The sequence below is a fragment of the Natrinema salaciae genome, from assembly GCF_900110865.1.
GTDB lineage: Archaea > Halobacteriota > Halobacteria > Halobacteriales > Natrialbaceae > Natrinema > Natrinema salaciae.
Window position 1 is genome coordinate 223,609 of the sequence record NZ_FOFD01000006.1, and the last position, 55,479, is coordinate 279,087.

Here is a 55,479-nt window from a genome sequence, read left to right on the forward strand (position 1 = left end):
TCGCGGAGTCGGCGACGCGCGACTCGCCGTCGAGGTGCCAGGCGACGGCGTCGAGGTAGCTCTCGGGAGTGCCGATATCGAACCAGGCGTCTTCGAAGGTGTAGGCGTAGGTCGTCTCGCGGTTCTGGAGCCACTGGACGAACCAGCCCGGCTCGTCGGGGTTGTTGCCGTCCTCGAGGTAGGTCGGAAGGAGATCGAGCGACTCTCGGGGGAACGCGTAGCAGGCGATCGAGACGAGCGTGCTCTTGGGATCGTCGGGTTTCTCCTGAAAGTCGACGACGCGGTCGTCCTCGAGGTCGACGAGACCGTACGATTTGGCCTTCTCGCGGGAGCCGACGTCGTAGGCTGCGAGGGTAGGCGCGTCGCGTTCCTCGAAGTAATCGAGGAAGTCGGGAACGTCGAAACTGATCAGGTTATCGCCAGCGATGATCAGTAGGTCGTCGTCGACGTTTTCGCGGTCGATGAGTTGCGCGAGCGCGCCGACGACGCCGAACTTGTCGTCTTCCTCGGTCGTCTCCTCGATCGAGAGGCGGGGCTTGTCGAACTCGCTGTCGGCGAGGTGGGCCTCGAAGTCGGGTGCGAACCGCTCGTTCGTGCTGACGTAGACCTCCTCGATCCGGTCGTCAGCCTCGAGCTCCGCGAAGATGCGATCGACGACGGTCGACTCGCCGATCGGGAGGAACATCTTGGGCCGATGTTTGGTAATCGGCCACATTCGCGTCGCATACCCGCCTGCAAGGACGACGGCCTTCATGGACCGGTCTTCTCCTGCGGGGTCTAAGTTACTTGCCCTTTCACGAGATTTCGCGGGCGGCCGTCGATGGAGCGGCCGGAACGGTCGAAGAGCAAGACGGAAAAGCGTGCCGCTCGTGACCGGACGTATGCGAGAGGCCGACGAAACGACGCGACAGCGACTCGCCGACGCCCTCAGGGCCGAACCGGCGACGCCCAGCGAGCTGGCCACGCAGCTCGATCTGCCCCCGCACGCGGTGGTCCGCCACGTCGAACACGTCTCCAAATCGGTCGCTGGAACCGACGAGCAGCTACTCGTCGCGCCGCCGACCTGTCGGGACTGCGGGTTCGACGACTACGACGATCTGCTGAACCTTCCGTCGCGGTGCCCCGACTGCAAGAGCGAGTCGGTCGACGAGCCGACGTTCACGATCGAGTGATCCCCCGACCAGTACCGATCGACGACTGTCAGTTTTGCTCACATATTCTCGGCCCGATTCGATACTAATATTTAGCGTGCAGGAGAGAACCTGATACGAACCCTCGAGCGAACGGCGGTGTCCGACCCCGTCGCGGTGATTGGCGTCCGTTTTCCGCGCGGCCGTTCGGCTCGAGTCCCACGGAGCACACATGACTTCCAGATCCCACGCGGAGCGTGACTGCGTCGAGTTCGTGCAGACGGCGCTCGACTGGCTCGACGAACACGACGATTCCGATGCGTCGGCCGAGTCGCTCGACGACGCGTTCGCTCTCCTCGCCGACCAGCGCCGTCGGCTCCTGTTGGTGGTCATGCGAAGCTACGGCGAGGAACTGACGCTTCCCGACGCCGCGGAGGAGGTCGCCGTTCGCGAAACGGGTCACTCCGTGGCGAACATCTCTGCCGAACGAGTACAGGAGGTCTACCTCTCCCTGTACCACGATCACCTCCCGCGGCTGGTCGACGCCGGCCTCCTCGAGTACGATCAGGAGCGGGACCTGGTGGCACCCGACGCGGTCTAGAACTCGACGTTCGAGGTCGAAGTTCGATCGAGATCGTCGCCCTCGATCGGACCGCGGCCGACGAACTCGTACGCCTCGTCGGTCAGGTAGACATCGCCGTCCGAGACGGTGACCTCGAGATCGGTGAGATAGGCACCCTCGCAGGGGCCGAACGTGCAGCGACCGGAGTCGGCCTCGAAGTACGCGCCGTGGTTCGCACAGACGAGTTCGCCGTCTCGCATCGGCGCGCCCGAGCCCTTGTCCAGTTTGATGTGCGTGAGATGCTGGCAGTAGTTCAGCCAGCAGGAGACGGCGTCCGCATCCCCATCCTCATCCGCCTCGTTCCCCGCCGCCGGTTCGCCGCCGTCCGTCGCCGCTGGGCCGCTGCTGACGAGAATCGCTTCCCGGACCTCGCCGGCGTCGTCGGTCACGCGAAAGCACAGCGTCGAGTCGTCGGGCACGTCCGAACGCGCCGCGATCCGTCCTGCGTCCATTATCGCTCGATTACCGGTCGACCGCCCTGAACGTTACGACGACCGGCGAGCAAATGTCTGACGGAGTTTTAAACCCCTCTCCGACCAACGCCGCCTATGGACTCCCTTCTCATCTACGGCTCCTACGGCTATACGGGCCGGTTGATCGCGCGCGAGGCGGTCGCGCGCGGCGGTTCGCCCGTCGTCGCCGGCCGCGACGGGCGCGCGGTCGCCGACCAGGCCGACGAGCTCGGCGTCGAGGGCCGGACGTTCGGCCTCGCGGCGGCGGCCCTCGAGTCCCGCCTCGAGAGCTTCGACGCCGTGCTGAACTGTGCGGGTCCGTTCGTCGAAACCGCCGACCCGCTGGTCGAGGCCTGCCTCGAGACGAAGACGGACTATCTGGACATCACGGGCGAATTCCCGGTGTTCGAGTGTCTCCGCCAGCGCGACCGCCGGGCACGCGAGACGGGTATCACGGTGCTCCCCGGCGTCGGCTTCGACGTCGTCCCGTCGGACTGTCTGGCGGCGTTTCTCGCCGAGCGACTCCCCGCCGCCGATCGGTTACATCTGGGTATCAAAGGCGGGAGCGGACTCTCGCGGGGGACCGCCAAGACGCTCGTCGAGCACCTCGGGAGCAGCGGCGTCGTTCGGCGGAACGGGCGGCTCCTGCAGGTCCCGACCGCGTTCCGAACGCGCGAGGTCGACTTCGGCGACGGCCCCGAGCACGCGGTTACGATCCCGTGGGGGGACGTCGTCACCGCGGCCCACAGCACCGGTATCGAGTCGATCGAGGTCTACGCCGCCGCGCCGCCGTGGGCGACGAAAGCCCTCTCGGCCGTCGATTCGCTGGGGTGGATGCTCGAGAATCGGGCGACCGAGCGGCTGCTGAAGCGGCTGATCGACGCCCGTCTCGACGGCCCGGACGAAACGCAGCTGGCGACCGGCGGCGCCGTCGTCTGGGGCGAAGTCGTCGACGAATCGACCGGTCGCCGGGCGCGGGCCCGGCTTCGAACGCCGAACCCCTACGCGCTCACGGCCGAGTCGGCGGTGACGGCCGCCGAGCGCGTGCTCGAGGGCGACGCCCCGGCCGGCTTCCAGACGCCGGCGTCGGCCTTCGGGAGCGGGTTCGCGCTCGAGTTGACGGGCACCGAGCGGGAACTGGTAGACGAACCTGCCGAGCCTGACGAGCCGAGTCCGTCGGCCGTCGAGTGCGACGACTGATCCGGGAGCCGGTACCGTCGCGGGCCACGCCCCCTCGAGTCGGCACCGTCCGTCGCCCCGCTCACGGGCGGCTGCCGATCCGGGCCCTGGCAGCCACTGCTCGCCCTAGCGATAACACGACTCCTCGACGCGGTCGTCGTACAGCGCCGACAGCCGATCCGTGACGGGGCCGCCGCCGATCGCGCGACCGTCGAGCGACGCGACCGGACGAAGTTCCCAGGTTCGATTCGTGAGAAACGCCTCGTCGGCCGCGAGGACGTCGACCGGCTCGTACCGACCCTCGCGGACCGATAGCCCGGCATCCTGCGCCAGTTCGCGGACGATATCCCGCGTGATCCCCGGGAGGACGGGACCGTCGGTCGTCGGCGTGTGTAACTCGCCGTCGCGGACGAAAAACAGGTTGCTCGTCGCACCCTCCGCGATCCGCCCCTCGAGGTCGCACACGAGCGCCTCGTCGATCCCGGCCTCGAGTTCGGCGCGCGCGAGAATCCCGTTCAGGTAGTTGTGGGTCTTGGCGGCGGCCGGAATCGCCTCGTCGGGGACCCGCCGCGTCTCGACCGTCTCGACCGTCGCCGGCCCGTCCCAGACGGGGTCGCCCTCGAGCCCGCCTCGCGGGAGCGGCTTCACGTAGATCACGACCGTCGGATCGACCTCGGGCTGGGGCGTCAGTTTTCCCGGCTGGACGCCGCGGGTGATCGACAGCCGGACGTAGGCGTCCGCGAGGTCGTTCGCCGCGAGCGTCTCGTCGATCCGCGCGCGGAGGTCGCTCGCGTCGAGGCCGTGTGCGAGCGAGAGGGCCTCGCAGGTCCGCTCGAGCCGAGCCGCGTGGTCGTCCCACGCGAAGATCGTCCCGCCGTAGGCGCGCATCGTTTCGAAGGCCGCGTCGCCGTACCGGAAGCCCCGGTCGTCGACGCTGACGGTCGCCTCGCTCGCGGGCACGAGATCGCCGTCGACGTGGTAGATGTCGTCGTCGGTCATGGCGGGGCGCTCGAGTCTGGTTATTTCGTCGTGGCACTCGGAGGAGTATGAACCCACTGCTCCTCGAAAGTGGCCGACCTCGTCACGACCGCCCTCGCGTTACATCTATTACAGTCAGTTACATAATGTCGGATGTGCCCATCGACATCGAACGGTTCGAGGATGATCCGGTGACGGAGCTTCGGGCGAACGGACGGACGAACGCGGAAGAAATGCTCTCGTTCCTCGCGTCATCGCCCGAACAGGCGTTCACGCCGCAGGAGATCCACGAGGCGACCGACGTTGCACGCGGGAGCGTCGGCGTCGTCCTCTCCCGGTTAGAAAACCGCGGTCTCGTCCGCCACCGTGGCGAGTACTGGGCGGTTGCCGACGACGAGGATCTCGAGACGACGCTCACCGCGTTGGCGACCGCTCGTGCGGCGACCGATCGACTCGGTCCGGAAGACCCCGCCGAGTGGGGTCCCGGTGTAGAGACGGACGGTGAGGACCAGTAGAACATGCAAGGAGAGGTCTGGTGGGGGCCAGCACCGCACAAATCCGATGCCGCGTATCGTCCGTGGCTCGTCGTAAGCGACACCTCACATCCGTTTGCAGCTGAGGAGTGTATCGTCGTCGGGATGACGACCCAGGATCATCCCGATGGCATCGCTGTTCCTGACGAGGCGTGGACTCGAGGTGGATCGAACACGGATGCATACGTTTCTCCGTGGTACGTGACGACGATCAAACACCGAGACCTCGACAACCAGCAAGGGAAACTAGCGGACGCACTCGTTGCGGACGCTATCGAAGCGCTTCACGACTACACGTCACTGTGACGAGCACCGACGGGCTTCTGCTCCGGAGTATCGTCTCACCGTCACCGTTGTCGACCGGGCAATGAACCCACGGTCCGACTGTCGTGAACACAGGCCGTTTGTTGCGGGTGTGTCTCGAGGACGCGCCGATCGATACTGGATACCGGAGTCGTGCCGAATACAAGGCGTACGTACAGCGCCGGGCACTCCCTCTCGGGGGTTGATCGAGTCGGCGCATACAGGGCGCAGATACTGTGCTCTCGGACACCAGTCCACGGACTCACAGACCATTTGAACTATCGATACGACCAGCCCGGTCAGACAAAGTACTTCGTCCCGATCGTCGTATCTGCTAGTGAGGTGTTGACATATGGCAATGAAAGTAAACCAACGCAAAGAGCGGGTGCGGGAGTACTTCGATGCGATAGAACAGCACGAAGACGGCCACATCGAGGAGTTGCCGGCGTTCGTGATCGACGACGTCGTCAATCACAACCCGGTCTCGAGCGAGGACGTCGAGATCAGGGATACGCAGGGGAGAGAGGCGTACAAACGTCACCTGGAATCGCTCACGACGGCCTTTCCCAACCTGCGGTTGGAGATCGAGGACATGGTCGCGGAGGACGATCGAGTCGCGGTCCGCTTCACACTCAGAGGGACCCAGGAGGGACGGCTCATGGGTATCGAACCGACCGGGAGGGAACTCACGCTGTCCGTGATCGCCATCTATCGCTTCGAAGATGGAAAAATCGCCGAGCGATGGGGTGAGGCATCGCGGTAACAAGACCAGCGTGGTCTTCCTCGAGCGTCTCTCTCGATGTCGAGGAAATGGGAGTCCGCCAGACGAGATCAGACGCGTTGTCGTCACGCCGTTGGAATAGAAACTGGCACCGTCGTGGTGCACTCGTCCGCTGTCTCTCGCATACGTTTCTGACCGAACTCCGGCAGGCGCGAATGTCGCACGAGATTCGGCTCGATGTCTGACGGTGGTGATCGCTCAGTACGGGGCAAGTAGTTAGGAAACAAGATATATGGTGGAATAGTTAAAACGCCCACACGATGAACAATAAACCGGTCATCTTCCGCCTCAATCTGGTTATCGCGCTTTTGCTTAGCAACCTTGTGCTGCTGCTGATCTTCATGCTCCCTCTGGAATTGTTGCTTCTCGTCGGGGGTCTGATTTTATTCCTCGGTCCGATGGTGGCTCTGCTAACAATCCGACTTCTTCGATAAGTTCGTATGTTTACTGAACGGCTGTTCATTGGCCTTGGGATGAAACAACCAACGTCGTCGTGCTGCATCCATTCTCTGTATCGGTCACGCCAATTCTGACAGCTGCGAGGGAAATCAATTGCCGCCGCTGAATACACAGCGCGAATGTGGCACGAAACTAGGCCCGATTTGTGAAAGTGGCGATCGTTCAGTACAGATAGGTGAAGTACACTCTAGTGATAAGGTATTTATGATTACTATGTTAGTATTAGATGTGTATAGGCGCGGATTCCTTGGTGTGTCCATCGTATCCTTTTTCGGCGGCTGTCTGTTGTTCTCCTCTGAGGGAGGTGGACATATACGAATCAAGAATGAGACTGAAACGCCACACACGGTGGAAGTAACCCTTGTCCAGCAATCTTCGGAGGAGACAGTGCTAAATGAATCGTATTCCGTTGACGGGGACTCTCAGCTGGAAATCGAAGACGCATTCAACGGAGGGGTATTTGACGCCACAGTTTCACTAGATGACGGAACAACCGAGACGTTTGAGTTAGGCGTTGGTCGCTGTCCAGGTACTTACTTCACAATCACTGTTGAACCAGGCGGACTCAGCCTCGAGGGGGGTGCCGGTTGTGACTGAAACGGTCTTGCATGTTATACCCGTGCGTGTTGTAAACAAATCGCAACTTCTCAGTTTCGTACCAGATTCTGAATGGAACCGTGTTCCTGCTTTCGGCTTGAAACAAACAGGGTCGTGCTGCACTAATCCTCTATATTCAGCAGGTCGCTTCTGCCGGAAATCTGTTAGTCCAGTCAGACACTGCTGAATACAAGGCGCGAATCGGTCACGGGACGAAGCTGGGTTCGGCGTTCAGTGTAGAGAATTCACGCCTCTGATGGAAGCGGCCCCGCGAACTTGTCGTTACGTGCGTCGTTCACAACCTGGAGCACAGCCTCGCCATTTCAAACGAGGAAGGTAAATGTCGGTGATTCTGAGAGGAACGGACTGCTGAATACAGAGGATCAGTGCAGCACGACGACTTCGTTTGTTTCACGTCAAAAGCAGTGACCAGCCGCTCACTGCAAGTGCGACTCTAACGCTAGTACATCCGTCAGCTATTGGGAATGTTAGCAAGGTGGCGCTGAATAGCTCGTGCGTGTTCAGTAGCGTGATCTCACGAGTTAGATGACGACCGACACGATACCGACAGCTGAAACTGCACCGAGGATACCCGTGACGAGTTTGCCGAGCTGATGCGTTCCGAGAACCCACACAAGTGCAACTTTCACGACCGTGTTCGCGATAGCTCCGATGACGATGCCCGTCGTCGCAACCCCAGGAGAGATTGCCCCCTCCGCTTCGAGTGCGCTCAGTGTGATCGTTATTGCATCGACGTCGGCGAGACCGGAGAGGAATGCAGTTGCGTACACGCCTGATACTCCAAACCACGTGCTGGCCGACTCAGAGATGAGAAGCACCACCGCAAAGATCGCTCCGAAGACCAGTGCTGTCTGGAGACGGAATGGATTCCTGATCTCTGTCTCGACGATGCTCTCACCGGTCGAACGCCAGTAAAGGAGGGCTGCAAGAAGTGCACCGACGATCGTCATTGCACCTAAGGGAACGACCACCCGTGGAAGAAGTGACGGATTGACGAACGCAATCTCGATTAATGCCCGCGGGAACATGATTGTCGAAGCAACGACTACCGAGACGGTTGACACAGGGTAGAGTGACGGTGTGTCCGCTGTCCGCTCGGCCATCGACACCGTGGTTGCTGTCGACGAGACGAACCCTCCCACGATACCGGTTAGCGCGACCCCCCGTTTTGGACCAATAATCTGGCTCAGGATGTAGGCCGCGAAACTCACCCCTGTGACAAAGACGACCATGAGCCAGACGAACTGGGGATTGAGGCCGGCCAGCACGTCGAGTTCACGGTCTGGCAAAAGCGGGAAGATGACAACGGCCACCAGAACAAACTTGCTCGTTGCCCGGCGTTCGTCTTCTCCGATTCGATCGACGAAGTCATGAATCAATCCTTTGGAGGAAAGAAGGATTGTGACCGCCCCGCCGACGATGACGGCCAGTTCTGCCCCCTGTGCTGAATGCGTCGTTAACGCTCCGAGGATAACAGTGAGCATTGCAGCCGTCAGGGTCGTAAGTCCAAGGTCACGTTCGATCCAGAGTCTCCCAGCGTAGGCGACAGTCAGCGGGACTGCGAGAGCACCTACTGCAACGGGCAATAGCGCAGGGAAGAACGCGTAAACGAGTGCACCGAAAATTGCAAACAGGGGAAATGTACGGCTGCCTGCAAACGAGCCACCAGACTCAGCCTGTTCTCGCTCGAGGCCGATGAGTGCGCCGATAGCAAACGCAATGAAGACACGGAACGAGAGTGTTAAGAGCGAGTCGGTAGCTGGCTCAACCATTCCGTTCAAAATTCACTGGTTCATGTTGTCAAGCTTTGGGGGAGAAGATCTTGACAACTAACGATGATAGCGACGGTTACTGCGATAACTACACCTCCTGTATCGAGCGATCACCACCTTCACGAATCGGGCATGATCCCGTGCAAGATTCGCGCCATATATCCAGCACGGTCGCTGAAACCTATCATCGATTGAGGGTTTCAAGACGGCCGTTTTTACATATAGAAGGGACGAAACGTGGCCGTAGCCCCGTTTCTCGGAGCACCACCGAGGGTTCTAACCGGTCAGTATCCTAACGCTTTTTACGGTAGATTGCGTACCGCACGGATGCGCACGAAAGTGCGCAGAGCCGGAGTGCATGGTTGGAGCCCACACTCCGGCTCACACATCGCCCCCGCGTCGCGGGAGCAATCCACCATTGACGTTGGCGAAATAAAGATGTGCCGACGTCCGCCGACCAGTCGCTCCTGTCGCCGACTCGCTCGCTGGGTTGCGTACCGCCGCGTCGGGGCCACACAGAACGACTCATGGTCTCGAGAATCACCATCCACTGCGACTGTGGTACCGACATCCGTATCGCACCGACCGACGATCCGGTCACGTGTCCGGACTGCGAAACGACGTTCGCGACGACGGTCTACGAACTCCCCGACGATCACGATGCACCCAGCACTCGCCACGGCACTCGCACGTATCGCGGCCCGTGAGGGCTGTGCTCCGACGGCCTTGCCACCGCTGTCCGAGGCCGAGGCCGTCGACCCCGAGGCCCTCACCGCGATCCTCGAGTCGAATCCGACCGTCACCGTCCGCTTCGAGTACGCGGGCTACCGCATCGTGCTCGGTCCCGGACCCGACGCGGTAACGGTGATCGATCGGGATCGGTGACGGGCCGCCGATCGGCCCGCCCGAGCGACGAGTCGGGCGGCCCGATCACGCGTCGACTCGAGCGGCGAACCGACAGAAGTTCGCGATCATCCGCTTGCCGACCGACAGCGAGATGCCGTCGCCGTCCGCGGCGTCCTCGTGCTCGCGCGTGAGAATGCTCTCGGGGTGGAACTGGACGCCGACGTGGGGCTTCTCGCGGTGTCGAACCGCCATCAGGACGCCGCGCTCGTCGGCCGTCCGCGCGGTCTCCTCGAGGACGGCGGGCAGATCCGCCCGGTCGACCGTCAGCGAGTGGTAGCGGCCGACCTGAAACGCGTCGGGGAGCCCCTCGAACAGTCCCGTGCCGTCGTGGCCGATCGTCGAGGGCTTCCCGTGGACCACCTCGGGCGCGTGGACGACCGGCGCGCCGTTGGCCGCGCACAGCGCCTGATGACCGAGACAGACCCCCAGAATCGGGAGTTCGGTCTCCGCGAACAGCGGGATCGAGATCCCCGCCGCCTGGGGCGTTCCCGGCCCCGGCGAGACGACGATGCCGGTCGGCTCGAGGTCGCGAACGCCCGCGAGGTCGAGCTCGTCGTTGCGCCGGACGAGCACCTCGTCCGCGAGTTCCCCCACGTACTGGACGAGGTTGTACGCGAACGAGTCGTAGTTGTCCACGACGAGCATTCGGGTGTCCGTCTCAGTCACCGGATTCACCCCCGTCGGCCCGCTCCGACTTCACTTCGGCGTCCGACTCGAGCCCCAGGTCGGCCCGCTCGCCGAGCGCGTCGTCGACCGCCGCGATGAGGGCGCGGGCCTTGTCGAGGGTCTCGTCGTACTCGCGGGCGGGGTCGGAGTCGTGGACGATCCCCGCGCCGACCCGCAGGTGGTACTCGTCGGCGTGACGGACGAGCGTCCGGATGACGATGTTGAGGGTGGCCCGGCCGTCGAACCCGAAGATGCCGACGCTGCCCGTGTAGGGACCGCGGCGGGTCGCCTCGAGTTCGTCGATGATCTCCATCGTCCGCGGCTTCGGCGCGCCGGTGATCGTGCCGCCGGGGAAGACCGCGGCGACGGCGTCGGAGAGCGTCGCATCCGGTCGAAGCCGCCCGGTGACGTTCGACACGAGGTGCATGACCTCGGAGTAGCGGTCGATCCGCCGGTACTCGTCGACGGTGACCGAGCCGTACTCGCAGACTTTCCCGAGATCGTTGCGCTCTAGGTCGACCAGCATCGCGTGCTCGGCGCGTTCCTTCTCGTCGGTGAGCAGGTCGTCCTCGAGCGCGGCGTCCGCCGCGGGCGTCTCGCCGCGCGGGCGAGTGCCCGCGATCGGTTCCGTCCGAACGAACTCGCCGTCGCGCTCCAACAGCAGTTCCGGACTGGCGCTCACCAGGTCCGCCGCACGGAACTCGAGCAGACACGAGTACGGTGCCGGGTTGACCCGCCGGAGGGCGTCGTAGGCGGCGACCGGGTGGACCGCGGCGGGCGCGACCAGTCGCTGGGAGACGTTCGCCTGAAAGGTGTCCCCCTCGCGGACGTACTCCTTGACTCGACGCACCCGGTCGGCGAACGCCGCCCGCCCGCACTCGCTCTCGAACGTCGCCGCCGGAGTCGAGACGGGCGGCTCGCCGCCCTCGGGGTCCCGGTCCCCGTCGAGGACGGCCCCGGCGAGCTCGAGCGCCCGCTCGCGGCCGCGCTCGTAGGCGGCTTCGAGGTCCGCGTCGGTCGGCTCCGTCCCGCCGCCGACCCGCGGACAGGCCGTGACCCGCACCGTCACGTCGCCGTCGGTCGGCTCCGTCCAGGCGACGAGCCGGTCGTAGACCGCGACCTCGAGTCGGGGTAGCCCGCGATCGTCGACGGCCGAGTCGGGCAGCGTCTCGAGTTCGCGCGCGACGTCGTAGGAGAGCCAGCCGACGGCCCCGCAGGGGTAGGGCACGTCACAGTCGCCGCGCGCGAGCCGGTCGCCCGCGAGCAGCCCCTCGAGTGCGGCCAGCGTCGGCGAGCGGTCGTCGCCACGGTCCCGTCGGACCGCGTCGGGACCGACGGTGAGCCGATCGACGGGGTTGACGCCGAAGTAGCCCCAGCCGGGCTGGCCGCCGGTCGTCTCGAGAAAAGCGGTACCGTCGCCGTCGCCGCGCACCCGTCGATAGGCGAGGAAGGGATCGTCGACGGTCGCGCGGGCTTCGACGGGAACCCGGAGCCCGCGCGTCGACGCGGCGGGCTCCGCGTCGGGCCCGCCCCGCTCGCGATCGCGAGCGGCGGCGCGAAACGAGTCCAGCGTCGTCACGACGCGGGGATCGCTCATGGTCGTCGACACGGACCGGGCGAGTAATCCTCTTGCGATTCCCGGTTCGACGGGGTCGCCGGTCGAGAAACAGGAGAGAACGCCGTCGGGCGAGTGACGAAGCGGGTCGACGTCGGGTGTCGGGACTCGAGTGGCGAGTGACAGTGGCGTCAGTCCGAGGGTGCGCTATCGGACTTCGGCGCGGTCGATCCAGCCCTGGATGCGCTTCTCGGAGATATCGGTCTGGTCGGCCAGTTCGGCGGCCTCCGCGGCGGCCAGTTCGCCGACGGTGTCGACGCCCGCAGCGGCGAGCCGGTCGGCGTAGGCCGGGCCGATTCCCTTGATCGAGTCGACCGGTTCCTGGTTGGTCTCGTCGGCCTCGTCCGCGGATTCGGGTTCGGTGGCCGCGGCCTCGGAGTCGTCGACCGCCTCGCGCGCTTCGGACTCGTCCGTCGGCTCCTCGCTATCGGATTCATCGGTGGCCGAATCGGTGTCGACCGACTCCGACTCGGGTTCGGGCTCCGACTCCGACTCGGGCTCGGATTCCGACTCGGGCTCGGGCTCCGACTCGGTCGCCGCGTCGGCGTCCGCTTCGGCCTCGTCGACGGACACGTCCGCTGCCGGCCGATCGGGCGTCTTCTCCGCCGTCGGCGCGGCGTCTTCGGTATCCGGTCCGGCCGCTTCCGCCGGCTCGGCGGCCGCTTCCGGAGTGTCAGTCGGCTCCGTCATCGACTCCGTCGACCCCGCGGCGCTCGTGCCGCTCGCGGCCGACTGCGGCGGCTCGGCAGCGCTGCCGGCTCCGGCGGGGTCGCTCCCGTGGTTCGTCTCGTCTCGGTCGGACTCGACGTCGGCTCCCTCGTCCGTCGAGCCTTCCCGTTCGACCGTTACCCCGACCTCTCGAGCGCCCCCGCGCTCGGAGTCCGACCCGCCGAACCCCAACAGGGACTTCAGCTTCTGGAGGATTGCCATTAGCGCGATGTAGTCGTCTCCAACACTTAAATTCGCCTGATACTGATGGGGGGATCAGTGAACGCGTTCGAGTCGAGCGCTCACAGGCGAGATCGGAGCGCCTCGTTCATGACGCCGACCGGCGCGTCCCGACCGGTCCAGATCTCGAACGCCTCGACGCCCTGATAGAGGAGCATCCACGCGCCGTCGACGGTCGTCGCCCCCGCGTCGGCGGCGTCGCGCAACAGCCGCGTCTCGAGCGGTCGGTAGACCGCGTCCAGGACGGCCAGCTCGCCGTGGAGCGCGTCGGCCGGAACCGGCGTCGCGTCCTCTTCCATGCCCACGCTGGTCGCGTTGACCAGCACGTCGGCGTTGCCCACCAGCTCCTCGAGGTCCGCGAGGCCGTGTCCGGTCGCCCGGGGGACCTCGTCGGCGAGGGCGCGGGCTTTTTGCTCGGTTCGGTTGGCGATCGCGACCGTCGCGCCGGCGTCCGCGAGGCCGAACGCGATCGCGCGGCCGGCACCGCCGGCTCCGACGACGACCGCGTGCGCACCCTCGACGTCGACCTCGTGGTCGCGCAGCGCGCGCAATGCGCCGACGGCGTCGGTGTTGTACCCCGTCGGCGGCCCCGAGCCCGAGAAGTCGATCGTGTTGACCGCGCCGATCCGGGTCGCCAGATCCTCGGGCGCGACGATCTCGAGGGCCGCTTGCTTGAACGGGATCGTCACGTTCAACCCCGCGATCCCGAGCGCGTCGGCGCCGCCGATCGCGTCCGTGAGGTCGTCTTCGTCGGGCTCGAAGGTCACGTAGCGCGCCTCGAGTCCGAGTTCGTCGTAGGCCGCCTCGTGCATCGGCGGCGACAGCGAGTGGCCGACCGGGTTGCCGAGCAGACCGTATACGTCCATAGCCATCGATGGCTCTCACTCGGTGCGGCGGGACTATAATCGATCTGGCTTCGGCGGGTTCGGCGTCGGCCGGCGGACGGGCGGTTCCGACGCGCGTCTCGCGGCGATCGCGACGATGCGATCCCGTCGCACGGCCGACACGCTTTCGCGTCGTTTTTACGCCCCTCCTGAGTAGCCGCCGCCATGCTCTCCGGAACGCCGCTGTTTCTCCTCCTGCTTGCGGGCGGGATCGTCGCCCTCTACGGTGGTGCCGAGCTGCTGGTCGCGGGCGCGGGACGGTTGGCGCTCGGAATCGGACTCCGGGCGGCGACCGTCGGCGTGACGGTGATCGCGTTCGCGACGACCGCTCCGGAACTGTTCGTCTCGACGATCGGCGCGCTGAACGTCTCGAGCGACATCGGACTGGGAACGATCGTCGGCTCGAACATCGCGAACATCGGGCTGGTCCTCGGCGTTTCCGCGCTGATCAAACCGCTGCCGATCAGCGACCGGGTCATGCGCCGGCACGTTCCTGTGATGATCCTCGCCGCGATCCTCCTCGTCGCGCTGGGTGCGAACGGTCGCATCGGCCGCCTCGAGGGGGCGATCTTTCTGGTGGTGCTCGCCGCCTTCACGGCCTTCCTGCTCTACTACGTCAACGCGGATTCCGCGCCGGTCGTCGACGATCCCGACGCCGGCTCGGGTGCGTCGGTGCGGGACGTCGCGCTCGTGGTCGGTGGCCTCATCGCGCTCGTCGTGGGCTCGCGGTGGCTCGTCGCCGGCGGTACGGGACTGCTGTCGGCGCTCGGCGTGTCGGACCTCGTCATCGGGCTGACGGTGCTCGCGCTGGGGACGTCGCTGCCGGAACTGGCGGCCTCGGTCGTCGGTGCCATCCGCGGCGAGACCGCGTTCGCCATCGGTAACGTCGTCGGCTCGAACATCTACAACGTCCTCGCGGTGCTGGGGGTCGTCGCCCTGATCACGCCGATCGAGATCACGACGAGCACGCTCCGGTTCGAACTGCCGGTCATGATCGCCTTTACCGTCCTGCTGGTCGCGATGATGGGGCACGGCCGCCGGCTGACGCGACTCGACGGTGCGGGACTCGTCGTCGGCTACGCCGTCTTCGTTTACCTGTTGGTCTAGTAACTCTGGGGACGATCGACCGTTCGCTCCTTCGAACCGCCGTCGGCACTTCCTCTCACCACCCAGTAACATCCGGCCACAGACGTCGGGGCGGGCGAGCCGTTGGCTGATCTCCCGATCGAGCCCCGGTAGCCGGTTCTCGACGACGGGGTGCTGTACGCACTCGCCGGTGGGGACGACGAGACGGTGCTCGTCTCCGACGACTGGTCGTCGGTGACGGAACGCTGTTCGGTATCTCGTACCCGACCGTGAGACCGATTTCGGCCGGCAGCCACGTCTCGCGGCCGCCGGCTTCGTCTCCGTCCCGTTTCCGTGATCGGGCCGCGTCGAACGCGCACCGCGCTCCGGCGGTTCAGATTTGCAGGGGCGTTTCGTCTCGAGCGTCGTGTTCGGCCGTGAGCCGGTCGAGGCGCGGTCCCATGTGTTCGCGGACGAGCGAGACCAGCGCGTTCTCCCGTCCGTGACCGGTGATCGCACCCACTCGCGGCTCGCCGTTCTCGTCCGAGCGGGAGTCGTCGACCGTCACGAGCATGGCCGTCTCCCGATCGGCGAAGAAGACGCGCCCGTGATTCCCCCGTTCGATCGGCAGGTTGAGCCAGTCGAGTTGCGGTTCACAGACCGTCGCGCTCGGAATCGCCGATCGGACGGTGTCGCGAACCCGCGGCGAGTCCGACCCGACGTACACGTCGACCCCCCGGTCGGCCGCGTCGCGCCAGCGCTCGAGACACGTCCGTTGGAGCAACTCCGCGTCGGGAATCGTCAGGAACAGTTCCTCGTCGGCGCTGTCGGCGATGTCGTGTCCCGCGGCGATGACGGTTTCCCGACCCTCGATCGTCCGACAGGGCCCGGTGGATGTCGCTTCCGCCTCCCGTCTCTCGTTGGCAGCCGGTGCGTCCGCCCCCGTCTCGTTTCGAATCGACTCGTCGGGACGTTCCCGAAACTCGCGAGCGGGAACGAGATCGCCGACGGCCGCGAGCGGTCCATCGAGCACCCAGTCGGCCTGCCACTGCGGCGCATCGGTCGCGAGTTCGACCCGGTTTTCCGCGTCGTCGTGCGCCACGAGACCCGCGCTCGCGAGCGCGGGGAGGTGCTTGTGGACGAGCGTCGTGGCGACGGACGCGCAGTCTGTCTCGGTGACGTCGACCAGTCCCGTCCCGTCGCCGCTCTCCCGCTCGACGACCATCGCCGCGAGATCGCGGACGTCGACCGCGCCGCGCTGCGTCGCGAGCGCGGTACAGACGGTCCGGCGTCGAGCGTCGGAAAGTGCCTCGAGCGTCCGGTTCAGCGTCGCTTCGTCGGCGGCGAACCCCTCGCCGGTCGGGTCCGCGAGGAGCGTCCGGACCCAGTCGGCGGCCAGCATCGGGTGGTCGCGGAGTGTGACCGTCGTCGCGTCTCCGTCGGTGTCACGGCGCAACACGCCGATGTCGACCAGCCGCGGGATGTGGTTGTGGACCAGCGTGATGTGGATCTCCTCACACTGGTCGTCGGTAACGATCGGGCGGTCACACTCCGCGGTGGCGACCTCCGTCGCGAGCGTCGCGACCGACACCGGCCGCGCGGTCGGCGGGGGACCGGACGATGGCGCGCCCTCGCGGTCGAGCAGCGTCGCGAGCAGGTATCGCCGCCGCGGTTCCGCGAGGACGTCCGCCGCAATCGTTGTCGTCTCGGTGTCCGGGGGTGAACTCATTGCCGGATAGAGTCCGCGAGCAGGGGAAAGAAGTGTACCAGCATGCTCTGGTATCCCTGAGTGGTACGCTGATCACTCGCTCGCTTCGAAGTACGCCGACAGGAGCTTCCCCTGTGCGACGCGGAGATGCTGGTGGAAGGTCTGCCGGGCGATTCCGAGTCGATCGGCGATCTCGCTCGCGTCGCTGTTTCGCGTCGGCCACTCGAAGTAGCCGCCGTGGTAGGCTGCCTCGAGCGCCAGCCGCTGTTTCTCGGTCATCATCGACTCGACGGTGCGCCGGAAGTCGCCGCGCGTCTCGACCGACCGATCGACGGTCTGCTTCGAGACGAGGCGGGTATCGGGGTAGGCCGACGTGATCGCGCCGACGAGTTCGCGGAGGTCCACGTCGGGATTCACCTGCACCGTGAGCTCCGCGACGCCTTCGTGGACGTTTTTCGAGTGCAACCGCGCGCCGTACTCCCCGAGCAGTTCGGTGATCGTCGAGCCGCGGACGACGACTTCCCAGTAACTCTCCGCACCGTCGGCGTCGATGAGCCGGAGTTCGGTGACGGCCGGGTCGTCGCCGGCGACGTCGCGAATCGTCTCCGGATCGGCGCCGGAGACGGTGAGGTAGTAGACGAACACCTCGTCGGTCAGCGGCAGCACGTGGTCGACCGACAGATCGCAGCCGGCGTCCGCGGAGAGATCGATACAGACGTCGCCGCGGTCGCTCGACTCGAACTCGAGTTCGACGACGGTGTCCAGATAGAGGAGTCGCCGGACCGCCATCGCGTTGATCGCGTGTCCGATCGTCCCGCCGAACTCCTGTAACACTTCCCGCTCGCGGTCGGTGAACGCCGACGGCTCGGCGGCACCGATCACGAGCGCGCCGAACGACCGGTCGCTCGCGGTGACCGGGACGACCGCGACCGAGCGGTACCCGCGCTCTCGGGCGTCGGCCGCCCACTCGTCGACGGCGCTCTCGCGGAGTGACTGGTACCGCTGGACGGTTCGCGTCTCGAGCGGCGACGCTACGGACGCGTCGGCAGGCGGATCGACGAACGACGAGAGCACCGCCTCGGACGCCGCTGCGTCGATTCCGGCCCACGTCACGGGAGTCCACGAGTATCCCTCGCCCGTGGTGGCGGGTTCGGCGCGCCCGATGACCGCGAATCGATAGGCATCGGCGTCCGCGAACGCCTCGACGATCGCGGTCTCGATCTCGTCGCGGGTCTCGGCAGCGACGACCGTCTCGTCGATCGTCCGAACGATCCCGTTGAGCCGCTCGAGGCGCTCGAGTTCACGCTCGCGGGCCTTTCGCTCGCTGATGTCGCGGCCGACGCCGGTGAACCCCAGCACGGTTCCGTCGTCGTCGGTGATCCGGGCGCTGTTGAACTCGTACGGGATGCGCTCCCCCTCTCTGGTGAGCACCCGTCCCTCGACCGTCACGCGCTCGCCCTCCTCGAAGATGCGATTGATCGCCTCGTCGATGTGAGCGCGGTCCGCCGGCACGATGAACTGCAGCGGGTCCATCCCGGTGAGTTCCGCCGAGTCGTAGCCGGCCACGCGCTCGAACTGGTCGTTCCACTGGATCAGGCGCTCCTCGGTATCGTACGCGTAGATGATGTCCGGTTGCGCCTCGAGGATACTCTCCGTGAACGCCTTCTCCTCTCGGAGCTCACGCTCGCGGGCCTTTCGCTCGCTGATGTCGCGGCCGACGCCGGTGAACCCCAGCACGGTCCCGTCGTCGTCGGTGATCCGAGCGCTGTTGAACTCGTAGGGAATTCGACGCCCGTCTTTCGTGCGGAGGTCCGCCTCGAGAGTGACGTACTCGTCCTCGCCGAGGACCCGTCGGATCGCCTCGGCGGTTCGATCCCGGTGGTCCGGGGCGACGAACTCGAGGGGGGCCATCTCGGCCAGTTCCGCGTCGGTATATCCCGTGACTTCCGGCACGCGATCGTTCCACTCGAGATAGTTCTCGTCGGCGTCGAAGGCGTAGACGACGTCGGGTTGTGCATCGAAGACGCTCTCGGCGAAGGCCTTCTCCTCCCGGAGTTTCCGCTCGCGTTCGCGATCCTCGGTTCGGTCGTAGACGAACCAGACGTAGCCCGCCAACTCGTCGGCTCGATCGGCGGGCGTCCCGATCGCGCCGCCCTCCCGGATCGGCGCGATCAGTTCGTGGACCCAGAACCGACTGCCGTCGCTCCTGACGCGCCGACCGTCGGTTTCGACTGCCCCCTCCGATCGCGCTCGCTCGAGCAGCCGGCTCGGCCGATCGGTGTCGCGAGCGGCCGCCGGAAAGAACGTTCGGTAGTGCGATCCCACGATCTCGTCCGCGTCGTATCCCGTGAGGTCGCGCGCCCCGTCGTTCCATGCGGTGATCCGTCCGTCCCGGTCGAACACCGTTCCGGCGTAGGTATCCACGAGTTCGCTCAGCTCACCGATATCGAGACAGTCGATCGCTTCTTCACAGTTCTCTGCGTGACGATTCACGTCGTTTGGCGAATCTATTCGATCCGACGAGTTGTCGCTCATTTCAGCCTCCTAACTACAGTGTTCAATGTTAGCTGTCCACAACCGAAAAACCACTGGTGGCTCGTGCCACGGGCGTTCGATCGACGGGTGAAATCGACGACGGATCTGTCGGTTTCACCGAACCGTCGGCGAACCGACCGGTTCACCGAGCGTGGAGACGAGCAGTCCCTGCGCCAATCGATCGTCCCACCGGCCGGTCCACGACTCCTATCCGAGCTGCCAGTTCGTACGAGCGGTCGCCGAGCGGACGGCACAGTTCTATCGAAAGGACGCGAAGGCGTTTATTTATCAACTGTGATGACCGAACCGGAGGTGGTGTGGCCCCGCTGCGGCGACGTCGGTCGTGCCGGCGGCCACCTCGAGGCCGTCCGCGTCGAAAGCGCAGCCTATTCGTCTCCCCGGAACCGACTGCGCCTCGTGATCGCGATCCTCGAGAGCCGCGCCGACCGCGCCTCGGAGCACATCTGTGACCGCCTCCGCGAGCGCGCCGACTGGACGGAGCGAACCGACGACGTCCGTCCGGCCGCCGACGGCGGCGGGACGTACTACCGGACCGAGGGTGCCGAACTACGCTCGTTCGACGACCTCCACATCGAACTCGAGCGACCCGCCGACGCGTTCGACGGCGACCCCGACCTGCTCGTCTTCGCCTCGCGCCACTCCGGCGACACCGGGGCGCTCCTGACGGGCCACTTCACGGGCAACTTCGGCGCCGCCGAGTTCGGGGGCGAACCCGACGCGCTGGCCGAGGCCGCACCCGACGCCCTGGCCCGCCTGCTCGCGGCCTTCGACGAGTACGCGCCCGAGGGCTACGAGGTCGGCATGGAGGGGACCCACCACGGCCCGACCGACGTCGGCTGCCCGTCGCTGTTCGCCGAACTCGGCAGCGGGGACGAGCAGTGGGACGACCCCGCCGGGGCCGACGCCGTCGCCCGCGCCATCCTCGACCTTCGCGGCGTCGACCCCCACCGCGACAGACAGGTCGTCGGCTTCGGCGGCAACCACTACGCCCCCCGGTTCGAACGGATCGTCCGCGAGACCGGGTGGGCGGTCGGCCACGTCGCACCCGACTGGGCGCTCGAGGCGATGGGCCACCCGACGGCCCACCGCGCGGTTCTCGAGCGCGCGTTCGAGGCCAGCGAGGCGGAAATCGCGCTGCTCGACGGCGAGTGGCCGGTGCTCGAAGAGACGCTCACGGACCTCGACTGCCGGATCGTGAGCGAGACCTGGCTGCGCGAGGTCGACGAGCGGCCGCTCGAGCTGGTCGACGCGGTCGAGTCGGCCCTCGGAACCGTCGACGACGGGATTCGGTTCGGCGATCGGCTCGCGGCGTCGGTCGCCGTCGTCGAGTTGCCGGCCGAACTCGTGGGGACCGCCCAGGGGATCGATCCGGATCGGGTGCGGTCGATCGTCGAGGAACACACCGTGGCCTTCGCGACCGAAAACGGCGGCAGCAGGGTGGGTTCGCGGGCGGCGATTCCCGTCGCCGACGACGACGTGGTCGAGAGCGAGACGACCGAGCGCGGAATCGGCTCGAGTGAGTCGCGGACGGCGATCGTCGAGGCGCTGGCGGACGTGCTCGAATCGAAGTACGAGACGGTACGGGTCGACGACGACGCCGTCGTCGCCGAAGAGACGGCCTTCGACCCCGCGCTCGCACGACAGATCGGCGTTCCCGAGGGGCCGAAGTTCGGCACGCTCGCCGACGGCGACCCGGTCACCGTCGACGGGGAAACGGTCAGTCCCGAGAGGGTTCGGACCGAGCGGACGCGTCGGTTCCCGATCTGATCGGATTGCCGATCGACAGTAATTAGATATTACTCGGCCCCATCCTGCGAATCCGACGTATATTCCTCCATACACATAAGAATCTATTAACGTGTCAGACAGGCGGCTGACGTGTAGGGGAAAGGTAATTATGCTCCATCTTATAGACAATGCCAAGAATGGACTCCATAATCGACGACGCAATCGACGAGGCCGAAGACGGGGAGGCCGTGGTCCCCGACGACGCCGCGCCACGGGGCGGGCGGTCCTCCAGCGGCAACGGATCGGGCGGCCGGCAGACGGGGACGATGACCGACGACGAACTGGAAGACGTCCTGCAGGACCTCCAGACCGACATCACGGTCGTCGGCTGCGGCGGCGCCGGCGGAAACACGATCAACCGGATGCACGAGGAGGGGATTCACGGCGCGAAGCTCGTCGCCGCCAACACCGACGTCCAGCACCTCGTCGAGATCGACGCCGACACCAAGATCCTCATGGGCGAGGAGAAGACCGGCGGGCGCGGGGCCGGTTCGCTCCCGCAGGTCGGCGAGGAAGCCGCCCTCGAGAGCCAACAGGACATCTACGACGCCATCGACGGCTCCGACATGGTCTTCGTCACGGCCGGGCTCGGCGGCGGCACCGGGACCGGTTCCGCTCCCGTCGTCGCCAAGGCCGCCCGCGAGGCCGGCGCGCTGACGATTTCGATCGTCACGACGCCGTTCACCGCGGAGGGCGAGGTCCGCCGGACCAACGCGGAGGCTGGCCTCGAGCGCCTGCGCGACGTCTCCGACACCGTCATCGTCGTCCCCAACGACCGCCTGCTCGATTCGGTGGGCAAGCTGCCCGTCCGGCAGGCGTTCAAGGTCAGCGACGAGGTGCTGATGCGGAGCGTCAAGGGGATCACGGAACTCATCACGAAGCCCGGTCTCGTCAACCTGGACTTCGCCGACGTCCGCACCGTCATGGAGCGGGGCGGCGTCGCCATGATCGGCCTCGGCGAAGCCGACTCCGAAGCCAAAGCCGAGGACTCGGTCAAGACGGCACTCCGCTCGCCGCTGCTGGACGTCGACATCTCCGGTGCGAGCTCCGCGCTCGTCAACGTCACCGGCGGCAACGACATGGCCATCGAGGAGGCCGAAGGCGTCGTCGAGGAGATCTACGACCGGATTGACCCCGACGCTCGCATCATCTGGGGGACCTCGATCGACGAGAGTCTCGAGGGCAGCATGCGGACGATGATCGTCGTCACGGGCGTCCAGTCGCCCCAGATCTACGGCCGGCCCGACGGCGAGGCAACCGTCCAGCCCGAACCCACACAGGGCGAGGACATCGACTTCGTCGAGTGAGCCGACGGACCGACGTACCCGATCCGCGGTCACGCGGCTCCGGTCGCCGGGCGCTCCCGGCTCTTACGCGTCCGCGGCTCGTCGGTTCCGGCGGCACCGGCGTCGACAGTCCATTCTTCATCGCCGAGGCCCGTCGGAACGGGACGTAGCGGTCGCTCTCGTCGAGGGGACTCGCTCGAGCGAGATCGTCCCGTCCGCGCTTCGGGGGCCGTTCACGGCGTGAATTTTCCTCACGGAGTGAGTACAAGGCGGTCTCCGCCCAACGGCTACTGGATGCATTCACGTGCGACGAGGCGGCCCTCGAGACGGCGGCTGCTCTGTGCGATCGGGCTCGCATCGATCGGATCACTGAGCGGTTGCGTCGGCGATACCACGACCGGCGAGCCGGCCGCCGACCGCGGAGACGGTGCCCGTGATGGTGACGGTAACACAGATACCGCCGACGCGATCTGGAACCCGTTCGAGTTCGACCGGCCGGTCACGTACACGTACGAGATCTACTCGACCGACGACGGGTCGGGGACGCTCGTCTGGGACGTGACGGACGTGACCGACGACGGCGCGACGGTCGCCCTGCAGTACGATACCGCGGAAACGCAGTTCGAAACGACGGTGACCGGGTCGAAAGACGATCTGCAGGGGCAGTTGCTCATGACGCCAGCAGGCCCGTTCATCGTCGCGACGATCTTTTCGCCGACGATGGCCCGGTACGAGGGGCAGACCCTCACGGTCGGGAACGAATGGTCGTACTCGTCACCGGACGGATCGATGCGGTTCGCGATCACGGAGCGGGACACGATCGCAGGCGTCGACTGTTACGCGTCCGTGACCGAAGTCGACGGATCGACAGTCCACGAAGGCTGCTTTTCGCCCGAACTCGAGCTGGCACCGTACACCGTCTACTACGACGACGACGGCACGCGCTCGGTCGAGATGCGGCTCGTCTCGATCGAGGAGTGAGCCGGCGGGACGATCGACGCGACCGGTCAGACGATCCGGTCGGCAGTCGACCGATACTGTTCGAACAGCTGTTCGCCCCACGCGTACGCGTCGGGGTCGCCCGTGTCGACGAAGACCGAGAGGATTCCGACCGACGGATCGTACCCGCCGACCCCGACCCGATCGTCGAACAGCGCCAGCCCGAACGGGAGGTCGTCGCGGGCCCAGAGCCGGAGGTTGTCGCGCTCGAAGGCCTCCGCGGTCAGGTCGTCGTACTCCGATACGAGACGGTCGATCACCGGCGGCTCGAAGACGATTTCCACCGACATGCCCTCGAGGATACGGTCGTGAACGTCGTCGACGTAGGTGGGTGCGACAGACGTCGTGTCGCACCCGCGGAGCGAATCGGTGTCCGCGAGAAGGTCGATAAATCGGTTCAACGGCTGGTAGGGGTCGTGCTGGTCGACCACCGTGACGGTCGCGTCGGCGAACCAGTCGGCGTCGGCGGGAGCTGGTAGCGTGGACGCCGAGAGCAAATCGTACAGCGGTGCCAGCCGCCGCGTCTCGACGACGGCGGACCGGTAGGCGTCTACCGCCTGCCCCAACCGTTTCCCCACTGGCGTCAACGCGTATCCGCCGTCCGTCCGCGTGATCCAGGCGTTCTCACGAAACGACGCGATGATCCGGTGTGCCGTCGCCGGCGATACCTCGATCGCCGCGGCCAGTTCGGGTTTCTCGAGCGCGTCGTCGGCCAGGACCTCGAAAACTCCGTGACGCCGGACCAGTTCCAGGAGGTCGTCTTCGAGTTCGCTCCCGGACCGGTCAGCGTTCATTGCACCCTCATGGTATGTTCCAGCCAAAAACCTTTTCATGAGTTGAATTCCGTGCAGCGGATGAGTATAGATACGGTTGCTTCGATGTTCCGCCATGCAACGACGGTTTGGGGTGGGAATCGGTGTACTGGGCGCGTTACTCGTCGTCCTGATCGGAGCCGTGGGAGGCGTCTCGGCGGCAGACTCGTGTGCGGAGATTTCGGGGCCGGCCGTGATCGATCAATCCGGCTGTTACGTGATCAACGAGAGCGCCGCGGACAGTTCGGCCGATGTCCACGTCGAAATTCGATCGAGCAACGTGATTCTCGAGGGGGCGGGCCACACGATCGACGGGAGTGACGGCTCCGGTACGATTGGCGTGTACGTCAACGGCTCGGCCGCCGCACGTCTGCGCAACGTCACGGTGAGGAACCTCACCGTGACCGACTGGGAGACTGGTCTCTACTACGACGCCAGCGACGACGGTGCCGTCGTGAACGTGACTGCGATTTCGAACACAGAGTACGGCCTCCACTTCGATGGCGTCACCACCGTCGCCGTGGAGGAGGCCACGACCGACGGTCAGTCCGGACTATACGACGCCGGGACCCGGATCGATGGCGGGTCCGGGGTCGAGGTGTCCGGCCTCGAAAGTACGAACGACGACTACGGCATCTACATCTACCAGGGTTCCGGTCACACGATTCGGGACAGCACGTTCACCGGCGACGCGGGCGTGATCGTGATCGACGCCCAGCAGGTCACCGTCCGTGACAGTTTCTTCGAGGAGACGGCCCCGTCCGTCGACATCGACGACAGCGGCGACGTTCTCGTCGACAACAACACCGTCGTCGACGGCTCGCTCGGCGTCCTCTCCGGGTCGAACGGGCCGATGAACCGGATCACGAACAACGAGATCGACGAGAGCTCCCGGTACGCCACCGGCGCGGACTGTTACGGGATGTCGATCGACGGTGCCGCTGACGACCTCGTCGCCAACAACACCTGGACGCAGTGCAACTCGGGGGTCCACATCGACGACTCCGAACGGATCGAGTTCGGGAACAACACGATCACCGGAACCGACGGCGGGAACTCGGACTACGGGCTCTGGGTGAGCGGCGGTGCCGACAACGAAATCATCGACAACGAGATCGAAGGAAACGGCGTCTACCCCCGACGGGCCGGGATTCTCCTCGGAACCCACAAGGCCACCCTCTCGGGGAATACCCTGGCGGGGAACGGATTCAACCTCGAGATCGGCACCGGTGGGAACTGGAGTAGCATCTCGCACACCATCGACGCGACCAACACTGTCGAGGGACGCCCCGTCGCCTACCACGTCAACGAAACCGACGTGACGGTCGACCCCAACGCAGGGTGGGTCGGCCTCGTCGGCACCCAGAACGCGGTCATCGACGACGTGGCCTTCGCCCAGAACAATCGCCGGGACGTCATGATGCGGTACGCCGACGACACGGTGATCCGGAACGTCGATGCGACGCCCAGCTGGGTTGCGGTCTCTACCCGAGACGGCAGCGACCGCACCCGGATCGCGGACAGTCGCTTCGACGGCGGAGAGGGACTGTCGCTTCGCGAGGGGACGGGTGCGACGGTCGTGAACACTACCGTCACGAACTCGGACGGCCACGGCTTCCTCCTCAGCGAGGCCCCGGATACGACCTTCGAGAACGTCACGGTCACGGGGAACGACTGGTACGGCATCCGCGTCCGGAACGGCGAGTTCGGAACTGTGCGTGTCACCGTCGCGAACTCGAGGATCGCGGACAACAACTGGGGCGGCATCGACCTCTATCGGGCGGCACAGAGCGTCGTCCGCGACAGCGTCGTCCGGAACAACGACGGTCCCGGTCTCCGCGCCCAGCGGTACTTCGATGACGCCGTGATCGCGGGCAACGAGATTACGGGCAACAACGGCGACGGCGTGACGATCGACAACGAGGCGGAAGACACGCTCATCGTCGACAACACCATCACGGATAACGCCCAGAACGGCATCGAACTGGGCTGGAACGGATTCAACGGGACGATTCACGGGAACGTGCTCACGGGCAACGACGTCGGTATCGACCTGCCCGATCCGTACGACAACCTCTCCGTGTCCGACAACCACTTCGACAACACCCGGAACGTCGTCTTCGACGATCCGGCGGGCGTGACGAACGCCACCTGGAACGCGTCCGCCACCGCGGGGACGAACGTCGTCGGCGGCGCCACGATCGGCGGGAACTACTGGGCGAACCAGAGCGGCACCGGCTTCAGCGAGACGTGTACCGACCGCGGTGACGGTATCTGTACCGCTGCGTACACGTTCGAGACCGGCCACGTCGATCAGTTGCCGCTGGTAGCACCGGATACCGGAACCGCACCGGCGTCCTTCGACGTCGTCATCGAGTCGTCCAACAGCCCCGTCGCAGCCACCGAAACGCTCGCGGTGAACGCGACGATCGAGAACGTCGGCGACGTGAGCGCCACCCAGTCGATCACGCTCGATCTCGACGGCGTCGACGTCGACGACCGGAGCGTCACGCTCGAGGGCGGTAACTCGACGACGATCTCACTCAGTTACGTGACCGGGGACGCCGACGTGGGCCAGCATATCGCAAACGTCTCCTCGGCGAACGTCACCGACTCCGTGCTCGTCGAGGTGCAGAACGCGGATGATGGCGACAGCACGAGCGACGTGACCGTCAATTCGATCACCGTAGCCAACGGAACTGTTCCCCACACGACCCCCTTTGTTGAGGCGTGGCTCGACGATCAGTCGATGCTTCAGCTCAACCTCCGATCGTCGGAACACGGCGGGTACGACCTCGAGAACAACGGCGTCGACCGCACTACCGAGTTCGAGATCGACCTCACCGTCGAGAACGTTGAACCGCGTCTCCTGCTCGGCGCGGGGAACGTGACGAGCTGGGAGCGAACCCCGAACGGGACGACCGCGAACGCGACCGATCTCGTTATTCGGGTGCGTCCGGTGGAAACACAAGCGATCTGGGAGTGTGACGGCAACGGAACCTGCACCACGCCCGACCTCGACGACTGGCCCGACGGCGGCAGCGACACCGCCACGGACCGGACCAACGTGACGGTCTCGATGGCCGTCGACGATCTGCACGCGTATCCGACCGGCCAGCGCGCGCTGCTCGACGGGGCGATCGTCACGACGGACGCACAGCTGTTCGGCGATCCGGTCTACACCCAGGCCGCCGGTGACCAGCCGGCGACGCTGTCGCTGCGCGTCGGCGGTCCACACTACACGGTCGATGGCGCGGTCAACACCGGCTACTACGAGACGTTCCTCCCCGACGCGCTGCTGTCGGCGTGGAACGTGACCGAGCCGGATCAGCTCACCGCCGCCTATCAGGGAACGCAGTCGACGCTCGATGCCCGGACCGCCGCCGGCGGAATGCTGGTCTCCCTCGACGTGCACTACTCGGCCGGCACCGTCGAAATTTCGGCCTCGACGACCGACGACAGCTCCGACGACGGAAGCGACGGCGGCGACGGGAACGACGGGAACGACGGCGGCTCGAGCGGCGGTGGGAGTAACTCGAGCCCGCCAGCGGACGACGGAGACGGTGATGACGGGGACGACGCCGCCGACGAAATGAACGACGGTGAAGCTGACGACACCGAGGACGGATCGAACGGTGGCGATAGCGATGATGCCGACGGCTCGGACGACGGTACCGAGGGTGAAGACGGCGATGGGACGACCGGCGACGACGCTGACGGTGACACGGACGAGGCGAACGAAACGGACGACACGAACGACGAAACCGTTCCCGAGGACGACAGCGACGGAACCCCCGGCTTCGGGGCACCGGTCGGAATGGTCGCGCTGCTGATCGCACTCGCGGCTCGCGTGCGAGCGCGATAACGCGTCGCGGTCTCGTTCCGCCTCGATCGACCGGACGACGTGCCCGCGCTCTCTTCGGGTCGTTTGACGGCCGCTCGATCCACCGAACGTCCCCTGGGGTCCGATCCGCTCCCGCTCAACAGATCGGCTTCGGATCGATGCCGAGGTCGTCCAGCGAGTCCGCGTACGCGTCGTACGCGATGTCGATCACGTCTTCGGCGACCCCCCGTGCACGGTCCCACTCGTCGCTCTCCGTACAGATCTCCTCGAGCAACTCGGCCGCTCGGTCGCCCTGCGCGGCCGTTTCGGTCCGGAGCTCTCGGAAGGCGTCGGCGCGGCGCTCGTCGCCTTCGTTGACGAAGAAGTTTATCAGTTGCAGGTGTGTTCGGTCGGCGACCAGCGCTCGACCCACGATTCCGCCCAAGCGAGCCGTCGTCGACTCGAGCGATCGAAGCTCCGCGTGCATCGGATCGGGCTCCTCGGCGTCGAACGCCGGCTCGCCCTCGAGCATGGCCGTAATCCGGTCGTAGTGTTCGCGTTCCTGATCGCGATACTCGCCGAAGAGCTGGCGAGCGCCGTCGTGTTCCTCGTCGTCGGCCCACGTCTCGAGGGTCTCCATCGCGGCCCGCTCGCTCGCCGCGGCGGTCCGGAGGACCGTCTCCTCCGTCAGGTCGGCGTCGGTGAGCGCGACGAGGAGCTTCGACGAGCCGAGACGTTCGAGTTCGACGGTCATCGATTCATCGATCGAGTCGCGGAACGCAGCGGCGTCCATACCGGAACGACACCACAGTGCGTGTTGAACGTTGGTGCTAGTCCGCCCGCGACTTTAACCGCCGAGAACGCGTAGCCACCGATATGACAGATCGGAGCGGTGCCGACGATCTACCGGCCGACGACACCCCCTCGATCGCCCCCGACGCGCTGGCCGAACGACTGCGCTCCGGCGACGAGCTGTCCGTCCTGGACGTCCGCGACCGCGACGAGTTCGACCGCTGGCACCTCACCGGCGACGAGGTCGACGCCGTGCAGATTCCACACACGAAGTTCATCCAGGCGCAGGCCACTGGCGGCGTCACCGACCTCGTGGCGGACCTCGAGGAACCGATCCTCGCGGTCTGTGGCCGCGGGGAAGCGAGCGCACACGCCGTCGGCCTCCTCCAGGAGGCGGGTGTCGAGGCGTACAACCTCGCCGGCGGGATGGACGCGTGGGCCGAACTGTACACGGTCCGGGAACTCGAGGTCGACGCTCCTGCCACCGTCCTCCAGTACGATCGCCCGTCCAGCGGCTGTCTCGCCTACGCGATCCACAGCGGCGGAGAGGCGGCGGTGATCGATCCGCTTCGAGCGTTCGCCGACCGGTACGCCGCGGACACCGCGGACGCCGCGGAACTGAAATACGCCATCGATACGCACGTCCACGCCGACCACGTCAGCGGCGTCCGCACGCTCGCGGACCGGACCGCCGCCACGGCGGTCGTCCCGGCCGGCGCGACGGATCGCGGGCTCGCGTTCGACGCCACCACACTCGAGGGCGGCGACGAACTCCGCGTCGGCGACGCGACGCTGAGCGTGCTGGCGACGCCAGGTCACACGACCGAATCGATCTCGCTTCGCCTCGAGGGCGGCGACTCGAACACCCTGTACACCGGCGACACACTGTTTCTCGAAGGCGTCGGCCGGCCGGATCTGGAACGCGGCGACGAGGGTGCAGCCGACGCTGCTCGACGCTTGTACGAGAGCATTCAGGATCGAATCCTCGCGCAGTCGGACGAGACGATGATCGCGCCGGGACACTACAGCGACGGTGCCAAACCGCGGGCCGACGGAACGTACGCGACGACACTCGCGACGCTCCGCACCCGGCTCGACGCGCTCTCGATGGACGAAGCCGAGTTCGTCGCCCACGCCACGAGCGACCTCCCGCCGCGACCGGCCAACCACGACCGCATCGTTGCAGCGAACCTCGGCCTCGAGGCGGTCGACGAGGAGACGGCGTTCGAACTCGAACTCGGCCCGAACAACTGCGCTGTCGCCGACTGACCGCCGTCAGTCGTCCGCGACCGCGCCGTCGGTTGCGCCGCCGGTGAGATCGCCTTCGATGCTCGGCGGGTACTTCCCGCGGTCGAGTTTCAGGTCCGACTGCGGTCGCGCCATGCAGGTCAGCGCGTAGGTTTCGGCCTCCTCCTCCGTCAGTCCGCGAGCGGCGGGCTGGGTGACCTCGCCCTCGACGATCTCGGCCGAACACGCCAGACACATCCCGACTCGGCAGGAGTACTCCTGTGCGATGCCCTCCTCGAGACACCGACTCAGGATCGTCTCCTTGTCGGTGCAGGTGATCGTCTCACCCGTCCCGACGAACTCGATGGTGTACTCCGTCATACGCCTCGGTACGGAAGACCTGCGTAAAACCTTTTATGTGTCACTACTGTCTGCTCCGACTGAAGAAATTCCGTGATCGGGTGCTCGTCTCGCAAGTGAGCTATCCCCTGCCTACTCGCCAGCGTTCGCTGGCTCCACGAGGCAGGGACTTCTCGCTTCCACGATGCGGCTTGCAGACACCGACTCGGCGTCCGCAGCGGCTGCAGTCTCCACGGGCGTCCCCTCGGAGTGAACCACCCCTAACCGCTCCAACCCACGACCGAGATCTAAATCTCTCGAACAAACGTTTCCGCGACCCACCAGTCCTGGTCCAGCTTGTGCCAGTCGACTTTGTACACGTTCGTTCCGTCGTCGGTGTTCGTTTCCTGTACGTATCCGGCCCAGGAGTGGTAGATCTTCTCCCAGTCACCGCTTCGATCGCCGTTTTCCCAGCCGGGAACCCAGTTGGCGTCTCCCCAGACCTGTACCTGATCGCCGACACCGATTCCGGAGTGCGACGCACTGGCGGAGCCGGCGGCAGCGACTGATCCAACACCGACCGCCAACGTGCCAGCAGTCGTTTTCAAGATATCACGTCGAGACCGCCCAGAGGTGTTTTCGGGCATTGCAATCGGTAATTACGTATAGAAATACTAAAATGTTTTCCCACGGTATCACTGCACGCCTCATCGCACGACTCCGTCGCGGTTCGTGAGTCACTCGTTTCAGTGGCTACTATCGCCGATCTCGCGTCTCAGACGCGGGGTTTCGGCGGCAGCCCGGAAACAGACGACCATAAAACGTTTTCTTATCGCGGTGTTCACAGTGTTGGTATGAGTACGCAGGAGCAGTCGGCTACCGCCGCGACCGCGACGACCCAGTCGCCGGATGCGGTCGTCGTCGGTGCCGGAACCGCAGGGTGCTACGCCGCAGCGACCATCGCCCGGGAGGGGTACGACGTCGTCGTCCTCGAGCGAAAGGACGAGGAGGAGGCGGGCCACATCGCCTGCGGCGACGCGCTGAAGGGTGCCGACGCCTTCCCCGAGGCGATCCCGAAGTCGAAGCTCGAGCCGGCCTTCACCAACACGGGCGTCGATCACGGTCGGTTCGAGATCCCCCAGGAGGACACCGTCCTCGAGATTCCGGTTCCCGGCGAGCTCGCCGTCATCGACCGCTGGGAGTACGGCCGGCGGATCATCGACGGCGCGGGTGACGCCGGCGTCGACTTCCACTACGATACCGTCGTCAAAAACGTCGTTCAGGCAGACGACGGCCGCGTCACGGGCGTCGAGACGGTTCGCAAGGGGGAGGCGATCGAGTACGAGGCCGACATCGTCATCGACGCCGCGGGCTCGCTGTCGGTGCTGCAGGACAACGTCGACTTCTCCGACTCGACGTTCGACACGAACGTCAACTACAGCCACTTCTGTTCGGCCTACCGCGAAATCGTCCACGTCGAGGAGCCCGTCGAGTGGTCGGACGCGCTCGTCTTCAAACCGACCGAGCGGGCCGCGGGCTACCTCTGGTACTTCCCGCGCACCGAGACGGAGATCAACGCCGGGCTGGGCTTCCAGATGACCGAGGAACCGATGCAGCTCGTCGACGACCTCAAGCGCGACCTCGAGAACCGCCCCGAGTTCGACGGCGCGGAGGTCGAGGACAAACTCGGTGCGGCGCTGCCGACCCGACGACCCTACGACTCCGCCGTGCATCCGGGATACATGGCCATCGGCGACGCCGCGGGCCACGTCAACCCCACGACCGGCGGCGGCATCGCCGGCGCAGCCTACGGCGGCAAGTACGCCGCCGAGCGGGCCATCGAGGCCCTCGAGACCGGCGACTACGGCGAGGACACGCTCTGGGAGTACAACGAGAAGGTGATGGATCACTTCGGCGCGCGCTACGCCGCGCTGGACGTCTACAACATCCTCTCGACGGCCGTCGACGTCGACGACCTGATGGGGCTGCTCGCCGCGATGCCCGGCGACAAGCTCGCCGAGGCGCTGTACTCGGGCAGTACGGACATCGGGCTCAAACTCAAACTCGAGGCGCTCCTCAAGAGCCGCGGTCACTGGGGGACCATCTGGAACCTCTACCGGACCAAGCGTCGCGCCGACGAGTTGCTCTCCCACTACGAGAACTATCCGACCAGTCCCGACGGCCTCGCGGGGTGGCAGGACCGGCGCGACGAACTGATGGAGCAGGTCTACGAGACGACCGGAGCGGACCCCAAATACTAAGCAACGAAATTGTACTCTGCGAGCGCGGCTTAGCCCCGCTCTCGGTAAAATTTCGGTCAACAGCACTCCTCCTTCCTCTCCGTTCACGTCGTTCACTCCGTGTCAGTCGTCGACCCGCTCGCGGCAGGGTTCGGTGAATAGCCTGCCCTCCCCCGGGTCGCAGGCTCCTCGCGATGCTCGGAGCCCGCTCCCGGCCAGTTAGCGTTCGATCAATCCCCTCGAGCAACCGATTGTCACTCGATTACAGAACGAGTCTGGTCTATTCTAGGATACCAATTCTCGTGAGCATGCTACGTCGTTCGGGAATTTCGATTTTCTTATTGGTCACGTCCGTGACGGACGCCTAACCGGGCGTTGGGGACGGCCCGACGACATCCAGTTTACCGGTTACAAACCCTCGACGATGCTTCTGAGCCGTTCGATCCGTTTTTCAGTGGGGGGATGGGACCCGAAGATCCGACGGGCGACGAACCGCCGGGTGCGGTCGAAAAAGCGGTGTTCCTCCCACGGCGGCGGGACGATCGAGAACGCCGCCGTGGAGCGGCGCTCGCGGAGGTCGTTCGTGGGACGTCGGTCGAGTTCGGTATCGAGCGTCTCGAGGGCGGCCGCCAGCGCCGCGGGATCGCCCGTGAGTGCGGCCGCGCCTCGATCGGCGACGTACTCGCGATAGCGGGACACGACTGCGACGCACCAATTGACGAGGCCGATGATTAGCCCGGCGGGAACGGCGACGAACGGGTTGGCGTTGTAGCGCTCGATTTGCGCGTCCGCGTGGGCCGCCGGTATCGACAGGGCCGTCACGACGGCTGCGTCCCAGTGCTGGAGGTGAGCGAGTTCGTGTGCGAGGACGGCGTCTAGCTCCCGGTCGTCGAGGATGTCGACGAGGCCCTGCGAGACGACGATCGTCGAACTGTCGGGACGGTAGCCGACGGTCGCGGCGGTTGGCGTCGGAGACGTTCCGAGGCGGACCGCCGGCGACGGCACGCCGGCCTGCTGTGACAGGCGATCGATACGAGCTTGGACGGCGACCCGCCGCTCCTCGAGTTCGGCCGTCGGGCGTTCGGGCACGCGAACCGAGTCCTCGACCTCGCGGAGCGCGGCCGCGTCGGCGGTACGTTCGCCGTGCCCGATCCAGACCAGGTGCGACAGTACCACGAGGACGCCGATGACGGCCGCCGCGTGGATCGGATCGACGATCGAGCGCCACGCGATCGTTTCGGCGAGGGCGAACCCGGCGAACGAGCCGACGAGGACGCCGGCGAGCACCGCGAGGTGTCGCAGCCGACTCCCGCTCGTTCGCGAGAGCAGCAGTGCCTCGCCGGCGCGTTCGACCGCGCCGGCAACCCCGTCGTGGGCGATCCGATCCGAGACCGTCCGCGAGGGATAGAGCCGTCGGGTCGCGGCCGCGAGGAGGTGCCAACAGACGAACAGCACGGTGAGGGCCAGCGAGCCGAGAAACGCGACCGCGAGCCACCGCTCGAGCCACAGCAGGACGAGCGCTGCCATGACCGTGACGACGCCGAATTCGAAGGCGACGACGACGAGTTGCCCGAGCGCGACCAGCGCGACCGCGAGGGCCATTCGCAGCCAGAGTCCGAACCGGACCCGCGTCGAGCCGATCATCGACCGCCACCTCCGAACGTAGCGGCCCCGACTGGCGAGTACCGACGGCCAACTCGTCCGGAGCGACTCACTGTCAGCTATTCGTCAGGGTCCGATTTCCAAGAACATTTCGAGTCGGCGACGGCTACCGATCGCCGAGGCGTTCGATGGTTCCCGCGAGCGTATCGATGCCGTGCTGGATACTGTCCTCGTCGACGTCGAACGTCGCGGTGTGGTGGCCGCCGGGGTGGTCGGTGCCGACGCCGACGTAGCAGGCGGTGCCGCCGTTTTCCTGGACCGCTCGCATGAGGAACGTCGCGTCCTCGCTGCCCCCGAGTTCGTCGCGCTCGAGGACGGTGTCGACCCCTGCCGTGTCGTCCGCAACGTCGGCTACGATCGAGACGAGCGCCTGATCGCTCGTCGCGCTCGGGGCTTCGGCTCCGATCTCGATCTCGACCTCGCAGTCGTGCATCTCGGCGGCGCTCCGGAGCACCCGACGGGTTCGCCGTTTCATGTACTCCATGAGTTCGGTCGTCTCCCCTCGAACCTCGGCCACGATCCTGGCTTCGTCGGGGATGACGTTGGCGGCGCTGCCGCCCTCGACGACGCCCGCGTTGACCCGCGTCGCACCGTCGTTGTGCCGGGGGATCCCGTAGAGGTTCTGCACCGCCGTCGCCATCGCCTGGACCGCGTTCCGCCCCTGTTCGGGGTGGCCGCCGGCGTGGGCCGACTCGCCCGTGAACGCCGCCTCGACGTGCGCTACTGCGAGAAAGCCGTCGATTCCAGCAACGATCTCGCCGGTCGGGTGATCGAGGCCGATGTGCACTGCGAGCAGAGCGTCGACGTCCTGCAGGTGCTCGCTCTCGGCCATCGGCTTCCCACCGCCGACGACCTCCTCGGCCGGCTGGAAGAACACCTTCAGCGTCCCCGAGAAGTCGCTCTCTGCGACCGCCTCGAGCGTGCCGATCCCGATCGTCGCGTGGGCGTCGTGGCCGCAGGCGTGCATCGCGCCGTCGTGTTCGGAGCGGAAACCCTCGGCGACGGGCCGGTGGGCGGGGTCGTCCGACTCCGACCGCGGCAGGGCGTCGATGTCGACCCGGAGCCCGACGGTCGGCCCCGTCCCGCGCTCGAGGACGGCGACCGCGCCCGTGTACCCGCCCTCGAGCCGCTCGAGAACGTCGTCGTCGACACCTGCGTCGCGGGCCCGTTCGTACCAGTGGGTGAGTTCGGCGTCGTCGGGAACTGCCATCCGGTGGTCGCCCGCGATGGCCGCCGGTCCGACGTGGAGGGCGGCGAGGTCGTCGCCGAGTCGGGCCTCGAGTTCGTCGACGATTCGTGCAGTGGTGTAGAACTCCCGCCAGGCGGGTTCCGGCTTCCGGTGCAGGTCTCGGCGCAGCGAGACGAGGTCGTCGGCCGTCATATCCCCACCTCGTCGGGAACGGTAAAAAGCTCTGCCGCTACGTTCGGGCGGAATCGGTGTCGAGACCGGGTCGCCCCGGGCGCGGGTCGGCTACTCGCCGCCGGCGATCGCGGCGACGAGTTGCTGGAGGGCCTCACCGACCATGGCCAGCTGTTCGTCGGCGGCGTCGAGTCCGTGTCGGGCGGCGAGATACTGCGGGTCGTTGTACGTCAGGAAGACGTCGCCGCCGTCCTCCCAGACCAGCAGTTTCTGCGGCAGGTCGATCGCGACCGATCGCTCCGCCTGCATCAGCGGCGTTCCGGCGGCCGGATTCCCGAAGAGGAAGAGCGTCGTCGGCGGGAGCGACTGCTCGACCGACGCCGCGTTCGCCGCGTGATCGACGGTCGTCAACAGCGCCACCCCGCTGGCCTCGAGCACCGCTTCGACGCGGGATACCGTCGTTTCGAAGTTCGCGTTACTTTCGACGGTAACGAGCCCCGAGTCGGTGCCGTCAGCAGCGCTTCCGTCGTCGGTCTGAGCGGTCCTGGCGGACGCGCCGGCGGCCGCAGCCGTCGTCGAAACGCCGGTCCCGGCCGCTGTGCTGGCCCCGAGTAGCTGAACGAACCGCCGACGCGCCGTTCCGTCCGAGTCGCGTGTCATACCGGATCGGCACACGAGACGGCACGCAGTAGTAGCACCGGTCATTTCGATCCACAACCGAACGTTGTGCCGTTGAAACGATAGGTGATGATCCGTCCGGTAGCGGACGGCGAGTCGTGTGGCCGGACCCCAGCACTCCGACTCTCCACGGGCTCGAGGGTCACTCCGGCGGTCGACGCTGTCGGATAGATCGCAGAGAGCGCCGTGGAGAGCGTCGGCAGTGACGGGCGCTCGAGCGAGACCCGCAGCTTCAGTTCCCGCGGCCAGCGCCGTGGATCTGCTCGACTTCGGCTTCGATGTGGACCGAGTCGGGGAAGTTCTGCGAGGCGATGTTGCGCGCGAGGTCGTCGTGGCCGTGAATCTCGAGTTCGCGAGTGAAGACGGTGTACTCCCACGAGGAGAAGCGACGATCGTCGTCGGCGTGAAGCCGACAGCGCTGCGGGACCGAGAGCCGTTCCGGCGGATGGGAGTGGGGGCCTTTCAGCGCTGCGCCCTTTCGTTCCGCGGTGGTTTTGATGTCCTCGACGATGCCATCGAGCGCGGCGCGATCGCCGCTCTGCAGCGTGAGACGGGTGACGAAGGTCATGGCTGGTCTGTCGAACACGTCCACGGTCGGCGCGTAAAAACCTGCTGAGACGCGGCGAGACCGATCACTGACGGGGAACGATTGCGGTCGACCGTTCGTCGCGGCCGGAATCAGTGTCCGTTGGACGAACAGTCCGATATTCTCTTAACGTCGCACCTGTTAGCCTACTTAATGGCAGTCGAAGCTACGAGCGCAGGCGCGATCCTCTTCCGCGATACGCGGGGCCGGCGCGAGTATCTTCTACTCAAGAGCCGCCCAGGCGACTGGGAGTTTCCCAAGGGCGGTGTCGAAGGAGACGAAGAACTACAGCAGACGGCGATCCGCGAAATAAAGGAAGAGGCAGGTATCGAACAGTTCCGACTACTCGACGGGTTCCGCAAGGACTACGACTACGTCTTCGAGGCGAACGGCAAGACGATCCACAAGACCGTTCACCTCTTCATCGCGAAGTCGTTCGAGGCGAGCGCGGAACTCTCGAACGAACATCGCGACCTCCAGTGGCGCGATTACGAACAGGCGGTCAACACCGTCACGCAGGACGGCCCTCGAGAGATCCTGGAGGACGCCCACCAGTTCTTGGACGAACGCGAGGAGGACGAAGAATAGCCGGTCTCGACCGCCCGTCGACGTAATTGGCGATGTGTGACGGGATGTCAGACTACTGTCGCTCTCTGTCGGCCGTCGCCGACGCTCGACTGATGCACGGAGCCGAGGCTCTCGACCGGAGACCCCGTTGGCCGCATATCTGATTAAAATGTAATTCGATATTTTATTTACGTCTCCGTGACCTATCAGCCGAAAGAATTTATTACTCTGGATGAGTCCCCTCGGTGTGGTCGAAACAACATGTTAGAAGACGGACTTTCGTATCCGGTTCGAGGCGATTGGATCGGACGAATACTCATCGGTGGGGTACTCTCGTTCCTCTCAGTTCTGCTGTTTCCCATATTCATTCTGATGGGATACTGGGTACGGGTGCTCGAGAAGACGATCGCGGGGGAGGACGAACCGCCGGAGTTCAACGACTGGGGCGACCTCTTCGTGAAGGGTGCGATCGGGACGGTAATCGGGCTGGCCTACGCGATCGTTCCGACGATCGTGTATTCGGTCGTCGTGTTCGGCCTGATCGGCGTCGGGGCCGGGATCGGCGGTGACGGCGGTGGACTGATCGCCGGTCTCGGCTTCATGACGATGTTCGCGATCATTCCGCTGATGCTGCTGATCTACTACATCGTTCCGGCGGGGCTGACCAACTACGCCCGCGAGGGATCGATCGGCGCGGCGTTCGACATCAACGCGATCAAGCCCATACTCCTCAGCACGGAGTATCTGGCGGCGGTGCTCTTCCCGATGGCCGTCGCCGTCGTTCTCATGATCGTCAACACGATCCTGGTGTTTACCGTCGTCGGAACGGTACTCGTGCCGTTCGTGGGGTTCTACGCGAACGTCGCGATCTTCCGCATGTTCGGCAGTGCGTTCGCGAAGGTCGGACTGACGAGCACGTCGCGCTCCGCTTCGGCTCCGTCGTCGATCTAAATTCGGGTCGAACGCAGCCGTCAGGATTCATTTTCGTCGTCGATGGCGGTTCGATCCCGACGCTCGTGATGAGCGCCGAAACCGGGACGAACGCACCGTAGCACACATACCGGCCGCGACCCTACTGCGGACAGTGCATCGGGAAACCGAGAGCGAATTCGGGTTCGAACTCCGGACCTGCCGGTGGGCCGAACGCGAGTGGCCGCCGGGAGCCGAAACCGAAGCCAAGACCGAGACCGACGGCGACGACACCATCGTCGTCGCCCGGCAGCTCGGAACCAAGCGTCGCCGCTGGGACACCATCGTCCTCGAGTGCGATCCCGACGCCCTCCGCCGGCGTGCGAACTTCGGTCCGGACCGGCTCGACGGCGACCTGCTCCACGTCGTCCGGAACGCCCCGGCCGAGTGGACCTACTACCGCGACGCGCTCCCACACCCCGGCTATCCGTGGCGGTACGTCCGCGAGGCGATCCACCGCGCCGACGACCGCGGGATCCTCGAGACGCGGAAGAACGGCAACCGCATCGAAATCCGGCGCAGGTGGGACTATCCGGACTGGCTCGAGCGAATCGTCGCGATCGAGAACAAACCGGATCTCGACGCCAGCGCCGCCCGCGCGCTCGGCTCGCAACTCGAGTACGACGTCGCGGTCGGGCTGGCCGACGAGGTCTGGGTTGCGACCCGGAAGACGGGCGAGCGCGTCGAACCCGCACTCCTCGAGGACCTGCCGATCGAGGCGGGTATCCTCGCACTCGACCCCGCGGCGTTGACCGCCGACGTCGAGTGGTATCCCCGCTCGCTCGCAGTCTCGGAGTCGGGAACCCGAATCCTCGAGCGGCCCGACGGCGGGCCGCGGGACGGATCGGCCGCCCGCTTCGAGTACGTCGATCCCGGGACGAAGGCCACGAAACGGCTCGCGATCGCCGAACGCGCCTACGAACGCGGCTGGCGCTCGTTCGTCGACACGATGCGCTCCGACTGTCGCTACTTCGAGTTACGGGCTCGCGATCCACGGCAGGCGCTGCCGTACTGCGCCGCCAAGGGCCGGTGCCAGACGGCCGCCGAGTGTGCCGGCTCCTGTGCCGCGTTCGAACCGGAGCCGCCGACCTGGCGCACCCGCGGCTGGCCGATCGAGGGCGGACCCGGACAACGATCGCAACGGGTCCTCGAGGAGCGCAGACGGCGACGGCGACCGGGGCTGTAGCGCCGGGTCGAGTGCGAACGATCAGTCGGAGACGGCGACCTCGAGGTCGTCGCGCTCGACGGCCAGTCGGAACGTGGGGACGGTGCGGTACTCGACCGCGACGACGTCCTTGCGGCGCAGGCTCTGGAGCCCCGACCGGACGTCCTCTGCGCTGGGATCGATATCGTACTCGTCGCGGAGGTTGTGGAGCACCGAGACGACGCTCTCGGACGGTTCGTCGGGGCCGGCGAGTACCGCGACGATCCGCGCCTGTAACTCGGGCACGCGGATCTTTGAGGGGGCCCCGTCGTCGGGATCGCTCTCGATCCCCGGCTCGACGTCGACCAACTCGGCCGCCTCCCCGGTCGCCCGGATCAGGCTGTTGTCGTCCCGGAAGTAGTAGTCCCCGAGCTCGTTCTCGAGGTACTGGTGGACCTCGCTGCCGCTGTCCATCCCCCATCGGTCCTGGAGCTCGGAATTCTTCGTCGGCTGTAGCTCCACGACGTCCGCCAACCGTCCTTTGGCCTCCTCCGAGAGCGTCATCGTCGAACCGTATGCGTATCCGGTACTTTTGCGTTGCGTCCCGGCACGGTCGCGTGGCTCTCAATCGGGCCCGCCGCCTCGCGCATCGTTACCCGATCTCGCCGACGAAAGACCGCAGGTCTTCGACGAACAGGTCGGGTACCTCCATCGCCGCGAAGTGGCCGCCGTCCGGCATGTCGTTCCAGTAGGTGATATCGTAGACCTCCTCCGCCCAGACGCGAGGCGTCTTGTACACCTCCGCCGGGTAGCGGGCGTGACCGGTGGGGACGTCGACGGCGTCCGGCGTCGCTGCGCCGACGTCGGTCTCGTAGTAGATCCGCATCGAGGAATTGATCGTCTCCGTGAGCCAGTAGACGCTGAGATTGTCGAGCAGGCGGTCGCGACCGATGTGGGACTCGAGGTCGCCGCCGCAGTCGCTCCAGGTACGGAACTTCTCCCCGATCCAGCCCGCGAGTCCGGCCGGCGAGTCGGTGAGCCCGTACGCCAGACTCTGCGGTTTCGTCGCCTGTATCTCGTGGTACGCCGTCTCCTCGTCGCGGAACTCCGCGGTCTCCCGGTAATCGGCCAGCCCCTGCTCGTCGAGCAGGGCCGTCGGGTCGTCGGCCTCGAGCGACGACGGGTTCAGAAACAGCATGTTCGTGTGGATCGCGTCCACGCGGTCGGGGTAGTTCGCACCCAGGAGCGCAGTGACGAGTGCGCCCCAGTCGCCGCCCTGTGCGACGTACCGGTCGTAGCCGAGTCGCGCCATCAGTTCGGCGACGGCGTCGGCCACCCGCGGAACGTCGTATCCCCGTTCTCGAGTCGGACCGGAGAATCCGAATCCCGGGAGCGACGGGGCGACGACGTGGAACGCGTCCGCCGGATCGCCGCCGTGGGCCGCCGGGTCCGCGAGCGGCCCGAGGACGTCGAGGAACTCTGCGACGGAACCCGGCCAGCCGTGACTCAGGACGAGCGGCGTCGCGTCGGGTTCGGGCGAGCGCACGTGATAGAAGTGCAGCGGCTGGCCGTCGATCGTCGTCGCGTACTGATCGAACGCGTTGAGTCGAGCCTCGAACGCCGACCAGTTGAAGTCGTCGCGCCAGTACTCGCAGAGCCCCCGAAGGAATTCCAGTTCAGTTCCGTACGCCCATCCGGCGTCGGGAAGCTGATCGGGCCAGCGCGTCCGGTCGAGTCGCGCTCGCAGATCGTCGATGTCGTCTCGATCGACCGTCACCTCGAACGGCCGAATCGAGTCGTCGCCGTCCGTCGTCATGGTGATCCCTCGATTCCCGCCCGTCCCGTCCGAACTCCGTTGGGAACTACTCGCATACCGTCCGCAACTCGGCCCCGCCACAAAGTAGTGTGGCGGCGCGCGGACTCAGTCGCTCCCGACGACCGGCACCGAGGCCGTCGTCTCGAGCGTCTCTTCGACCTGCGTGTAGACCAGAATCGTTCCGAACGCGGCGAGGACGGTCCCGAAGACGAACGGGACTTCGAAGCCGAACCTGACCAGCGCGCCCGACGACAGCGGGCCGGCCGCGATGCCGTAGCCGAAGGCCATCGTGAGCACCGACAGCTTCGAGCCTGACTCGCCCTCGCTGGCGAGGTCGCCCGCGAGCGCCAGTGACGGGGCAAACACCATCGCGGCGGCGACCCCCTGAAACAGCCGGGCCACGAACATCAGCACGGACGAGAAGAGAAACCCCTGCACGAGCGTCGTCGGGATCAGTAACGTCATCCCGGCGACGATGAACGGCCGGCGACCGTACCGGTCACAGGCCCAGCCGATGGGCGTCTGGAGGGCGACCTGCGCGATGATGAAGGCCGCGAACTGGAGGCCGAACCAGGTCGCCCCCTGCTCGAGGCGGACGTTGACCTGCGGCTGGATCGTCGAAAACAGCGCGATCGAGGTCGCCATGAAAAACGAGGCGACACCGAGCGTGAAGACGGGGTCGAGCAGGTTGGTGCCCGACCGATCGAGGATCGGGATCGAGAGATCGGCACCGGCGTTCGCGGCCGTCGAGTCGGCGTCGGAGACCAGTACCGTCACCAGCACGTAGCTGGTCGTCGCCGTGATCGCCGCGATGTAGAACGCGGCGTCGAATCCGGAGACGTGGACGCTACCGGGGAGTACGTACGGGCCGAGACTGACGACCGCTCCGGCCACCGCCGGGCCGGCACCGAAGCCGATCAGCCGGAACGTGTTGTAGACGCCCATATTCCCGCCGCGATTGCCGGTCGCCGCGAGTTCGTTGACGAGCGCGATCGACGCCGGAATGATGAAGGCAACGCTGATACCCTGGAGCCCGCGAATGACCAGCAGGGAGACGTAGGTCTCCGCGAAGACGTAGGCCACGTTCGTCGTCGCGAGGCCGGCGAGCCCGACCAGAATGAACGGCTTGCGCCGCCCCCGCCGGTCCGACTGGCGGCCGGTAAGCGGCTGAAAGCTGCTGTTGAGAAAGCCGAAAAGCGAGAGGATCAGCCCGGTAATCATCGACTCGCCGAGGCCGAACGCCGTCCCGCTCACGATCCCGCTGCTCACGTACAGTGGGATCACGATGATCAGAAACGAGTTCCCGATCCCGTCCGCCATCCGGGCACCCGCCAGCGCGAGCACCCGTCGATCCACGACGAACGGCGCGATACCCCGATCGACGACTCTCCGCATCGACTCTAGGTGCAGTATCCCGCCCGATTATAGTTTCGAATCGAAATGTATGATATCGAGATACTCCGCGCGGCCCCTACAGAGGTACAAGCCGCTGGCCACCGTTTCTCCGTCCATGACCGAGGTCAAACTCAGCCGCGTCGAATCCGTCTTCGAGGAACTCGAGTACCCCGTCACGAACGACCGGGCCGCGACCGAGCTCGCGGACGTCACGCTCCTGCTCGCGGACGGCGAGCGAAACCTTGGCGCGCTGATCGAACGAAGCGAGACCGACCGCTTCGAGTCGGCCGCCGATCTCGGGTCGGAGCTCAACAACGTCCTCCCGCGGGAGGCGGTCGGCGAGCCGTATCAGTCGGAAGGCGAGGGGTAAGTGGGGGAAGCGCTCCACGACGGGAGCGACGTCGACGCGGGAGAACGATCGTAAACAGGTTCCTTAAGTCGCTCGACCACCGTAGCCCGGACAACGATGGAATTCTGCGACGAATGCGGTTCGATGATGAAAGCCGACGACGGCAGCTGGGAGTGCGGGAGTTGTGGCTTCACGAAGCCGAAGGGCGACGCCGCCCAGTACACCGTCACCGACGATCAGGAGGCCAGCGAGATCATCGAGTCCTCCGGCGAGACCTCCCTCCCCGAAACCGACGCGATCTGTCCCGAGTGCGGCAACGGCCGCGCCCACTGGTACATGCAACAGATCCGGTCGGCCGACGAGTCCGAGACGCGCTTCTTTATCTGCACCGAGTGCGAGCACAAGTGGCGCGAGGACGACAACTAACGAAATTTTGCGCTGCGGTCTACCGCGAGCGAAGCACTGAGCGCTTCGCTCGCGATGTCCCTCGGCAAAATTTCGATCAAAAGCACTCCTCCCTCCCTTACAGGTCGGTCGTCGGCCCGCTCGCTCAGCCGTCGGCTTCGCTCGCGGCCGCTGTCGGGTGACGGCCTGCCCTCCCCCGAGTCGCGGTTTCCTCACGATGTTCGGAGCCCGCTCCCGGCCACCGCGCTCTCGATCAAGCCACTATTGAATCGACGTGTTGAATCGGTTATGTATCGTACCGGACCGAGGGAAAACGTAGAACGATCGGGGAAAATACGGTCTCTTCTCGAATACGATCGCTAATCGGAGCCCCGATCGTTGCACTGGCCCTCATTTACGTAGATTCGACCATCGGCCTCTCCGTCTATCGGATAGTGCTAGTCGCCTTTTTGATCTCGATACTACTCCACGAAGTGATACCGAAATCAGTAGCGAGGGTCCGCAAGGAAAACGACACGTGAATACGCGGTATGCTACTCGTTGCGCGCGACCGTCAGATAACCGGTGTGGCCGACCGGTGCGGTCGTCGGCCGCGACCCCCGCTCGTCGAACTGCATCTCGCGTTGAATCGTCTCTCGAGTAGTGACGTTCGACAGGCCGACTTCGCGGGCCGTCTCCGCGACCTCGCGCGTCGACTCGATGAAGGGGCTGTAGACCGCGACGAAGCCGCCGTCGACGAGCAAGTCCGGCGCGTGCTCGACCATCGCGGGCGCGTCGCCCGTATCGAGGGTCAGCACGTCGAACGACGACGGCTCGAGGTCGTCGATCTCCGCTAACACGTCGCCGGTTCGGACGTCGACGGCGTCCGAGACGCCGCCGAGCGCCATGTTCTCGCGAGCGACGTCGGCGAAGTCGGCGTCGCGCTCGTAGGTCACGACCGACGCGCCGGCGCGGGCCATCATCGCCGCGAGCACGCCCGTTCCGGTGCCGGCGTCGAGCACCCGGTCGCCGCGGGCGATCCCCGTCTCGCCGATCACCAGCCCGATGTCGCGGGGGACCATCGGCGCGCCCGTCCGTTCGAAGTGGTGAAAGAGGTCCGGGCCGCGCAGTCGACGCACCTGGAACTCGTCGCCCAGATGCGTCTCGAGGGTGTCGCCGGACTGCACGTCCGGGGGGACCTCGAGCACGCCGAGGTCGGTTCCCATCTCGTCGCCCGGTTCGACGAGGTACTCGCGGTCGCCGCGGACGAGCAGGACCGGCACGCGGTCGCCGTCGGGTGCCGTCTCGTCGTCGACTGCGTCGTCGTCCGCGCTGTCGGATCCGCTCACGTGCGCGTCACTCGAGGGAGCCGACTGCCGCGGCGAGATCGCCGTCGTTGTCCTCGAGGGCCTCGCGGGCCTCGTCCTCGCTCACGCCGGCACGCGTGGCGACGAGTTCGACGTCCTCGTCGGGGATCGACGGGCCGGCATCGCTCCCGGCGTCGTCGGCGCTCCCGCCGGCCGAGCCGGCTTCGACCTCTTCGGGCGAGCCGATGACCTGGTAGGTCTCCTGTCCGCGGGCGTCCATCTTGGTGACCTCGGCGTCGTCGAATACGAGGTCGTACTCGTCGGTGCGGATGATGACCTCCTCGGCGTCGATGTCCTCGACGTCGATGCCCATCTGTTCCATCATCTGTTCCATCTTGCGCGGGTTGAGTCCGCCGCCGCCTCCTCCGAACATACTCGGCACGTCGCCACCGGCGACCTTTTACTTTGTCGTTCGCTCGACGGCGAGGGAGACGACGGTCTCCGTCCGATCCGGCGCTACGACCCGCCTTCGGGGCGTGAGTAGCTCGGATCGAAGAGCTGTGCCGACATCGGTGCCGGGTCGCCGTCGGTCAGATTGTACGTCGAGAAGTCCTCGACGCCGGCCTCACGGAGGAAATCCTCGTCGTAGACGCGGTTCCCGGTGAATTCGGCGGGGTCGCGGTTCAGGATCTCCAGGACGGTATCCGAGACGATTTCCGGCGTCCGCCAGTCGTCTTCGGTCCCCATCTCGAAGTAGCGGGTCGCGCGCGTATCGATGGCCGTCACCGGCCAGAAGGAGTTGCAGCCGATATCGTCGCTCGCCAGTTCCTGCGCTAGCGACAGCGTGACGAAGGACATCCCCATCTTCGACCAGGCGTAGGCCGACTTCCCCGGCGCGCGATCGATCTCGACCGGCGGCGCGTTCGTCAGAATCCAGGCGTCCTCCTCGACGTCCCGGAGGTGGTCGATGAAGCCCCGCGAGACGAGGTAGGTGCCGCGCACGTTGACCTCGTTCAGGAGGTCGTACCGGTTGGCCGGAAGGTCCTCGACGCCCCCCATCTGGATCGCCGAGGCGTTGTTGATGACGATGTTGATCTCGCCCATCTCGTCGATCGCTTCCGTGACGGCCGCGTCGACGGCGTCCTCGTCGCGGACGTCCAACTGGATCGCGTGCGTGTCGACGCCTTTCTCGGCGCACTCGTCGGCCGTCCGGTGGATCGTCCCCTCGAGGTCGGAGTCCGAGTCGTCGACCGTCTTGCCCGTCGAGACGATGTTACAGCCCTGTTCGGCGAGCGCGAGCGCGAGCGCTTTTCCGATGCCCCGCGTCGTCCCCGTAATGAATGCGGTCTGGCCGCTCAAATCCGGTTTTCGTAGCATCTGTGCTAGGTACTACCACCCGTCTGGTAATAATGTATTTCAAACGGCCGGACCCGCAACCGACGTTTTCAACCGCGACTGGCGCGTGCCCTCTCGCAATGGCCGCCGAATTCGACGCCCTGCTCGAAGCCCTTGAGCTGAAAGACGAGCGCAGAACGGGATGGGTCCTCCGCGGGATCGAGTCGCCGGAGTCGGTCGCGGCACATACCTGGGGGATGGCGACGCTGTGCCTGTTGTACGCCGACCGCGCCGACGGAGACGTGGACCGTGAACGCGCGGTTTCGATGGCGCTGGTCCACGACCTCGCGGAGGCGCGGATCGGCGATATCGCGACTCGAGCCGACGACGCCGACCAGCGGGTGTCCGCCGACGACAAAGCGGCCCGCGAGCGAGCGGCGATTACCGACTTGCTCGAGCCGTTCGCGGACCGCGGCCCCGACTCCGATCCCGATTCCGATCCCGATTTCGATTCCGATTCCACCGTCGACGTCGTGGCGCTCTGGGAGGAGTACGAAGCCCGCGAGACGGCCACCGCACGGTTCGTCAAGGACATGGATCTGATCGACAACTGCCTGCAGGCGCTCAAATACGAACGCGAGAGCCGCTACGACGGCTCCGACGGGACCGACGCGTTCGCCGAGTACGAGGACCTCGACGAGTTCTTCGCGACGGCCGCCCCGCGGCTCCGGACGACGGTCGGCGAAACGCTGTTCGAGGGGATCAAAACGCGATACGAACGGGAGATCGGGCGGGAGTGTCGGTTGTAGCGGGACCGGTCCGACCGGGCTACGGCTCCACCGGTGCGCCCTCGCGCACGTTCACCGCCATCCCCGTCTCGAAGTCCCGAATCGCCCCGGCGTCGAGCTGCGCCGTCCCGACCGCGAGCAACTCGCCGCGCTCGTGGACGACCAGCACCTCGTCGCCCGGCCTGATCTCGTCGCCGACCTCGAGGACGAACTTCGCGAAGACGTTCTTCTCGTCGCGGACGAACGGTTCGCTCTCGTCGTCGACCACGACGCGGTAGGCGGGCGCGGCGAGGGCGGCGTCGAGCCGCCGACCGCCCTCGAGACCGAGGGTGAACCGGCCGTCGGTGCCGAAGGAGACGATCCGGCCCGCGTCGGCGTGGACCTGCTGGGGCCGGCCCGAGGTGGTTCGTTTGACCGTCAGCGATTCGTCCGGCGGGAACAGGGCCGCGCCCGCGCCTGCGCCGAACTGGTAGTCCGCGACGGTCCGGAGCTGGGGGAGGCCCGCGCTCCCGTCTGCTGGCTCGCTCATTGGCCGGGATTCGACGTGGTGGGTCGAAAGCCCTTCGACCTGACCCCGCGGGCCGCCGCTCGAGGCGACGCAGGCGAGACGGGCCGCCCGTGCGAGCGACTCGCCCAGCGGCCGGTTTCGTGCTGCGTGCCGGGAAGCGACCCGTTCGCCGGCGACCCGTCTGGGCGGACGAACGTGACCGAAATGGTGAACGTTAATATAATCGATTCAGTACTACCGACATCACATGGACGTTACGCAAATCGGTCTCGGGGTCGCCTTGCTCGTTCTCGGCACCCTGACGCTCGCCGGTCCGGCCACGTTCGTCACGGGCCCGTTCGTCTATCTCTTGACGGGTGCGACGCTGCTCGTCACGGGGTACGCGCTGGTGATCGGTCTCTGGCAGAACCGACAGCCGAACTAGCGCCGCCGTTCACGTCCCATCGCCGATCTCGGCATCGGGCCCGACCGACGCGGACGGTGGCCCGGTTCTGCGGCGAGGCGTCAGAGCAGGAACGTCTCGTGCCGGTCGCCGAGATCGAGGAACGAGTCGGACGCTTCGATGAGTTCCTCGGCCGTCGAGGACTGGAAGGCCATCACCTCGACGCGGACGCCCTCGTGGCGCAGGTGCGAACAGAGCCGCGAGAAGTCGCCGTCGCCGGTACAGAGAACGATCGTGTCGACGTGGTTCGCCAGCGTCACCGCGTCGAGGCTCATTCCGACGTCCCAGTCGGCTTTCTTCGTCCCGTCGGCGAAGGTCTTGATGTCCTTGATCTTCGGTTCGAAACCGATGTCGATCAGCGCCTCGAAGAAACTCTCCTCCTCGGGCGACTCCGCGCGGATCACGTACGCGATCGCGCGTGTAAGCTGGCGGTCCTGAACGGCCTTCTCGAGCAGCGCGGAGTAGTCGATGTTCCGGCTGTGGAGGCTCTGTGCGGTGTGGTAGAGGTTCTGGGCGTCGACGAGGACGGCGACGCGCTGACCGGGGTGAATTTCCGTCATATACTAGGGTGTCGCGGGCACCCATAAAAAATCGCGGCGTTCGGTTCGCTCGCGTCGCCACCGGCCGACCGCCGGTTAGCTGCGGAGCTTCTGGATGCGCTTCTCCGTCGGCGGGTGGGTCGCGAACAGCGTCTGCAGGAGCCCCGTCTCCGAGTTGAAGATACACAGGGCGCTCACGCTGTCGTCGACCTGCGATTCGCGGCCCTGTGCACCGGTGGAGATCTTCTCGAGTGCGCGGGCGAGCGGATCGCCGCTCCCGATGTACTGGCGGGCGTCCTCGTCGGCGACGTACTCGCGGTAGCGCGAGATGGCGAGGACGAAGATCATCACGAGCATCTGTGCGATGTTCGAGATGACCATGCCGACGATGATGCTCCCGATGTTACGCTCGCCGCCCATCATGTAGACCATGTAGGCGACCCAGCCGACCATCATGGCGATGGAACTGCCGAGCACCATCGCGAGGACGTCGCGGTTCTTGATGTGGGCGAGTTCGTGAGCGATCACGCCCTCGAGTTCGTCGCGCTGGAGGAGTCGAATGAGCTCCGTCGAGACGACGACGACGCCGTTCCCCTTCCGACCGGTCGCGAAGGCGTTGGGGACGCCCATGTCCATGACCATCAGTGTGGGTTTGTCGATCCCCATATCCCGGCACAGGGAGTCGGTCATCCGGTGAATATCCTGGTACTGTCCCTCTTCGGGCATCTCTTCTGCCCGTCTGGTCGCCGACCACGTCCCGATCTTGTACTGGATGACCGGCAACACGAGCAGTCCCAGTAGAACGAGGGGCCACGCACCGAAGCCGAACATCGCCAGGCCGAAGGCCCCGACGAGCATGTAGAACGCGAACAGGATCGATCCGACGACCGCCATTCGCACCTTCAATCCGAAATCTGTCATTGGTGATTGTAAGTAACGACTGCGGATAAATTCCGCGGAAGTGTGCGTCACGGTGTATCACAACTAGCGATCCGGTCCGATCGAAACGCAACAGATAAGTTAGTTCAGCGTTCCGTATCGGCTATGCGCCACGCCGCTCGTCCGACCGACGGTCCCGTCGTGAGCGGCGTCTGCCCTCGTTTTTCCAAACGGAAACGTGTGTGAGTGTGCTCGAGGCGGCGTGGCATCCCGTCTCGGGGACGATCCGACCGCGCACGGCTGCAGTCCACCGACTACGACCACCGAACGGCCACCGATCGGAACCGATACACCCTACCGATTGGGGGCCGACACACGACCCAACGACACCACCGACACATGACAGCTATCGACCTTTCGGGCGTCTTTCCCGCGATGTGCACGCCCTTCGACGAGGACGAACGGATCGACTTCGAAACACTGCAGGCAGACGCCAAGCGCCTCGAGGCCGCGGGCGTCGACGGGCTCGTCCCGGTCGGCTCGACCGGCGAATCGGCGACGCTGACCCACGACGAACACGTCCGCGTCGTCGAGGCGGTCATCGAGGCCGTCGACGACGTGCCCGTCATCGCGGGCACGGGCTCGAACAACACGCGCGAGGCGCTCGAGCTCTCCGAACGCGCCGCCGAGGCGGGCGCGGACGGCCTGTTGCTCATCTCGCCGTACTACAACAAGCCCGAGCAGCGCGGGCTGGTCGAGCACTACCGGACGATCGCGGACGCGGTCGACCTGCCCCAGATCGTCTACAACGTCCCCTCGCGGACGGGCCGAAACATCGAACCCGACACGGCCGTCGAACTCGCGAGCCACGAGAACGTCGCGGGCTTCAAGGCCGCGAGCGGCGACCTGGGACAGATCGGCGAGATCGCCGAGCGCACGACCGACGAGGACTTTGCGATCCTCTCGGGCGACGACGCGCTCACCCTGCCGGTCATCTCGGTCGGCGGAACCGGCACGATCAGCGTCGCCGCGAACATCGAACCCGAACGGACCTGTGCGATGGTCGGCGCGGCACTCGACGGCGATTACGAACGCGCACGCAATCTCCACCACGAACTCGGACCGCTCTTCCGCGGACTCTTCGTCGAGACCAACCCGATCCCGGTCAAGGAAGCCATGCAGATCCGCGGCTACGGCCCCGCTCGCATGCGTTCGCCGCTCACCCGACTGGCCGACGAGTACCGCGAGGGCCTCGAGGCCGTCCTCGCCGACCTCGAGCGCGACGAGACCGAGATCGCCGACGCGGCGGAGCGTGATCGATGACCGTCCGGCTCGGCGTCACGGGAGCGACCGGTCGCATGGGCCGAGCGGTACTGAGCGCCGCGACGGGGCGCGAGGACTGCGAAGTCGTCTTCGCCGTCAACCGGGACCCCGACGGCGAGAGCGTCGAGGGCATCGATATCGAGTCGGCAGCCGCGTTCGATTCGCTGGTCGCCGACCGCGAGCCGACCGCCGTGATCGACTTCACCGGTCCGGAGTCCGCGGCCAACTACGCGCGGACCTGCGCCGACGCGGGCGTCGCGTTCGTCACCGGGACGACCGGGTTCGACGACGACGCGTACGCGGATCTCGAGGCGGCCAGCGAGGAGACCGCGGTGCTCCACGCGCCGAACTTCGCCCGCGGCGTGCAGGCGCTGGTCAACGTCGTCGGCGAGGCGGTCCGGAACCTGCAGGGATACGACGTCGAACTCGTCGAGACCCACCACAACGGAAAGCGCGACGCCCCGAGCGGGACCGCGAACCGCCTGCTCGAGGAGATCGAAGCCAACGGAGACTTCGGCGAGCGCACGCACGGCCGCGAGGGCGAGGCCCCGCGCGAGGCGGGCGAGATCGGGGTCCACGCGCTGCGCGCGGGCGACATCACGGGTGAACACGAGATCGTTCTCGCGGGCAACCACGAGGAGGTTCGTCTCACCCACCGCGCCGAGGATCGCGGCGTGTTCGCCGCGGGCGCGGTCGACGCGGCGGTCTGGATCGCTGGACAAAAGGCGGGCTGGTACGACTTTGCGGACGTGATCGACGCATGAGCGCACTCGAGACCGAGATCGACGAGCTGTGGGAGCGCAAACGGAGCGGCGAGGTCAGCGCCGAGACCGCCGGCGAGGACGAATACGCGACGCTTTCCGCCTTCCTCGACGCCCTCGAGGACGGTGAGATCCGCGCCGCCGAGAAGTCCGGCGGCGAGTGGGAGGCCAACGAGTGGGTCAAGCAGGGCATCCTGCTCAACTTCGGCCTGCGCGCGACCGAGCCCCGCGAGTACGGCGGCGTCACGTACAACGACGTCCTCCCGCTGGCTGACTCGAGCGAGTACGGCGACCGAGGGAGCCGCAACACGCCGGACGGGACGGTCGTCCGCCGCGGCGCGAACATCGGCGCGGACTGCATCCTGATGAGCCCCGCGTTCGTCAACGTCGGCGCTCGCGTCGGCGACGGCACGCTCGTCGACTCCTGTGACACCGTCGGGTCGTGCGCCCAGATCGGTGACAACGTCAAACTCGGCGCGAACACCCTCATCGGCGGCGTGCTCGAGCCGGTCGAGGACGCGCCTGTCATCGTCGAGGACAACGTTTCGCTCGGCGCGGGCTGTCGCGTCACGAGCGGGTTCGTCGTCGGCGAGAACAGCGTCGTCGGCGAGAACACGCTGCTGACGCCGCGCATTCCGGTCTACGACCTCGTCGAAGAGGAGGTCCTCTACGGCGAACTGCCCGCCGATCGGCGCGCGTTCACCCGCTTCGTCGAGTCCTCGATCAGCGATCACGACCTCTTCGACGGCGGCGCGTACAAGCCCGCCGTCGTCGCGACGGATCTGCAGACGGAGACGCTCGAGGCGACCGAGCGCGAGGACGCGCTTCGCGAATAATCGTCGGTCGGCGTCGCTGTTCTTCGGTCGGCCGGTTCACCGTACCGACTCCGCTGCCGACGGGACCGAGAAGCGTACTCGATTCCCGACCGGAACCCAAACCTTGAATTCTCACCCTCCCCTGGACATGACAATGACTGACGCTGCGGCATCGGTGCCCGTCCGCCGCCTCTCCGACTGGGACGCGGCCGAACTACGGACGCTCGTCGACGAGTACGGCTCGCCGCTGTACGTGCTCGACCTCGACCGGGTCGGGGAGAACTACCGACGACTCGAGGCCGCGTTTCCCGACGCCGACGTCATGTACGCGGTGAAGGCGAACGCCCTGGACGACGTCCTCGCGGCGCTACTCGAGTGCGGAGCGGGGCTCGAGTGTGCCTCCGCCGGGGAAGTCCAGCGGGCGCTCGAGGCGGGCGCGTCGGGCGCGGACGTTCACTACACGGCGGTCAATCCGCCGGACCGAGATCTCGACTGGGTCGTCGACGCCTGGGCGGCGCATCCGGCGCTGACGGTCACCGCCGGCTCCGCGGACACGATCGACCGCCTCGCCGACCGCGGCTACGACGGCCGGCTCTGTCTCCGCGTGAATCCGGGGATCGGCGCGGGCCACCACGAGAAGGTGCGAACGGGTGCCGCCGCGAAGTTCGGCGTTCCGGCCGAGCGCGCCGTCGACGTGCTCGCGGACGCCGCCGACCGCGGCTTCGACGTCGTCGGGATCCACGCCCACGTCGGCTCCGGCGTCTCGAGCGATCAGCTCGACGCCCACCGGGAGTTCGTCGCGCGGATGGGCGACCTCGCGAGGGACGTGAACGAGGCGCTACGCGCCTCGAACGGCCGAACGGGGAGCGAGGCTGCGGACGGCCTCGAGTTCGTCGACGTCGGCGGCGGCTTCGGCGTCCCGTACCGCGAGGACGAGGCGCCGCTGGACCTCGAGTCGGTCGCGGCGGCGACCCGCGACGCGCTCGGCGCGGTCGACGCGCGGCTGACGATCGAGCCCGGCCGCTACTTCGTCGCGGACGCGGGTGTGCTCCTCACCGACGTGAACACCGTCAAGGACGCCCGCGAGACGACCGTCGTCGGCGTCGACGCGGGGATGACGACGCTGATCCGGCCGGCGATGTACGACGCGTACCATCCGATCCGGAACCTGACGGCCGACGGAGATGCCGCCGCGGGCGGCGCGGACGGCCGCGAGATCGTTCCCCAGACCGTCGCCGGCCCCATCTGCGAGAGCGGCGACGTTTTCTGTACCGACCGCGAACTCCCGCGAAGCGAACGCGGCGATCTGCTCGCGATCGGCAACGCGGGAGCCTACGGCTACGAGATGGCGACCCAGTACAACTCCCGACCCCGACCCGCGTCCGTCGTCCTCGAGGACGGCGACGTTCGACTCGCTCGCCGCCGCGAGACGGTCGACGACGTGACGCGGGTGCAACGCGAGGCCGGCACCGTCTCGCCGACGGACCGAAAGACCGACCACCACCGAACGAGCGATACCGACACCGACGAACGATAGCACGATGACTGTCCCATTCCAGAAGTACCACGGCACCGGCAACGACTTTCTCATTATCCACGCGGACGAACACGTCCCCGATCGGGGCGAACTCGCCGAGCGCGAGTGCGACCGAACCGACGGCGTCGGTGCCGACGGGATCCTCTTTCTCGCCCTCGAGGAGACGTTCGATCCCCCGCGCGTCGTGATGACGCTGGTCCAGCCCGACGGCGAGACGGCACCCATGTGCGGCAACGGCGCTCGCTGCGCCGCCGAGTGGGCGATGGACCGAACGGGGACCGACAGCGTGATGATCGACACACAGGCGGGCACCCTGCGCGCCGACCGCGACGGCGAGGACGTCGTCGTCGAGATGACCGACCTCACGTTCGATCCGGACGCGATTCCGGTCGACGCCGACGAGCCGGTTCTCCGCGAGGAGATCGAGGGGCTCGAGGTCTCGGTCGTCAACACCGGCGTCCCCCACGCCGTGAGCTTCGTCGACGACGTCGACGACGTGGCCCTCGAGGAGGTCGCACCGCCGGTTCGCCACGCGGACGTCTTCCCGAAGGGAACGAACGTCTGCGTGGCGAGTCCCGACGGCTCGGGCGGGTTCCGACAGCGCACCTACGAGCGTGGCGTCGAGGGCGAAACCGAGTCCTGCGGGACCGGCGCGGTCGCCATCGCCGTCACGGCGCGACGGCTCGGGCTCACCGACGCCGATCCGGTCGACGTCAGCCCGCCGGGGGGCGACCTGCGAGTGAGTTTCAACGACCGCGGGCGGCCGACGCTCGCGGGCCCCGTCGAACACGAATTCGACGGCGAGGTGGCAGTCGAGCCGCCGGTCGAGCCGTGACGGGCGACGGCTCCCCCGCCCCGGCCGAACGCGAGGACGAGGACGCCTTCGATCCGATCGCCTTCCTCGAGGCCGCCGTCCAGTACCCGTCCCACGACGGCGTGGGTCCGATGCGCGAGTACCTCCGCGAAACGCTCGCGGACCGCGGCCTCGAGGCTCGCGTCGACGACGGCGGGAACGTCCTCGCCAGCCGCGGCGTCCCAGCGGGCGAGGCCGAGACGCACGTCGTTTTGAACACGCACATCGATACGGTGTCTCCCCACGTCCCCTACGAGCGCGACGACGACGCCGTCGAAGCGGACGGGAGCGCCGTCGTTCGCGGCCGCGGGTCCTGCGACGCGAAGGGGCCGCTGGCCGCTCTCCTGTCCGCGTTCTTCGCAGTCGAGCCGACCGACGGCCGCGTCACGCTCGCGGTCACGCCCGACGAGGAGGTGCTCTCGACGGGTGCCTACGCGCTGGTGTCGGGCGACGAGTCGCCGACCCGCGACGCGGACGCGGTGATCGTCGGCGAACCGACCGATCTCGACGTCTGTACGGCCGCGAAGGGACGGTTTCAGGGAACGATCCACCTGACGGGAGCGAACGCCCACGCCGCCGAACCCGACACCGGCACGAACGCCGTCGCCGCCCTCGAGTCCGTCCTCGAGGCGGTTCGGACCGTCGACGAGCGCGCGGACGGGCCGCCGACCCACCCTCAGCTCGGTGCGGCGACGCTCACGCCGACCGTCGTCGAAGGCGGCGAGGCGACCAACCAGGTGCCCGCGGACTGCTCGCTGACGGTCGACCGCCGGAGCGTGCCGCCGGAGACGGCCGACGAGTTTCACGAGGCGCTGACCGCCCACCTGCGGGCCGCCGTTCCCGACGACGTCGGCGTCGAGTTCCGATTCACCGATCGGCCGACGCCGTTCCTCGAGGCCTGGGACACCGACCCCGACGCGCGGATCGTCGACGTCCTCGCGGACGCGGCCGGCGGGGACGTGCGTCCGTTTACCGCGGCGACGGAGGCCTCCTACTTCGCG

The 55,479-nt window shown here is 66.4% G+C and carries 56 protein-coding genes and 1 pseudogene (2 of these 57 cut by a window edge); 29 read left to right on the top strand and 28 right to left on the bottom strand.

The window, feature by feature from the left end:
- Positions 1-754 carry the 5' portion of a nucleotidyltransferase family protein gene (locus tag BMX07_RS19505; RefSeq protein ID WP_090621223.1) on the bottom strand. Its footprint begins 221 nt before the window's first position, so 754 of the gene's 975 nt are visible here — the first part of the coding sequence; it begins with the start codon at positions 752-754; the stop codon falls past the left edge of the window.
- 127 nt (positions 755-881) lie between these two features.
- Between BMX07_RS19505 and BMX07_RS19510 the strand changes: the two genes are divergently transcribed.
- Both BMX07_RS19510 and BMX07_RS19515 read left to right on the top strand, forming a co-directional pair.
- Positions 882-1,172, top strand: coding sequence for a transcriptional regulator (locus tag BMX07_RS19510; RefSeq protein ID WP_090621225.1), 291 nt, complete (start codon positions 882-884; stop codon positions 1,170-1,172).
- 190 nt (positions 1,173-1,362) lie between these two features.
- A complete protein-coding gene (locus BMX07_RS19515) occupies positions 1,363-1,731 on the top strand; it encodes a DUF7344 domain-containing protein (RefSeq protein WP_090621227.1) in 369 nt (122 codons plus the stop codon).
- Here the strand turns inward: BMX07_RS19515 and BMX07_RS19520 are convergent.
- Entirely contained in the window at positions 1,728-2,204 is a 477-nt protein-coding gene (locus BMX07_RS19520) for a Rieske (2Fe-2S) protein (RefSeq protein WP_090621229.1), read from the bottom strand. The two genes, BMX07_RS19515 and BMX07_RS19520, sit on opposite strands and share 4 nt — an antisense overlap.
- A gap of 96 nt (positions 2,205-2,300) precedes the next feature.
- On the opposite strand from BMX07_RS19520, the gene BMX07_RS19525 reads away from it, so the two are divergent.
- Positions 2,301-3,404, top strand: coding sequence for a saccharopine dehydrogenase family protein (locus BMX07_RS19525; protein WP_090621231.1), 1,104 nt, complete (start codon positions 2,301-2,303; stop codon positions 3,402-3,404).
- 105 nt (positions 3,405-3,509) lie between these two features.
- Here BMX07_RS19525 and BMX07_RS19530 read toward each other — a convergent pair whose 3' ends face one another.
- Entirely contained in the window at positions 3,510-4,382 is an 873-nt protein-coding gene (locus BMX07_RS19530) for an aminotransferase class IV (RefSeq protein ID WP_090621233.1), read from the bottom strand.
- Between the two features lie 134 nt (positions 4,383-4,516).
- On the opposite strand from BMX07_RS19530, the gene BMX07_RS19535 reads away from it, so the two are divergent.
- The 4 genes from BMX07_RS19535 to BMX07_RS23955 all read left to right on the top strand — a co-directional run bounded on the left by BMX07_RS19535 (position 4,517) and on the right by BMX07_RS23955 (position 7,034).
- Positions 4,517-4,876: a MarR family transcriptional regulator gene (locus tag BMX07_RS19535; protein WP_090621235.1), complete on the top strand. Its 360-nt coding sequence runs from the start codon at positions 4,517-4,519 to the stop codon at positions 4,874-4,876.
- A 3-nt stretch (positions 4,877-4,879) separates the two neighbouring features.
- Positions 4,880-5,200 carry a type II toxin-antitoxin system PemK/MazF family toxin gene (locus BMX07_RS19540; RefSeq protein WP_090621237.1) on the top strand — a complete coding sequence of 107 codons (321 nt, stop codon included), beginning with the start codon at positions 4,880-4,882 and terminating at the stop codon, positions 5,198-5,200.
- A 349-nt stretch (positions 5,201-5,549) separates the two neighbouring features.
- Positions 5,550-5,960 (top strand): ester cyclase, encoded by a 411-nt coding sequence (locus BMX07_RS19545; RefSeq protein ID WP_139210968.1) that lies wholly within the window; start codon positions 5,550-5,552, stop codon positions 5,958-5,960.
- Between the two features lie 705 nt (positions 5,961-6,665).
- Positions 6,666-7,034, top strand: coding sequence for an Ig-like domain-containing protein (locus BMX07_RS23955; protein ID WP_139210969.1), 369 nt, complete (start codon positions 6,666-6,668; stop codon positions 7,032-7,034).
- 542 nt (positions 7,035-7,576) lie between these two features.
- Here BMX07_RS23955 and BMX07_RS19550 read toward each other — a convergent pair.
- Positions 7,577-8,827: an MgtC/SapB family protein gene (locus BMX07_RS19550; protein WP_090621242.1), complete on the bottom strand. Its 1,251-nt coding sequence runs from the start codon at positions 8,825-8,827 to the stop codon at positions 7,577-7,579.
- A gap of 527 nt (positions 8,828-9,354) precedes the next feature.
- Between BMX07_RS19550 and BMX07_RS25300 the strand changes: the two genes are divergently transcribed.
- Both BMX07_RS25300 and BMX07_RS19560 read left to right on the top strand, forming a co-directional pair.
- Positions 9,355-9,534, top strand: coding sequence for a hypothetical protein (locus BMX07_RS25300; RefSeq protein ID WP_090621244.1), 180 nt, complete (start codon positions 9,355-9,357; stop codon positions 9,532-9,534).
- Positions 9,488-9,712, top strand: coding sequence for a HalOD1 output domain-containing protein (locus tag BMX07_RS19560; RefSeq protein ID WP_090621246.1), 225 nt, complete (start codon positions 9,488-9,490; stop codon positions 9,710-9,712). The genes BMX07_RS25300 and BMX07_RS19560 overlap by 47 nt, the downstream gene beginning before the upstream one ends.
- 45 nt (positions 9,713-9,757) lie before the next feature.
- Here the strand turns inward: BMX07_RS19560 and BMX07_RS19565 are convergent, their stop codons facing one another.
- From BMX07_RS19565 to BMX07_RS19580, 4 genes are all read right to left on the bottom strand, one after another.
- The gene (locus BMX07_RS19565) at positions 9,758-10,378 is read right to left on the bottom strand and encodes an anthranilate synthase component II (protein ID WP_090621248.1); all 621 of its coding nucleotides are present in this window, start codon (positions 10,376-10,378) and stop codon (positions 9,758-9,760) included.
- Positions 10,379-10,391: 13 nt separating this feature from the next.
- The gene (gene pabB, locus BMX07_RS19570; protein WP_090621250.1) at positions 10,392-11,996 is read right to left on the bottom strand and encodes an aminodeoxychorismate synthase, component I; all 1,605 of its coding nucleotides are present in this window, start codon (positions 11,994-11,996) and stop codon (positions 10,392-10,394) included.
- Between the two features lie 165 nt (positions 11,997-12,161).
- The gene (locus BMX07_RS19575) at positions 12,162-12,944 is read right to left on the bottom strand and encodes a helix-hairpin-helix domain-containing protein (RefSeq protein ID WP_090621251.1); all 783 of its coding nucleotides are present in this window, start codon (positions 12,942-12,944) and stop codon (positions 12,162-12,164) included.
- A gap of 80 nt (positions 12,945-13,024) precedes the next feature.
- On the bottom strand, positions 13,025-13,828 hold the full coding sequence (locus tag BMX07_RS19580; protein ID WP_090621253.1) for a shikimate dehydrogenase: 804 nt from the start codon (positions 13,826-13,828) through the stop codon (positions 13,025-13,027).
- A gap of 183 nt (positions 13,829-14,011) precedes the next feature.
- Here BMX07_RS19580 and BMX07_RS19585 point away from each other — a divergent pair, with 183 nt between their 5' ends.
- Positions 14,012-14,953: a calcium/sodium antiporter gene (locus tag BMX07_RS19585; protein WP_090621256.1), complete on the top strand. Its 942-nt coding sequence runs from the start codon at positions 14,012-14,014 to the stop codon at positions 14,951-14,953.
- A 352-nt stretch (positions 14,954-15,305) separates the two neighbouring features.
- Here BMX07_RS19585 and BMX07_RS19590 read toward each other — a convergent pair whose 3' ends face one another.
- On the bottom strand, positions 15,306-16,640 hold the full coding sequence (locus tag BMX07_RS19590) for a DUF7344 domain-containing protein (protein WP_090621259.1): 1,335 nt from the start codon (positions 16,638-16,640) through the stop codon (positions 15,306-15,308).
- 72 nt (positions 16,641-16,712) lie between these two features.
- Positions 16,713-19,154: a PAS domain S-box protein gene (locus tag BMX07_RS19595; protein WP_090621261.1), complete on the bottom strand. Its 2,442-nt coding sequence runs from the start codon at positions 19,152-19,154 to the stop codon at positions 16,713-16,715.
- Between the two features lie 417 nt (positions 19,155-19,571).
- Here BMX07_RS19595 and BMX07_RS19600 point away from each other — a divergent pair, with 417 nt between their 5' ends.
- The 3 genes from BMX07_RS19600 to BMX07_RS19610 all read left to right on the top strand — a co-directional run bounded on the left by BMX07_RS19600 (position 19,572) and on the right by BMX07_RS19610 (position 23,230).
- Positions 19,572-20,942 (top strand): D-aminoacyl-tRNA deacylase, encoded by a 1,371-nt coding sequence (locus BMX07_RS19600; protein WP_342708182.1) that lies wholly within the window; start codon positions 19,572-19,574, stop codon positions 20,940-20,942.
- A gap of 158 nt (positions 20,943-21,100) precedes the next feature.
- Positions 21,101-22,270, top strand: coding sequence for a cell division protein FtsZ (ftsZ, locus tag BMX07_RS19605; protein WP_090621265.1), 1,170 nt, complete (start codon positions 21,101-21,103; stop codon positions 22,268-22,270).
- A gap of 273 nt (positions 22,271-22,543) precedes the next feature.
- Complete coding sequence (locus tag BMX07_RS19610; RefSeq protein WP_090621267.1) at positions 22,544-23,230, top strand: hypothetical protein; 687 nt, start codon at positions 22,544-22,546, stop codon at positions 23,228-23,230.
- Between the two features lie 26 nt (positions 23,231-23,256).
- On the opposite strand, the gene BMX07_RS19615 is transcribed toward BMX07_RS19610, so the two are convergent.
- Positions 23,257-24,042, bottom strand: coding sequence for a helix-turn-helix transcriptional regulator (locus BMX07_RS19615; protein ID WP_090621269.1), 786 nt, complete (start codon positions 24,040-24,042; stop codon positions 23,257-23,259).
- 94 nt (positions 24,043-24,136) lie between these two features.
- Between BMX07_RS19615 and BMX07_RS19620 the strand changes: the two genes are divergently transcribed.
- Complete coding sequence (locus tag BMX07_RS19620; RefSeq protein WP_090621271.1) at positions 24,137-27,925, top strand: right-handed parallel beta-helix repeat-containing protein; 3,789 nt, start codon at positions 24,137-24,139, stop codon at positions 27,923-27,925.
- 115 nt (positions 27,926-28,040) lie between these two features.
- Here the strand turns inward: BMX07_RS19620 and BMX07_RS19625 are convergent, their stop codons facing one another.
- Positions 28,041-28,676 (bottom strand): rubrerythrin family protein, encoded by a 636-nt coding sequence (locus tag BMX07_RS19625; RefSeq protein WP_090621274.1) that lies wholly within the window; start codon positions 28,674-28,676, stop codon positions 28,041-28,043.
- A gap of 83 nt (positions 28,677-28,759) precedes the next feature.
- On the opposite strand from BMX07_RS19625, the gene BMX07_RS19630 reads away from it, so the two are divergent.
- A complete protein-coding gene (locus BMX07_RS19630; protein WP_090621276.1) occupies positions 28,760-29,944 on the top strand; it encodes an MBL fold metallo-hydrolase in 1,185 nt (394 codons plus the stop codon).
- Between the two features lie 6 nt (positions 29,945-29,950).
- Here the strand turns inward: BMX07_RS19630 and BMX07_RS19635 are convergent, their stop codons facing one another.
- The 3 genes and pseudogenes from BMX07_RS19635 to BMX07_RS19640 form a co-directional block, all read right to left on the bottom strand.
- The gene (locus BMX07_RS19635; protein ID WP_090621278.1) at positions 29,951-30,283 is read right to left on the bottom strand and encodes a 2Fe-2S iron-sulfur cluster-binding protein; all 333 of its coding nucleotides are present in this window, start codon (positions 30,281-30,283) and stop codon (positions 29,951-29,953) included.
- Between the two features lie 111 nt (positions 30,284-30,394).
- Positions 30,395-30,541, bottom strand: a pseudogene (locus BMX07_RS25305) (RNA-guided endonuclease TnpB family protein); the annotation flags it as partial.
- An 8-nt stretch (positions 30,542-30,549) separates the two neighbouring features.
- On the bottom strand, positions 30,550-30,849 hold the full coding sequence (locus BMX07_RS19640; RefSeq protein WP_245742175.1) for a hypothetical protein: 300 nt from the start codon (positions 30,847-30,849) through the stop codon (positions 30,550-30,552).
- A 246-nt stretch (positions 30,850-31,095) separates the two neighbouring features.
- Between BMX07_RS19640 and BMX07_RS19645 the strand changes: the two genes are divergently transcribed.
- Complete coding sequence (locus BMX07_RS19645) at positions 31,096-32,502, top strand: geranylgeranyl reductase family protein (RefSeq protein WP_090621282.1); 1,407 nt, start codon at positions 31,096-31,098, stop codon at positions 32,500-32,502.
- A 387-nt stretch (positions 32,503-32,889) separates the two neighbouring features.
- Here BMX07_RS19645 and BMX07_RS19650 read toward each other — a convergent pair whose 3' ends face one another.
- The 4 genes from BMX07_RS19650 to BMX07_RS19665 all read right to left on the bottom strand — a co-directional run bounded on the left by BMX07_RS19650 (position 32,890) and on the right by BMX07_RS19665 (position 36,749).
- On the bottom strand, positions 32,890-34,125 hold the full coding sequence (locus tag BMX07_RS19650; protein ID WP_090621284.1) for a M48 family metallopeptidase: 1,236 nt from the start codon (positions 34,123-34,125) through the stop codon (positions 32,890-32,892).
- 124 nt (positions 34,126-34,249) lie between these two features.
- Entirely contained in the window at positions 34,250-35,524 is a 1,275-nt protein-coding gene (locus BMX07_RS19655; protein ID WP_090621287.1) for an amidohydrolase, read from the bottom strand.
- A gap of 90 nt (positions 35,525-35,614) precedes the next feature.
- A complete protein-coding gene (locus BMX07_RS19660; protein ID WP_090621289.1) occupies positions 35,615-36,163 on the bottom strand; it encodes a DUF302 domain-containing protein in 549 nt (182 codons plus the stop codon).
- Between the two features lie 250 nt (positions 36,164-36,413).
- On the bottom strand, positions 36,414-36,749 hold the full coding sequence (locus tag BMX07_RS19665; protein ID WP_090621291.1) for an uS10/mL48 family ribosomal protein: 336 nt from the start codon (positions 36,747-36,749) through the stop codon (positions 36,414-36,416).
- Positions 36,750-36,920: 171 nt separating this feature from the next.
- On the opposite strand from BMX07_RS19665, the gene BMX07_RS19670 reads away from it, so the two are divergent.
- The 3 genes from BMX07_RS19670 to BMX07_RS19680 all read left to right on the top strand — a co-directional run bounded on the left by BMX07_RS19670 (position 36,921) and on the right by BMX07_RS19680 (position 39,489).
- Positions 36,921-37,355, top strand: coding sequence for a bis(5'-nucleosyl)-tetraphosphatase (locus BMX07_RS19670; RefSeq protein ID WP_090621293.1), 435 nt, complete (start codon positions 36,921-36,923; stop codon positions 37,353-37,355).
- A gap of 240 nt (positions 37,356-37,595) precedes the next feature.
- Entirely contained in the window at positions 37,596-38,285 is a 690-nt protein-coding gene (locus BMX07_RS19675; protein ID WP_090621295.1) for a DUF4013 domain-containing protein, read from the top strand.
- A gap of 133 nt (positions 38,286-38,418) precedes the next feature.
- Positions 38,419-39,489, top strand: coding sequence for a DUF5787 family protein (locus BMX07_RS19680; RefSeq protein WP_090621297.1), 1,071 nt, complete (start codon positions 38,419-38,421; stop codon positions 39,487-39,489).
- 21 nt (positions 39,490-39,510) lie between these two features.
- Here the strand turns inward: BMX07_RS19680 and BMX07_RS19685 are convergent, their stop codons facing one another.
- The 3 genes from BMX07_RS19685 to BMX07_RS19695 form a co-directional block, all read right to left on the bottom strand.
- Positions 39,511-40,011, bottom strand: coding sequence for a DUF5797 family protein (locus tag BMX07_RS19685; RefSeq protein WP_090621301.1), 501 nt, complete (start codon positions 40,009-40,011; stop codon positions 39,511-39,513).
- An 88-nt stretch (positions 40,012-40,099) separates the two neighbouring features.
- The gene (locus BMX07_RS19690) at positions 40,100-41,263 is read right to left on the bottom strand and encodes an epoxide hydrolase family protein (RefSeq protein ID WP_090621303.1); all 1,164 of its coding nucleotides are present in this window, start codon (positions 41,261-41,263) and stop codon (positions 40,100-40,102) included.
- Between the two features lie 105 nt (positions 41,264-41,368).
- Positions 41,369-42,658 (bottom strand): MFS transporter, encoded by a 1,290-nt coding sequence (locus BMX07_RS19695; RefSeq protein ID WP_090621305.1) that lies wholly within the window; start codon positions 42,656-42,658, stop codon positions 41,369-41,371.
- A 115-nt stretch (positions 42,659-42,773) separates the two neighbouring features.
- Between BMX07_RS19695 and BMX07_RS19700 the strand changes: the two genes are divergently transcribed.
- Both BMX07_RS19700 and BMX07_RS19705 read left to right on the top strand, forming a co-directional pair.
- Positions 42,774-43,028, top strand: coding sequence for a DUF5789 family protein (locus BMX07_RS19700; protein WP_090621307.1), 255 nt, complete (start codon positions 42,774-42,776; stop codon positions 43,026-43,028).
- 96 nt (positions 43,029-43,124) lie between these two features.
- A complete protein-coding gene (locus tag BMX07_RS19705) occupies positions 43,125-43,433 on the top strand; it encodes a transcription factor S (protein ID WP_090621309.1) in 309 nt (102 codons plus the stop codon).
- A gap of 512 nt (positions 43,434-43,945) precedes the next feature.
- Here the strand turns inward: BMX07_RS19705 and BMX07_RS19710 are convergent.
- From BMX07_RS19710 to BMX07_RS19720, 3 genes are all read right to left on the bottom strand, one after another.
- Positions 43,946-44,740: a methyltransferase domain-containing protein gene (locus tag BMX07_RS19710; protein WP_090621311.1), complete on the bottom strand. Its 795-nt coding sequence runs from the start codon at positions 44,738-44,740 to the stop codon at positions 43,946-43,948.
- A gap of 7 nt (positions 44,741-44,747) precedes the next feature.
- Positions 44,748-45,131, bottom strand: a complete 384-nt coding sequence (locus BMX07_RS19715) for a nascent polypeptide-associated complex protein (RefSeq protein ID WP_090621313.1) — start codon at positions 45,129-45,131, stop codon at positions 44,748-44,750.
- Positions 45,132-45,214: 83 nt separating this feature from the next.
- Entirely contained in the window at positions 45,215-46,075 is an 861-nt protein-coding gene (locus tag BMX07_RS19720; protein ID WP_090621316.1) for an SDR family oxidoreductase, read from the bottom strand.
- A 98-nt stretch (positions 46,076-46,173) separates the two neighbouring features.
- On the opposite strand from BMX07_RS19720, the gene BMX07_RS19725 reads away from it, so the two are divergent.
- Positions 46,174-46,842 (top strand): HD domain-containing protein, encoded by a 669-nt coding sequence (locus tag BMX07_RS19725; protein ID WP_090621318.1) that lies wholly within the window; start codon positions 46,174-46,176, stop codon positions 46,840-46,842.
- A 19-nt stretch (positions 46,843-46,861) separates the two neighbouring features.
- On the opposite strand, the gene BMX07_RS19730 is transcribed toward BMX07_RS19725, so the two are convergent.
- Positions 46,862-47,350, bottom strand: coding sequence for a PUA domain-containing protein (locus BMX07_RS19730; protein WP_090621320.1), 489 nt, complete (start codon positions 47,348-47,350; stop codon positions 46,862-46,864).
- Positions 47,351-47,576: 226 nt separating this feature from the next.
- Here BMX07_RS19730 and BMX07_RS24720 point away from each other — a divergent pair, with 226 nt between their 5' ends.
- On the top strand, positions 47,577-47,753 hold the full coding sequence (locus BMX07_RS24720) for a hypothetical protein (RefSeq protein WP_175480221.1): 177 nt from the start codon (positions 47,577-47,579) through the stop codon (positions 47,751-47,753).
- 80 nt (positions 47,754-47,833) lie between these two features.
- On the opposite strand, the gene BMX07_RS19735 is transcribed toward BMX07_RS24720, so the two are convergent.
- On the bottom strand, positions 47,834-48,331 hold the full coding sequence (locus tag BMX07_RS19735) for a LabA-like NYN domain-containing protein (protein ID WP_090621321.1): 498 nt from the start codon (positions 48,329-48,331) through the stop codon (positions 47,834-47,836).
- Positions 48,332-48,406: 75 nt separating this feature from the next.
- Positions 48,407-49,231 (bottom strand): M48 family metallopeptidase, encoded by an 825-nt coding sequence (locus BMX07_RS19740; RefSeq protein ID WP_090621323.1) that lies wholly within the window; start codon positions 49,229-49,231, stop codon positions 48,407-48,409.
- Positions 49,232-49,588: 357 nt separating this feature from the next.
- Between BMX07_RS19740 and dapA the strand changes: the two genes are divergently transcribed.
- From dapA to BMX07_RS19770, 6 genes are all read left to right on the top strand, one after another.
- Positions 49,589-50,512, top strand: coding sequence for a 4-hydroxy-tetrahydrodipicolinate synthase (gene dapA / locus BMX07_RS19745; RefSeq protein WP_090621324.1), 924 nt, complete (start codon positions 49,589-49,591; stop codon positions 50,510-50,512).
- Positions 50,509-51,276 carry a 4-hydroxy-tetrahydrodipicolinate reductase gene (dapB, locus tag BMX07_RS19750; protein WP_090621326.1) on the top strand — a complete coding sequence of 256 codons (768 nt, stop codon included), beginning with the start codon at positions 50,509-50,511 and terminating at the stop codon, positions 51,274-51,276. The genes dapA and dapB overlap by 4 nt, the downstream gene beginning before the upstream one ends.
- Positions 51,273-52,109 (top strand): 2,3,4,5-tetrahydropyridine-2,6-dicarboxylate N-succinyltransferase, encoded by an 837-nt coding sequence (locus BMX07_RS19755; RefSeq protein WP_090621328.1) that lies wholly within the window; start codon positions 51,273-51,275, stop codon positions 52,107-52,109. Before dapB ends, BMX07_RS19755 begins: the two co-directional genes overlap by 4 nt.
- A gap of 133 nt (positions 52,110-52,242) precedes the next feature.
- Positions 52,243-53,625, top strand: a complete 1,383-nt coding sequence (lysA, locus tag BMX07_RS19760; protein ID WP_090621419.1) for a diaminopimelate decarboxylase — start codon at positions 52,243-52,245, stop codon at positions 53,623-53,625.
- Positions 53,626-53,629: 4 nt separating this feature from the next.
- Positions 53,630-54,460: a diaminopimelate epimerase gene (dapF, locus tag BMX07_RS19765; protein ID WP_090621330.1), complete on the top strand. Its 831-nt coding sequence runs from the start codon at positions 53,630-53,632 to the stop codon at positions 54,458-54,460.
- Positions 54,457-55,479, top strand: partial view of a M20 family metallopeptidase gene (locus BMX07_RS19770; RefSeq protein WP_090621332.1) — the 5' portion only. Its footprint extends 150 nt past the window's final position; only the first 1,023 of its 1,173 coding nucleotides appear in the window; it begins with the start codon at positions 54,457-54,459; its stop codon lies off the right edge, out of view. The genes dapF and BMX07_RS19770 overlap by 4 nt, the downstream gene beginning before the upstream one ends.

What these genes read in the sequence shown, in the direction of transcription:
- BMX07_RS19510 (WP_090621225.1), top strand. Translation starts at nt 882, where the DNA reads ATGCGAGAGGCCGACGAAACGACGCGACAGCGACTCGCCGACGCCCTC.
- BMX07_RS19515 (WP_090621227.1), top strand. Translation starts at nt 1,363, where the DNA reads ATGACTTCCAGATCCCACGCGGAGCGTGACTGCGTCGAGTTCGTGCAG.
- BMX07_RS19520 (WP_090621229.1), bottom strand. Translation starts at nt 2,204, where the DNA reads ATGGACGCAGGACGGATCGCGGCGCGTTCGGACGTGCCCGACGACTCG.
- BMX07_RS19525 (WP_090621231.1), top strand. Translation starts at nt 2,301, where the DNA reads ATGGACTCCCTTCTCATCTACGGCTCCTACGGCTATACGGGCCGGTTG.
- BMX07_RS19530 (WP_090621233.1), bottom strand. Translation starts at nt 4,382, where the DNA reads ATGACCGACGACGACATCTACCACGTCGACGGCGATCTCGTGCCCGCG.
- BMX07_RS19540 (WP_090621237.1), top strand. Translation starts at nt 4,880, where the DNA reads ATGCAAGGAGAGGTCTGGTGGGGGCCAGCACCGCACAAATCCGATGCC.
- BMX07_RS19545 (WP_139210968.1), top strand. Translation starts at nt 5,550, where the DNA reads ATGGCAATGAAAGTAAACCAACGCAAAGAGCGGGTGCGGGAGTACTTC.
- BMX07_RS19550 (WP_090621242.1), bottom strand. Translation starts at nt 8,827, where the DNA reads ATGGTTGAGCCAGCTACCGACTCGCTCTTAACACTCTCGTTCCGTGTC.
- BMX07_RS25300 (WP_090621244.1), top strand. Translation starts at nt 9,355, where the DNA reads ATGGTCTCGAGAATCACCATCCACTGCGACTGTGGTACCGACATCCGT.
- BMX07_RS19560 (WP_090621246.1), top strand. Translation starts at nt 9,488, where the DNA reads ATGCACCCAGCACTCGCCACGGCACTCGCACGTATCGCGGCCCGTGAG.
- BMX07_RS19565 (WP_090621248.1), bottom strand. Translation starts at nt 10,378, where the DNA reads ATGCTCGTCGTGGACAACTACGACTCGTTCGCGTACAACCTCGTCCAG.
- pabB (WP_090621250.1), bottom strand. Translation starts at nt 11,996, where the DNA reads ATGAGCGATCCCCGCGTCGTGACGACGCTGGACTCGTTTCGCGCCGCC.
- BMX07_RS19575 (WP_090621251.1), bottom strand. Translation starts at nt 12,944, where the DNA reads ATGGCAATCCTCCAGAAGCTGAAGTCCCTGTTGGGGTTCGGCGGGTCG.
- BMX07_RS19580 (WP_090621253.1), bottom strand. Translation starts at nt 13,828, where the DNA reads ATGGACGTATACGGTCTGCTCGGCAACCCGGTCGGCCACTCGCTGTCG.
- BMX07_RS19585 (WP_090621256.1), top strand. Translation starts at nt 14,012, where the DNA reads ATGCTCTCCGGAACGCCGCTGTTTCTCCTCCTGCTTGCGGGCGGGATC.
- BMX07_RS19590 (WP_090621259.1), bottom strand. Translation starts at nt 16,640, where the DNA reads ATGAGTTCACCCCCGGACACCGAGACGACAACGATTGCGGCGGACGTC.
- BMX07_RS19595 (WP_090621261.1), bottom strand. Translation starts at nt 19,154, where the DNA reads ATGAGCGACAACTCGTCGGATCGAATAGATTCGCCAAACGACGTGAAT.
- ftsZ (WP_090621265.1), top strand. Translation starts at nt 21,101, where the DNA reads ATGGACTCCATAATCGACGACGCAATCGACGAGGCCGAAGACGGGGAG.
- BMX07_RS19610 (WP_090621267.1), top strand. Translation starts at nt 22,544, where the DNA reads ATGCATTCACGTGCGACGAGGCGGCCCTCGAGACGGCGGCTGCTCTGT.
- BMX07_RS19615 (WP_090621269.1), bottom strand. Translation starts at nt 24,042, where the DNA reads ATGAACGCTGACCGGTCCGGGAGCGAACTCGAAGACGACCTCCTGGAA.
- BMX07_RS19620 (WP_090621271.1), top strand. Translation starts at nt 24,137, where the DNA reads ATGCAACGACGGTTTGGGGTGGGAATCGGTGTACTGGGCGCGTTACTC.
- BMX07_RS19625 (WP_090621274.1), bottom strand. Translation starts at nt 28,676, where the DNA reads ATGGACGCCGCTGCGTTCCGCGACTCGATCGATGAATCGATGACCGTC.
- BMX07_RS19630 (WP_090621276.1), top strand. Translation starts at nt 28,760, where the DNA reads ATGACAGATCGGAGCGGTGCCGACGATCTACCGGCCGACGACACCCCC.
- BMX07_RS19635 (WP_090621278.1), bottom strand. Translation starts at nt 30,283, where the DNA reads ATGACGGAGTACACCATCGAGTTCGTCGGGACGGGTGAGACGATCACC.
- BMX07_RS19645 (WP_090621282.1), top strand. Translation starts at nt 31,096, where the DNA reads ATGAGTACGCAGGAGCAGTCGGCTACCGCCGCGACCGCGACGACCCAG.
- BMX07_RS19650 (WP_090621284.1), bottom strand. Translation starts at nt 34,125, where the DNA reads ATGATCGGCTCGACGCGGGTCCGGTTCGGACTCTGGCTGCGAATGGCC.
- BMX07_RS19655 (WP_090621287.1), bottom strand. Translation starts at nt 35,524, where the DNA reads ATGACGGCCGACGACCTCGTCTCGCTGCGCCGAGACCTGCACCGGAAG.
- BMX07_RS19660 (WP_090621289.1), bottom strand. Translation starts at nt 36,163, where the DNA reads ATGACACGCGACTCGGACGGAACGGCGCGTCGGCGGTTCGTTCAGCTA.
- BMX07_RS19665 (WP_090621291.1), bottom strand. Translation starts at nt 36,749, where the DNA reads ATGACCTTCGTCACCCGTCTCACGCTGCAGAGCGGCGATCGCGCCGCG.
- BMX07_RS19670 (WP_090621293.1), top strand. Translation starts at nt 36,921, where the DNA reads ATGGCAGTCGAAGCTACGAGCGCAGGCGCGATCCTCTTCCGCGATACG.
- BMX07_RS19675 (WP_090621295.1), top strand. Translation starts at nt 37,596, where the DNA reads ATGTTAGAAGACGGACTTTCGTATCCGGTTCGAGGCGATTGGATCGGA.
- BMX07_RS19685 (WP_090621301.1), bottom strand. Translation starts at nt 40,011, where the DNA reads ATGACGCTCTCGGAGGAGGCCAAAGGACGGTTGGCGGACGTCGTGGAG.
- BMX07_RS19690 (WP_090621303.1), bottom strand. Translation starts at nt 41,263, where the DNA reads ATGACGACGGACGGCGACGACTCGATTCGGCCGTTCGAGGTGACGGTC.
- BMX07_RS19695 (WP_090621305.1), bottom strand. Translation starts at nt 42,658, where the DNA reads ATGCGGAGAGTCGTCGATCGGGGTATCGCGCCGTTCGTCGTGGATCGA.
- BMX07_RS19700 (WP_090621307.1), top strand. Translation starts at nt 42,774, where the DNA reads ATGACCGAGGTCAAACTCAGCCGCGTCGAATCCGTCTTCGAGGAACTC.
- BMX07_RS19705 (WP_090621309.1), top strand. Translation starts at nt 43,125, where the DNA reads ATGGAATTCTGCGACGAATGCGGTTCGATGATGAAAGCCGACGACGGC.
- BMX07_RS19715 (WP_090621313.1), bottom strand. Translation starts at nt 45,131, where the DNA reads ATGTTCGGAGGAGGCGGCGGCGGACTCAACCCGCGCAAGATGGAACAG.
- BMX07_RS19720 (WP_090621316.1), bottom strand. Translation starts at nt 46,075, where the DNA reads ATGCTACGAAAACCGGATTTGAGCGGCCAGACCGCATTCATTACGGGG.
- BMX07_RS19725 (WP_090621318.1), top strand. Translation starts at nt 46,174, where the DNA reads ATGGCCGCCGAATTCGACGCCCTGCTCGAAGCCCTTGAGCTGAAAGAC.
- BMX07_RS19730 (WP_090621320.1), bottom strand. Translation starts at nt 47,350, where the DNA reads ATGAGCGAGCCAGCAGACGGGAGCGCGGGCCTCCCCCAGCTCCGGACC.
- BMX07_RS24720 (WP_175480221.1), top strand. Translation starts at nt 47,577, where the DNA reads ATGGACGTTACGCAAATCGGTCTCGGGGTCGCCTTGCTCGTTCTCGGC.
- BMX07_RS19735 (WP_090621321.1), bottom strand. Translation starts at nt 48,331, where the DNA reads ATGACGGAAATTCACCCCGGTCAGCGCGTCGCCGTCCTCGTCGACGCC.
- BMX07_RS19740 (WP_090621323.1), bottom strand. Translation starts at nt 49,231, where the DNA reads ATGACAGATTTCGGATTGAAGGTGCGAATGGCGGTCGTCGGATCGATC.
- dapA (WP_090621324.1), top strand. Translation starts at nt 49,589, where the DNA reads ATGACAGCTATCGACCTTTCGGGCGTCTTTCCCGCGATGTGCACGCCC.
- dapB (WP_090621326.1), top strand. Translation starts at nt 50,509, where the DNA reads ATGACCGTCCGGCTCGGCGTCACGGGAGCGACCGGTCGCATGGGCCGA.
- BMX07_RS19755 (WP_090621328.1), top strand. Translation starts at nt 51,273, where the DNA reads ATGAGCGCACTCGAGACCGAGATCGACGAGCTGTGGGAGCGCAAACGG.
- lysA (WP_090621419.1), top strand. Translation starts at nt 52,243, where the DNA reads ATGACTGACGCTGCGGCATCGGTGCCCGTCCGCCGCCTCTCCGACTGG.
- dapF (WP_090621330.1), top strand. Translation starts at nt 53,630, where the DNA reads ATGACTGTCCCATTCCAGAAGTACCACGGCACCGGCAACGACTTTCTC.